Here is a 57,671-nt window from a genome sequence, read left to right on the forward strand (position 1 = left end):
CGGGCCGGAAACGGAGCCAGGGGGTTTGGTTACTTTGGCCCCATCAAAGTAACTCGCCGAGGGGCGAAAAGGTGACTTGAGCCGAACCTCAATCCACCTGACATCGCAGAACCCTTGTGTGACGCAGAGCGTCACGAACTGCATTCCCACGCGGAGCATGGGAACGATAGTCATCACTGACGCCACAGAACCGCTGTGTGACGCGGAGCGTCACGAACTGCATTCCCACGCGGAGCATGGGAACGATAGTCATCACTGACGCCACAGAACCGCTGTGTGACGCAGAGCGTCACGAACGGCATTCCCACGCTGGGTGGGAACGATAGTCAGCGTAGTGTCAGCCCCGTATTCCGGGCTTTCCAAGAAGATACGTCACCATGCGCTGGAACGAGCAATCACGATCAAACCCGCGCCTGCACGTTCACCCAATACCGAGTGAAGCGCTGCACGCGCACCGGGAGGGCGAGTTCGAGCATATCGAGGATGCGCTCGCTGTCGGCCAGCGGGTAGCTGCCGGAAATCAGCAGCCCTGCAACCCTCGCATCGCAATTCAGACGGCCGCGGCGGTAGCGACTCAACTCTGCGAGAAAATCCGTCAGCCTCATGCGCGACGCCACCAGCATCCCGTCCGCCCAGGCGCCACTGCCTGCGTCCAACGGGCGAACCTTGTCCCAGGCATCACGGCTGAACGTCACCTGTTGGCTGGCCTGCAGCATCAAACCGGGGCCGCTCTTGCTGGCAGGGGCTACTTCGAGGGCTCCGGCGAACACGGCCAACTGCGTGCGCCCATTCAGTTGACGCAGGTTGAAACGACTGGCGCCGGTCGAGGCCCTGACCGTGCCTTGCGCGCTCAACAGGTTCAACGGGCGCGTTTCCGCCGAGGCCGTCATGAGGATTTCACCCTGCAGCAGTTCGATCAGGCGTTGTTGTGCATCGAAACGCACATCCACCGCGCTGGCAGTATTCAACTGCACCTGACTGCCGTCGCTCAACGCCACCTTGCGCTGTTCGCCCACGCCACTGTCGTAGTCGGCCAGCAATGGTTGCAGGGCAATCTGCTCGCGCAGGCTCCAGCCCGCTGCCGAGCCTGCGCCGAGCAGCAACAGCAGCTTCAACGCATGCCGACGGCTGGCGGACTTCGGCGCATTGAGTGCCGCATGCGCCAGCGGCGAGGACAGTCCGCTCAGGCGTTGATTGACCCGCTGCATGTGCGCCCATGCCCGTTGGTGCTCGGCGTTGCCATTGAGCCACAGCTGCCAGGCGTGCTGACGACGGGCATCCAGCGTGCCTTCCTGCATTTCCAGCAGCCAGCCAACGGCCTGCTGTGCCACGGCAGGCGAGATGTCGGATTTGTTCAGGGACTCGTTGTTCGGATTCATAGGGCGAAATAGCAGCGCAGGGCGGCCTTGTGCAGATGGCGCTTGACCGTGGCGATGGAAATCCCCAGTTCGGCAGCGATCCGGCCATGGCTCAAACCGTCCACCTGCGACAGCAGAAACGCCCGCTTGACCAGGGGCGGCAGGCCGTCCAGCAGTTGATCGAGTTCGACCAGGGTTTCGAGAATGATCGCCCGCTCTTCTTCCGAAGGCGCCACGCGCTCCGGCAGTTCGGCCAGTGCTTGATAGTAGGCATGCTCCAGGTCCTGACGCCGGTAGTGATTGCACAGCACGCGCTTGGCAATCGTAGTCAGAAAGGCACGCGGCTCGACGATTTGCGATGTATCGCGTGCGCCCAGCACCTTGATGAAGGTGTCCTGCGCCAGGTCCGCCGCGCTGTGCGGGCAGCCGAGTCTGCGTCGCAACCAGGTCGTCAGCCAGGCGTTGTGCGCCCTGTACAGGCCTTCGACAGTGTGATTGAGAGCGGAGTGGGCGACGGGCATCACGGGGGAACAATCCACGGGGACTCATTGGTGGTGTGGATTCTGGCAGACTCTTTTGCGTATGAGAATATTTATCATTAATATTGCGGTTCATTTATCCCGTTCAGGATCAATGGCGCATACCGCTGGCTTTCGTCGCGAACGGCTTCCCAGGTTTCCTGAACCAATGCAGACCCGTTGATGGATGTCACCACCGCAAGCCGCCCGCTGCCGGCAAACGCACGGTAAAAGCCAGAACCCGGGGCGTAACGTGTGGCGAGAGCAACTGCGGCTGGGCGGCGGTTGATGAGCGTGGGCAGCGGTGAGTCAGCTATTGGCCTAACGCCGTTCTGTACTCACCCGGTGTCGCCCCCACGGCCTGACGAAAACGGTTGCTGAAATGGCTGGCGCTGGCGAACCCGCATGCCAGCGCGATCTCGCCAAGCGGCTTGCCGGTGCCGCGCAGTAACTGGCGCGCCTGCTCGATACGCCGCGCCAGCAGGTACTGGTGCGGCGGCAAACCGAAGCTTTCGCGAAACATGCGTGCGAAGTGATATTCCGACAGCGCACACAGGCCGGCCAGTTGACCAAGGCTCAACGGGTCGGCGAGATGCATTTCGATGAAATCCACCAGATGCCGGCGCAGGTGCGGCGCCAGACCGCCTTTCAAGCGCAGCCCTTCGCGCAGGCCTGCCTGATTGAGCAGCGCATGGCTGACCATCTCGTGCGCCAGGCTGCTGGTCAGCAGGCGCTCGCCCGGTTCTGCCCAGTTCAGGCGAATCAGTTGCCGGAAGCGTGCCGCCTGTGCGGGGTCTTCCAGAAAGGTGTTTTCCCGCAGTTGCATCTCGCGCGGCTCGCGATCCAGCAGGGTCACGCAGCCCAGTGCAAACTGTTCCGGGCTGAAATACAGATGCGCCAGACGGATCTCGCCGTTCACCACCCAGGCGGACTCATGGCCGGCAGGCAAGATGCACAACTTGCCCGGCGCGCCTTTCTGGTCGGGTCTGCCGCGGCGAAAGGTCCCGGTACCGTCCTCGATATAGCACGACAAGGTATGGTGGGTCGGTGCGTGATACTCCTGCGAGTCATGCCGATTGTTCCACAACGCCGCCACCAGCCCGTCGCCCAGCGGCGCGCTTTGCTCCAGATTGGCATTGGGTGAACTGTTCAGGGCCTGAAAGACCTGGATGGATTCAATGGCGGGCATGACGATTCCTCTAGGATTTGTATCCTACTCGCTGGCGACGTCGCTGCCAGTAACGCTTGAGTCAAATGCGCAAGATTGTGCAAGCGCTGGCAGGCCGGCACGCAGCAGACTGATGGCTCATCAAGGAGCCTGCACCATGAACCTCTCGCTTTATCTGCTGACCGTGCTGATCTGGGGCACCACCTGGATCGCCCTGAAACTTCAACTCGGCGATGTCGCGATTCCGGTATCGATCGTCTATCGCTTCGCCCTGGCGGCGTTGGTGCTGTTTGCATTCCTGCTGCTGAGCAAGCGTCTGCAGCCGGTCAATCGTCGCGGCCAGTTGATTTGCCTGGCGCAGGGCGTGTGCCTGTTCTGCGTCAACTTCATGTGCTTTTACACGGCCAGCCAGTGGATACCCAGCGGCCTGATCGCGGTGGTGTTCTCGACCTCGACGCTGTGGAATGCGCTGAACGCACGGGTGTTCTTTCGCCAGAAAATCGCCAGCAATGTGCTGGCCGGTGGCGCGATGGGTCTGCTGGGGTTGGCGTGTCTGTTCTGGCCCGAACTGTCCGGGCACAGCGCCAGCCGCGAGACCCTGATCGGGCTGGGTTTGGCCCTGCTCGGCACACTGTGCTTCTCGGCCGGCAACATGCTGTCGAGCCTGCAACAAAAAGCCGGCCTGCGCCCGTTGACCACCAATGCCTGGGGCATGTTCTACGGGGCGACGATACTGGGCATGTATTGCCTGCTGAGCGGCACGCCGTTCAGCTTCGAATGGAACACGCGTTATGTAGGCTCACTGCTGTTTCTGGTGATACCCGGCTCGGTGATTGCATTCACTGCCTACCTGACCCTGGTAGGACGCATGGGCCCGGAACGCGCGGCTTACTGCACAGTGCTGTTCCCGATTGTGGCGCTGAACATCTCGACGTGGGTCGAAGGCTACCAGTGGACGCTGGCGGCCCTGCTGGGGCTGGTGCTGGTGATGGTCGGCAACGTGCTGGTGTTCAGGAAACCGCGTGTCAAACCTGCCGTTGTCATGGGACTGGCTGCCGGGGGAGTGTCCCGACAGACGATGATGCAGGAGTGATACCTATTACTTGTGCTAGTTGAGCAACGGGAATACTCGTCCGACTATGGGCCGGTATCTGCCGTGATTACCGGTTCGTGGCCATGGATTGACGCAACGACTGAGGCAGTTTTTCGGGTTGCGCTCATTTCTGGAAGGACTCATTCATGGACAGGGATTTCTTGCGTATCAGTTCGTTGGCACTTTCAATCAGTTGCGCTTTGCTCTGCTCGGCGGTGCAGGCGGATGAGGTCGCCGGACCGCTCGCGCCAGACACCAGGGCTAGCGCAGCGTGGCATAACGATCTCGATGGCCCGTTGTCAGGGCAAGTGGATTTCGCGCAAACACACACGATCAGCGCTCAACGGGAAATAGTGGACCCCTTGCTGGTGCCGGATCGTGAGGCGCTGGTGGTCCTTACACCTCCTCCGCACCTGGCGTACGAGGCGGTGAAAATGGTTGTACGCTACCGGGGCGTGACAACCGTGATTCCCATGACCCCGCCGCAATGGATGCCTGATAACGCCATATACGATCAAAGCAATACGTTTTCCGGGAATCCCGTTTTGGGTGCTTATCCGAAATTCAGAGAGCGGGCATTCACTGCGACGATCCCGTACGACCAGTTTTCAGCCGACACACGCTTGAGCTTTTACGAAAGCGACAAGCCGGCTGACGTGGGAACGTTGGCCCAAAGCAACATGATATTTTTGAACAGTGAAAGCGACGGCCTGGTGTTGATGAATATCAAAGGCTGTATTTTCAAGCGTGAAAGCGACTGCAAGACCACGCTGGATCAATACGATATTGAAAAAAATCCGCAACTGGCAAAAATCGCGGCTCGTGAAATATTCTCCGAGTTACCGATCAGGCAGTTGGTCTTTGGCATGGGGCAGAGCTACTGGCCGTACATTGTAGCCCGCGGCCCTGATGGCATGCCTCATCGTTACTCCACATCGGACCGCAGTTATCGAGAGTGGGCCGAGTTTGGTGACAAGACATTGCCTGCGAAAGTCGGTATGGGTAATTACTGGAGAGCCGCCTCTGACCTGGGATACAAGCAACCCGGAAAGTTCGTCGCGATTTCCGGACAACTGCTTGACGTACCGAATGACATTCCTGTTTTGCCGCCGGGCGTAGGGGCAAGTTGCGGAGGGAACAGTTGCAATTATCCTTCGGCCCCCGTGGGCTTCTGGCACGAAGTCGGCCACGGCCTCGGGTTGCCTCATAGCACGCCGCCGCGGTATGAAAAATGGGCCTATCGCTCTTACGATCTTAAATTCCTGCCTAACTATCACCCCGACCCTCATCGATATGGTCTGGGCGTGGACTACCTCGGCCTCCATTATTTCGGGCACGTGGTGGGCTCACTGACAGAACCTGCCTGGCCAGGCTCCACGGCGTCTGCGCCTTGGGTCGATGAGTTTGAAGCGTTGCGTAGCAAGACCCCCTTGGTCACTGCAGACTGGCGCCACTACATTGCGCCTTACACTCATCAACAGATGTTGCGCGTGCAGCAGCGCTTTGGCAGTTTTCCGGCGGGCCTGCAGTATGCCGGTTTATGGGATGATCATCGGCCTCCTGCGAAAAGTGCCCCGGCTCAAGGTGCGGGAACGCAGGCGGCCCCAGAACAGCTGATCGACTCAGGTATCGATGAGGCTGCGCATGACCTGGGCACCATGGCGAGAATGGTCCCGCCGGGCCAGACGCCTTTGCTCAAAGGCGTTCCTGTGCAGACGCTGGTGGTTACGATGGCCAATCCTCAGCATGACGCGCAAAAGCTGAGTCAGATATACCCGCCTATCATTTCCAATTATGGAAATGTGTTTGCTTCCACGGTAAGGGAGTCGTCTGCCCGTGCGGTGGACAATCCAACGGATATGAACCCTTCAGAAGTGCCTTTGATTGATCGCGCGCAACATCAGGGGTTGATCAACAACGCAAGAATCCAGTCTGCTCAAACGGGTAAATGCCTGTCGGTGACCGCTAATGGCGTGGTGGGTTTCGAGCCGTGCTCATCCTTGACGAGCCGACAGCGCTGGTCTGCCGGCTCGGGTGAGCACTTCACCTTGTTCAACAGTTTTCGTGGAGCATGCCTGAATGGGAATTTACAAATAGTGCCCTGCACGGGGGCATTACTCAGCCTCTGGACGTTGCGCGAAGACCTGACCAACAGCAAAGTTGTTCTTCGATTGCAAAACATGCAGAACGGAAAGTTCATCACCGCAGGTGATGATGATTCCACCTCCATGGAGGGAGTGTGGGCCGGGCCGCAAGAGTTTTATGCGATCGAAGGGGACCGCCAGCCGGATAACTATGCGTTGAACGTGAAGTATGTCGACGGCTCTGTCGATCACTGGGCGCTTTATTCGGGTAACGTTGTTGTCGAGGATGTTGTTTCGGCGGCGGTCAATGTGTCGGCTGCCCGTAAGCCCTTGGTTGCCGAGTTGTTGAGAAACGGCGTAAGCGTCGACAGGAGAATGCTCGACAGTCAACCCGATCTGCCAGCGGCCATCGTTGTTGGCGCTGAGGCGGGTTATCCGGTTATAACGCCTCAGTATCTGCGCTCCAGGCTGAACGGGCGTTGCCTGTCCCGTGCAGCGACCGGCTTGATTCAGCAAACCTGCACTGTGGGTGATGTAAACCAGCAGTGGGGCATGTCCAGTGTTCTGACTGGCCAGGAAAGAGAGTTCTTACTGACCGGGCTTGATTCGGCTTCCTGCCTTGGAAAGGGGCTGACACTGTCCACCTGCCAGATAAACACGCCGCAGTTTCAGTGGAGAACCCGCACGGACAAAGCCATGCCGGGCGCAGTGATGCTGCAAGGCGGTGAGGACGGGAAGTTCATTACCTTACAGTCCGACGCTCAGGTGGGGATGCAAGCTCTGACAGAGGGTGCAGAACAGAACTTCGACCGTATCGGGCCGGACAGCATCGTACCTTTAAAGCGGATTGTTTCAGTAGGTGGGCTAGGGTGTGTGACCCGTCTCGGGGGCAGCGTCGTTAAACAGCCCTGTACCGATGATATCAACCAGCAGTGGAGGATTGGCGAGCTCACGGATTCTGATGATCCTGCCCTGCCTCCGGGGCCGTATATCAATATCGTCAGCCCTGATGGCAGTCGTTGTCTGGAGGATGGTTTAAAAATGACGGCGTGTCAGGTCGATAACAGGAATCATCGCTGGGCTCTGCGAGCGGATTTCCCGAATCCGAGGTTTCCGCCTTTGCAAAGTCTTTTTTCGGGCACCTTCATAACCGCATCGTTAAACGACCTGGCCCTGACGAAGGCTGCCAACTCCAGTGATTCAATGCAGAGATGGGCGTTTGTGCCAGTGGACTCGCTCCAGACTGCAGTTGAGGAGCACGTACCATCAGCCCGGCCCCCAAAGAACTGAATATCAGGCAGCGCGTGGCCTTTATGGCCACGCGCTGCTTTCAATCAACCCTTCCACACCTGCGGGTTGACCAGATCCTGCGGTCGTTGACCGAGCAGCGCGCTGCGCAGGTTGCCGTAGGCGCGGTCGGCCATGGCCTGGCGGGTTTCGGTGGTGGCTGAGCCGATGTGCGGCAGGGTCACCGCGTTCTTCAACTGGAACAGCGGCGATTCGCTTAGCGGCTCTTTTTCGTAGACGTCCAGACCGGCACCGCGAATGGTGCCGTTCTGCAGCGCTTCGATCAGTGCGGGTTCATCGACGATCGGGCCGCGGGCGATGTTGACCAGGATGGCGCCGGGCTTCATCAGGCTCAACTCGCGGCGGCCGATCAAGTGTTTAGTCTTTTCGCTCAGCGGTACGACCAGGCAGACGAAATCCGCTTCGGCCAGCAATTGATCCAGGCTGCGAAATTGTGCGCCCAGTTCCTGTTCGAGCTCGGTCTTGCGACTGTTGCCGCTGTACAGAATCGGCATGTTGAAGCCCAGACGACCACGGCGGGCAATCGCTGCGCCGATGTTGCCCATGCCGACAATACCCAGCGTCTTGCCATGCACATCGGTGCCGAAGTGCGGCGGTTCGATGCTGCGCGTCCACTGTCCGGCCTTGGTATAGGCGTCCAGTTCGGCCACTCGGCGGGCGCTGCTCATGATCAGCGAGAAGCCCAGGTCAGCGGTGCTTTCGGTCAGTACATCCGGCGTGTTGGTCAGCAGAATGCCGCGCTCGCTCAGGTAGTCGACGTCGTAGTTGTCGTAGCCCACCGAGATGCTGGACACCACCTCCAGCTTCGTCGCGTTCTGCAGTTGCTCGCGACCCAGCTTGCGGCCTGCGCCGATCAGCCCGTGGGATTCAGGCAAGGCTTCTGCAAACTGCGCGTTGATATCACCCTGCTTGGGGTTGGGCACGATCACGTTGAAGTCTTGTGCCAGGCGCTCGGCCATTTCAGGAGAAACACGGCTGAAGGCGAGTACGGTTTTTTTCATTGGGCAGTCACTCTCGAGCGGTTGAATGAGTAGCACGCTAACATTCCTCCCCGCTCTTTGGCAGCCGCTTTTTGCAGTTGTACGATGTCAGAACGATGACTTGAGGGCCTGAACATGCAGATCGGCTTCATCGGCAGCGAGAATTTCCGGCAGGGAACCGCGCAGGTATTCAACCCAGGTTCTGATCTTCGCATCCAGATACTGGCGTGACGGGTAGATGGCGTACAGGTTCAGCTCTTGCGAGCGGTAATCGGACAATACCCGCACCAGAGTGCCGTTGCGCAGCCCCTCGATCGCCGAGTAGATCGGCAAGATGCCAATCCCCATGCCGCTGGAAATCGCGGTCTTCATCGCATCCGCAGAGTTGACCAGCAGCGGCGAGCTGTTGATGGTGACCATCTCCTGGCCTTCAGGACCATCGAACAGCCACTTGTCCAGCGGGAACACCGGGCTCACCAGACGCAGACATGCATGATTCAGCAGGTCGGCAGGCTTGTGGGCCATGCCGAACGTTTTCACGTACTCGGGCGACGCGCACACGATGCTGTAGGTAATGCCCAGGCGCTGAGACACAAAGCCCGAGTCGGCCAGTTCGCTGGCGAGCACGATCGACACGTCATAGCCTTCTTCCAGCAAGTCCGGCACGCGGTGGGTCATGGTCAGGTCGAACGCGACGTCCGGATGGTTGCGCCGGTAACGGGCGATGGCGTCGATCACATAATGCTGGCCGACGCCGGGCATCGAATGCACCTTGAGCTGTCCGGCCGGGCGGGCATGAGCGTCGCTGGCTTCGGCCTCGGCTTCTTCTACCGAGGCGAGAATCTGTTCGCAGCGCAACAGATAACGCTTGCCTGCTTCGGTGAGGGCAATGCGTCGGGTGGTGCGATTGAGCAGGCGCGTTTGTAAATGTGCTTCAAGGTTGGAGACCGCACGCGAGACGTTGGCGGTGGTGGTATCCAGCACGGCGGCGGCAGCAGTGAAGCTGCCCGCTTGCGCCACGCAGCTGAAGGCACGCATGTTTTGCAGGGTGTCCATGGGTACTTCTCTGAGTAGATGGCAAATTGTGACATGAAGTAACGGATGCATGTATCCAGACCAAAGGATTATCGCCGTTTCAGTAACAAAGATTCACAAATCTCCCCGCTTATCGCCGCGTCGAGTGCCGCCTAGAATCGCCGCCATTCAAGGTGTGTCACCTTCGTTCGGGAACTTGCAGCTGTGCCGCGTCGCATCATCAGAGGGCTCTGGCCCGTCGGTCTTCTGGCTTTTACGCTGGTCACCAGCGGCTGTATCGGAACGCATGGAATCAAACCGCAGGGCAGTGTTCTGCACGCTGACAGCCTGGCCACCGATCAGGCGATTCAGAGCGCTACCCTCGACGCCCATTGGCCCGCAGCGCAATGGTGGCGTGCCTACGGCGACGCGCAACTGGACAGCTGGGTCGAGATGGCGACGCTGGGCAGCCCGAGTCTGGCACTTGCCGCAGCTCGTGTGCGTCAGGCAAAGGCGATGGCACAGGTGGCCGAGTCCGCCGAGTCTGTGCAAGTGCAAGGCAACGCCAGCCTGATGCGTCACGACTGGCCCGAGGATCAGTTTTATGGCCCCGGAGCGCTGGCCGATACTCGCACCTGGGACAACAATGCGTCACTGGGCCTGAGCTACGCACTGGACCTGTGGGGACGTGAACGCAACGCCAGCGAGCAGGCCGTTGATCTGGCGCACGTGAGTGCTGCCGAGCAGCGTCAGGCGCAGCTCGAATTGCAGGAAAACGTGGTCCGCGCCTACATCCGGCTGTCCCTCGACTACGCCCGACTGGATATCGCCGAAGCGGCCCTGGCCCAGCAGCAACAGATACTCGACCTGGCGCAGCGTCGCCTCAAGGGCGGGATCGGCACGCACTTCGAAGTCAGTCAGGCCCAAACCCCGCTGCCTGAGGCGCATCGGCAGATCGACGCGCTGCAAGAGGCCATCGCGTTGAGTCGCAACCAACTGGCCGCGCTGGCAGGCAAGGGACCGGGGCAGGGCGCGGGGGTGCAGCGGCCTTCGCTGTCGTTGCACACCGCATTGACATTGCCCTCGGCATTGCCCGCCGAACTGCTCGGTCAGCGACCTGACGTGGTGGCTGCGCGCTGGCAGGTGGCGGCGCAGGCACGCGGTATCGACGTTGCACATGCCGGCTTTTATCCCAATGTCGATCTGGTCGGCAGCCTGAGCTACATGGCCACGGGCGGTGGCATGCTCGAGTTTCTGACCGGCAGCAAGCTGGGTTACAAGGTCGGGCCGGCCATCAGCCTGCCGATCTTCGACGCTGGACGCTTGCGGGCCGAGCTGGGCGGGGCGTCGGCTGCTTATGATCAGGCTGTGGCGCATTACAACCAGACGCTGGTCATGGCGTTGAAAAGTGTCTCCGACCAGTTGATTCGGCGCGCCTCGATGGACAAGCAGCAGGCACTCGCCGCCGAGTCGGTGGCGTCGGCACAAAAGACCTACGACATTGCCCTGATCGCCTGGCAGCGCGGCCTGACCGATTACCTGAACGTGCTCAATGCGCGCACGCAGTTGTTTCGCCAGCAGCAGGTTCAGCAACAGGTCGAGGCCGCGCGGCTGGAAGCCTACGCCGGGCTGGTGGTGGCGCTGGGCGGTGCCGGTGGCGGGAATGGCAATCCCAATGGTCATTCCGCACACACCGTCGCCGAGTCTGAGGGCGGGCAATGATCGCCTCGCTACAGCACATCACCGACCTGCCGTGGCGTCGCGAATGGCACAGCTGGGCGCGCAGTGACGGGGTGACCTGGGTTTACATCTTCAAGGTGCTGCTCGCCGCATTCCTCACCTACTGGCTGGCACTGCGCCTGGAACTGCCGCAGCCGCACACGGCGATGATCACTGTATTCATTGTCATGCAGCCACAGAGTGGGCAGGTGTTCGCCAAGAGTTTTTATCGCCTGCTGGGGACGCTGGCCGGCTCGGCGATGATGGTGCTGTTGATGGCCCTGTTTGCGCAGAATCCGCTGCCGTTTCTCGGCAGTCTCACGCTCTGGGTCGGCCTGTGTTCGGCCGGCGCGGCGCGCTATCGCAACTTTCGCGCGTACGGCTTTGTGCTGGCCGGGTACACGGCTGCCATGGTCGGGCTGCCTGCCCTGGCGCATCCCGAAGGCTCGTTCATGTCGGCGGTGTGGCGGGTACTGGAAATCACCCTGGGCATCCTGTGTTCCACGGCCATCAGCGCAGCGGTGCTGCCGCAGAGCTCCAGCGCTGCGATGCGCAACGCGCTGTATCTGCGCTTCGGCGGGTTCGCGCGCTTCGTGGTCAACGGCCTGCGCGGCGATATCTCACGCGCCGAATTTGAAACCGGCAACGTACGTTTTGTGGCCGAGGCCATCGGCCTTGAGGGGCTGCGCAGCGTCACAGTATTCGAAGACCCGCACATGCGTCGCCGCAACGGTCGACTCAACCGTTTGAACAGCGAATTCATGGCGGTCACCACGCGCTTCAATGCCCTGCACCAATTGCTCGAGCGTCTGCGCCTCGAACAGGCCGATCAGGTGTTGAAGCATATCGATCCCGGCCTTGAAAACCTTGCAGAGCTGCTCGACGGATTCGCCGACCGCGCCTTGACCAACGATGACGCGGCGCTGCTGGTCACGCGCCTGGAGTCGTGCAGGGCGCACTTTCCCGAGCGGGTCAGAAGCCTGCGCAGCGAGCTGGAGCGCACCTTGCCCAGCGACGCCGAACGACTGGACTTTCACACCTCGTTCGAGCTGCTGTACCGCCTGCTCAGCGAGTTGCTCGATTACGCACGAACCCACGCATCACTGGCCGACCACAGCCATGAGCGTGAACAGTGGAAGGGCTCGTTCGTACCGCGTACCCACTGGATGACCGCGCTGGCAGCCGGCGCCCGGGCGACCTGCGTGGTCGGTCTGATGAGTCTGTATTGGGTGCTGACGGCGTGGCCCAGCGGCGCGAGCATGGTCCTGGCCTCGGCGGCCACCGTTGCGCTGTCGTCGACCACCCACAACCCCAGACGCATGTCGCTGCAAATGGCCGGCGGTACATTGCTCGGCGCGCTGTCGGGCTTTATCGAAACGTTTTTTCTGTTCCCGCACATCGACGGCTTTCCGTTGCTGTGCCTGCTGTTGGCACCGGTGTTTGTGCTCGGCGCGTACCTGGGCTCACGTCCGCAGTGGACGGGTTACGGCCTGGGGCTGCTGATCTTTTTCAGCCTGGGCTCGGTGCCGGACAACCTGACGGTTTACAACCCTTACACCTTCATCAACGATTACATCGCGATGGTCGTCGGCATGCTGATCTGTGCCGCTGCCGGGGCAATCATCCTGCCGCCCAACAGCCGCTGGATGTGGCAACGCCTGGAACAGGCCTTGCGCAATCAGGTGGTGTTTGCGATCAGCGCGCCGCTCAAGCGTTTGGGCTCAAGCTTCGAGAGCCAGACCCGCGACCTGATGCATCAGGCATATGGCCTGGCGACTGGCAAACCGCTGGTTCAGCGCGAGTTGTTGCGCTGGATGTTCGTGGTGCTGGAAATCGGTCACGCCATTATCGAGCTGCGCCACGAACAGGCGCTGCTGCCGATTCACCCTGCCTACGCCGAGTACCAGCCCTGGCGCATCGCGCTGCGAGTCATGGGGCGCGCCTTGGTGCGGCTGTTCATCCAGCCTGATGCGGTCAATCTGCAGCGCTGCCTGTCTGCAGTCGATCAGGCCATCAAGCGGGTGCAGGAGGCCGATGAACCCTTCGCCTCGCATTTCGATACGTCGGTGCTGCGCCGGGTAAAAAGCTACCTGCACTTTATCCGCTCGTCGCTGCTGGACCCGCAATCGCCGCTGGCCGCTTACAGCGTTGCGCGAACCGCTTCAGGAGTCGTCCATGCCGCCGCGTGAAATAGCCTTCCACGGCCTGTACATGCCGACCCTCACGCTGATCTTTCTGCTGGCCGTGGTTCTGGCATGGGCGCTGGATCGACTGCTGGCCGGTTTTGACCTGTATCGATTTTTCTGGCACCCGGCCTTGCTGCGTCTGAGCCTGTTTATCTGCATCTTCGGCGCGTTGGCGCTGCCCCTTTATCGTTGACGCCTGAGTCGGGAAAAATCTCTGGATGAAAAAGTTCTTCAGTCTGTTTGCCACGTTGCTGGTGCTGGCAATCGCGCTCTGGATCGGTCGTACACTGTGGGTCGACTACATGGATAGCCCATGGACCCGGGATGGCCGGGTGCGTGCCGATATCATCAACGTGGCCGCCGATGTGTCCGGCACCGTGGTCGACGTCCCGGTGCATGACAACCAATGGGTAAAGCGTGGCGATCTGCTGATGCAGATCGACCCGGAGCATTACCGGATCGCCGTGAAGCAGGCGCAGGCGTTGCTGGCTTCACGCAAGGCGACCTGGGAGATGCGCAAACTGAATGCCAGGCGGCGTGCCGACATGGATGAACTGGTTATCTCGGCGGAAAATCGTGACGACGCGAGTAACGTAGCCACCTCGGCCCTGGCCGATTACCAGTTGGCCCAGGCGCAACTGGAGGCGGCCGAGCTTAACCTGGCACGCACGCGGGTACTGGCGGCGGTGGACGGTTACGTCACCAACCTCAATGTTCATCGCGGCGACTATGCGCGCATCGGCGAGGCGAAGATGGCCGTGGTCGACATGAACTCGTTCTGGGTCTACGGGTTCTTCGAGGAAACCAAGTTGCCGCACCTGAAAGTGGGTGATCCTGCGGACCTGCAACTGATGAGCGGCGAGGTGCTCAAGGGGCATGTCGAAAGCATTGCACGCGGCATCTACGACCGGGACAACCCGCAAAGCCGCGAACTGACCGCCGACGTGAACCCGACCTTCAACTGGGTGCGTCTGGCCCAGCGCGTGCCGGTGCGTATTCATCTGGATCAGGTACCGCAGGATGTATTGCTGGCGGCGGGGATGACCTGCACGGTGATCGTCAGGCCGGTAGACGGCTGATACTTGAGGACGCAGAGCGTCCAGAACGGCATGCCAACGCGGAGCATTGGCACGATAGTGATAAGGCTCGGCTACAGATCAGCGTTCAGCCCAAAGCGTTTTCTCAGGCCCATATCCAGCAGCCCTTTGGGCAGCAACCACGCCATCAGCGGCAGCAGACGTGAGCCGTTGCCCAGGCGCAGCAGGCGTGGCGGATGGGTGTGTTGCACGGCTTTGAGCAGATCGCGAGCGAATTCGGTGACGGGGGTAGGGTTGTCCAGAGAGGCCCTGGCGCGTGCACGAATGCCTTCGCGAATCGGCCACCAGGGCGATTGCTCGCTGATCAACTGCTCGGCCTCGTGGCTGGCGTTCTGTGCGAAGCTCGACGCAATCGCGCCGGGCTGAACCTCCATCACCTGGACGCCGAACGGCGCCAGCTCCAGACGCAGCGCATCACTGAGCGCATGCACCGCCGCCTTCGACGCACAGTAAGCCCCCGCGAACGGCGTGACCAGCACACCGGATACGCTGCCGATGTTCACCACCAGCCCCTTGTTGCGGCGCAGTGCCGGAAACAGCGCCCGGGTCACCCCGATGACGGAAAACACATTGGTTTCGAACTGCCGCTGCAAAGCCTGCACACCGCCGTCGAGCAGAGGACCCATCGCGCCATAGCCAGCGTTATTGATCAACACATCCAGGCCGCTGTGCTCCAGACCGGCGGCCAGTTGCTCCAGCGCCAGGCTGTCGTTGACGTCCAGTTGTACGGCGATGAAACCGGCTGCACTGAGTGCCACGACATCGTCGGCCTTGCGCGCAGTTGCCCAGACCTCATAGCCAGTGGCTTTGAACGCGTCGGCCAGAGCACGGCCGATTCCGCTGGAACAGCCTGTAATCAAAGCGATGGGCATGTGGGATCCTTGTGGTCAGTCCGAGAAACTGCCTTGTAGATGTTCTGCGCGAAAATCCAGGGTTTGCGGGCGGTACCCGTTGCGCAGTGCCGGCACCGGCACGCAATCCTGCCACGTGCCTTTGGCCTGAAGTTCACCGGGGCCGCGATAGCGTGCGGACGCGTAGGTGTTGTCGATCAGATTCACCGAATCACCAGGCGCATAGGCCGCGATTCGCCAACGCAGTTCCTGCAGGGTGACCTGATTGGTGTTGGTGATGCTGACCTGCAACGGACGATCTGCCGGGCAGCCTTGCGGGTTGTAACTCAGGCGGATATCCAGATGCTCAAGCTGGCGCGTTTCCCGACTGTCCTGCCAGATGACGATAGCCGCCACCGCCCCGAGCGCGACCGCCGCGGCCAGCGAGACGGGCAAGGCCTTCGCCGGATAACGGAGCAGAAGGATCAGCCAGGTGAGGATTAACAGGATGCCGATCAACATGCGGCGGGTCTCCAGCAAGATGCAATGTCAGAGATACTACAGACATTGGGCAGGCGTTGACCAATGGGCAAGGCGTCGGCGCGGAGAGCGCTGCAGTCTGCCCTTGTTGTGCCACTGGCATAAGTGTCAGTAGGCGCAACGGCGCCACTTATCTAGAGTGTGGGACAGCGCGGAATTTTCCAGCGTCGTCGGACTTGCTGCAGGTGCCAGTCATGGTTGAACGCTCGATTGCCCTTCATCAGCACACGCCGGCATTACAGTTGGTGGATCCACGCGGGTTGCCTGTGGGGTCAATTGCGCTATGCCGTACGAGTAGCGATATCGAGCCGCAAATCCGTACCAGCCATGCGTCCTTCGACATGGCGGGGCGACCTGTCAGCTGTTGGGACCCGCGTCTGTGGACTGATCGGGCACCCGCCAATCTCAGCGTCATTCATTCGCTCAGCGGTCAGGTTCTGGCCAGCGACAGTGTGGACGCGGGCTGGCGGGTTTTGTTGGCGGGTGAGGCCGGGCAGGTGCTGGAGGCCTGGGACGCTAGGGGCGTTGTGCGACGTACGGGGTATGACGCGCTGCTAAGGCCCATCGAGGTTTTTGAAGATGAACACTGCGTCGAGCGCTTGCTTTACGGCGGCCCTGATTCGACCGCGCATAACCAGTGCGGTCAGTTGATTCGTCATGATGATCCGGCTGGTACGCGGCTTGACGATGCGTATGGTCTTTCGGGAAATGTGATCAGGCAAACGCGGCGCTTTCTGCACTCTGCCAATGAGCCTGACTGGCCCGAGTCGCTGACCGGGCGCGATGCCTTGCTGGAGCCCGGCGACGGCGCAACCACTCGCTGGCAATACAACCCGTTGAACGAGAGCACTCAGCAGACCGATGCGCAGGGCAATGTTCAGTGTCTGGGTTACACCGTTGCAGGGCAGTTGAAAGACAGTCGTTTACAGCTCAACGGTCAGGCCGAACAGGTTCTGGTCAGTGCCATTCAGTATGACGCGCAGCAGCGGGTGGTATCGGAAACGGCTGGCAATGGTGTGATCAGCACGGCGCGGTATGACACTGAAGACGGTCGCTTGCTGGCGTTGAATGCCACGCGTAGTAATGGGCAGTTGTTGCAGGATTTGCGTTACGACTATGACCCAGTCGGTAATGTAATCCGTGTCGATGATCGTGCTCTGCCAGCTATCTCCAAAGGTCAGCGCATCGACTCGGTTTCGACCTATCGATACGACACGCTTTATCAACTGATCGAAGCCTCGGGCAGGGAATGGGCAGTCGTTAATCACGGCCCGGTGCTGCCTGGTTTCCAGAGTCCTGCCGATCCTTCGACGCTGGCTGATTACACGCAGACGTATCGCTACGATGCCGGCGGCAACCTGCAGCAGCTTACCCATACAGGCACGCAGTCCCATTCGCGCACGCTGGTCACCGCGCATTACAGCAACCGCAGTCTGCCGGTGATCAATGGCCACATACCTGACGAAGCAGAAATTGCTGCTGCCTTCGATGCCAACGGTAATCTGCTCGCCCTGCAAGCCGGGCAAGATCTGAGCTGGGACCGACGCAATCAGTTGCAGCAGGTGCGGCCAGTGGTTCGCGATGACGCTGCGGACGACAGCGAACGCTATATATACGACGCCAGCGGCCAGCGCCTGCGCAAGGTGCGCACCACGCAGGCCAAAGCCGTTACCCACATCGCCGACGTGCGCTACTTGCCAGGGCTGGAAGTGCGCACCGATAGCGCCACTGGCGAAACCCTGCACGTTGTTGTGGCCCAGGCCGGGCGCAATAACGTGCGCGTGCTGCATTGGGCGTCTGGAAAGCCCGACGCGCTTGAAAATGATCAGACTCGCTACACCCTGAACGACCATCTGGGGTCCGGCACGCTGGAACTGGATGGACAGGCGCAGCGTGTCAGTCAGGAAAGTTATTACCCGTTCGGCGGCACGTCATGGTGGGCGGGGCGCAATGCGATCGAAGCGAGTTACAAGACCGTGCGTTACTCAGGCAAGGAGCGGGATGCGACAGGGCTTTATTACTACGGGCTGCGGTATTACGCACCGTGGTTGCAGCGCTGGATCAATCCGGACCCGGAGGGCGTTGAAAGCGGTTTGAATTTTTTTAATTTCAGTGCCAACAGCCCGATTGTGTTTGTCGATATCGGCGGGTTGACACCATTCCCTTTTGAAAAAATAAATAATCCGAAGGTATTGGCAGCAATCCGCAGCGGCTCCTATTTAGAGGCTCAAACTTTAGCTCGTGAAACGCGAGCTTTCAACGATGTAGCATCGATAAATGAGTGGTTGGTTTCATTGATGAGGGTTACAAAAATAAGTGATGCCAAAAGATTTGATAATAGGCTTAATAATACGCTATTGACAATGGATGTGCCGGATAGCAGTATTAAGTTAATTATTAAAAAAGTAAATTTTAGTACGGGCGCTCAGCGTGAGGAGTTGGCTTTTATAGTAAGTCATAAATTAAAGCTAAACCTTGTTCCTCCCACCATCGCCAAGGCAAAAATAGCGGTTCAACAAATGATCGTAGGTGGGAAAAAAAACACAACTTCGGGAGTTAAGTTTCCGGAAGATGCCAAATTTTTTTACCATCTGGTGAATCAAATAGATGATAACTCAGGTAATCAACTTTGGCGGCAGGACGGCAGTGTGTATCTGATAGATCACGAATCGACGTTCTCAACAATAAACAATCAGGCGTATACGCTTGAAAATATAGACCTTCTGAGCGTTTTTGATGTGGACCGATGGGCCGCATTTAACAGTATTGGAGGGGGGGAGTGGCGGAAGATTATTGCTCAGTCGGGTTCGACATTGAAGGACGCGGAAATAGACGCTTTTTTACACCGTGTTGCACAAACAAAAATTTCTGTGCAAAAACATATTGATCAAGGAACAGCTTCTTTTGGGAAAAAGCGAAGTCTTATGCAGCGGGTGCTTAATAAAAAGACCGCCTGATGGCGTTTCTACTAAGTTGTGAGGTTTGAGAGTGAAATAAATTTAAAAACCCTCAACACCTCTCTGTGCATATCAAAATACACAAAGAGCCGTTGAGGGCTGTCTTACTTGCAGCTAAAAGCGTCTGTTAGCGAGCGATCGTCTGGGTCTTCACACCCGCTTCCAGCGCGTTCGAACGACCGTAGATGTCTTCGAAACGCTCGATGTCGTCTTCGCCCAGGTAGCTGCCCGATTGCACTTCGATGATTTCCAACGGGAGCTTGCCCGGGGTTTGAGACGATGCACTAATAAATCGGGAGGGTTTCGAGCTGAAAAAGTATTCAGTGCACTATTTGGCAAGGCGGATCAAGGATGACTGAGCCATGAATGATACAAGCGCTGTACTGCACCGTTACACCCCGCATCTACAAGTGGTAGACCAGCGTCGGCTGTTGATCGATTCAGTCGTGTTCTGCCGCCTGAAGCCTGCTGAAGAGCCGCAGGCCAGGCGAAGTCATACCGCTTTTGATGTCGCGGGTCGTCCGTCCATGAGCTGGGACCCGCGCCTGTGGGCTGATCGGGCACCCGCCAATCTCAGCGTCATTCATTCGCTCAGCGGTCAGGTTCTGGCCAGCGACAGTGTGGACGCGGGCTGGCGCGTTTTGTTGGCGGGTGAGGCCGGGCAGGTGCTGGAGGCCTGGGACGCTCGGGGCGTTGTGCGACGTACGGGGTACGATGCGTTGCTCAGGCCCCTCGATGTTTTTGAAGATGAACACTGCGTCGAGCGCTTGCTTTACGGCGGCCCTGATTCGACCGCGCATAACCAGTGCGGTCAGTTGATTCGTCATGATGATCCGGCTGGTACGCGGTTTGATGATGCGTATGGTCTTTCGGGAAATGTGATCAGGCAAACGCGGCGCTTTCTGCACTCGGTCAATGAGCCTGACTGGCCCGAGTCTTTGACCGGGCGCGATGCCTTGCTGGAGCCCGGCGACGGCGCAACCACGTGCTGGCAATACAACCCGTTGAACGAAACAATTCGGCAAACCGACGCGCAGGGCAATGTTCAGTGTCTGGGTTACACCGTTGCAGGGCAGTTGAAAGACAGTCGTTTACAGCTCAACGGTCAGGCCGAACAGGTTCTGGTCAGTGCCATCCAGTATGACGCGCAGCAGCGGGTGGTATCGGAAACGGCTGGCAATGGTGTGATCAGCACGGCGCGGTATGACACTGAAGACGGCCGTTTGCTGGCGTTGAATGCCACGCGTAGTAATGGGCAGTTGTTGCAGGATTTGCGTTACGACTATGACCCGGTCGGTAATGTAATCCGTGTCGATGATCGTGCTCTGCCAGCCATCTCCCAAGGTCAGCGCATCGACTCGGTTTCGACCTATCGATACGACACGCTTTATCAACTGATCGAAGCCTCGGGCAGGGAATGGGCAGTCGTTAATCACGGCCCGGTGCTGCCTGGTTTCCAGAGTCCTGCCGATCCTTCGACGCTGGCTGATTACACGCAGACGTATCGCTACGATGCCGGCGGCAACCTGCAGCAGCTTACCCATACAGGCACGCAGTCCCATTCGCGCACGCTGGTCACCGCACGTTGCAGCAACCGCAGTCTGCCGGTGATCAATGGCCACATACCTGACGAAGCAGAAATTGCTGCTGCCTTCGATGCCAACGGTAATCTGCTCGCACTGCAAGCCGGGCAAGACCTGAGCTGGGACCGACGCAACCAGTTGCAGCACGTGCGCCCCGTTATTCGTGACAACGGCATGGACGACAGCGAACGCTACAGCTACGACGCCAGCGGCCAGCGCCTGCGCAAGGTGCGTACCACGCAGGCCAAAACCATTACCCATACGGCCGATGTACGTTACCTGCCCGGTCTTGAAATCCGTACCGATACGGCCACTGGCGAAACTCTGCACGTTGTTGTGGCCCGGGCCGGGCGCAATAACGTGCGCGTGCTGCATTGGGCGTCTGGCAAGCCCGACGCGCTTGAAAATGATCAGACCCGCTACACCCTGAACGACCACCTGGGGTCCGGCACGCTGGAACTGGATGGGCAGGCGCAGCGTATCAGCCAGGAAAGTTATTACCCGTTCGGCGGCACGTCATGGTGGGCGGGGCGCAATGCGATCGAGGCGAGTTACAAGACCGTGCGTTACTCAGGTAAGGAGCGCGATGCGACAGGGCTTTATTACTACGGGCTGCGGTATTACGCACCGTGGTTGCAGCGCTGGATCAATCCGGACCCGGCGGGGGCAGCATATGATTTGAATATGTTTGGTTTTGCCATGAATTCGCCGGCGCGGTATGAAGATATTAAAGGTGCTGCGCCATACGACGTACTGGGCGAACAAGAAACAATTTTCCAGAAAAAATACGGCTATCAAACGGTCTCTCGAGGGTTTTCAAATTTCAGCGCAGCTCAACAACAGTCCCTAAAAGCGGGAGTGAGTATGGCAGGAGATTTGTTGAGCAGAACGGTGAGGGAGCTTTCAAAGGAACAACCTCGAAGAGGGATTTTAAAGTCTCTCGATGTTACATTTGGTCAGCTTGAAAGCGCTGACAGAACACGTGCAATCGAAGCGCTCAGGACGTCTTTTGGTGAGCAAAAAAAATACTTGGAATCGCTGGTTGATCCATCGGATAACGTAAATTCAACAGGCTACAGAATAGATGTTTTTACCGCTGATCAAACTGATATAGCGGGTGTTGTTTATAAAAAAAGCAGTTATCGACCTGTTAGAACTATTGCTCTGTCGGAATATTCTCTAGAGCGTGAACATGTGTTGGAGGTGGCAAGGGCACTGATTCATGAAAGTAGTCATGCGGTCGCTGATACCGTAGACGTCTATTATAATTTTTCTAAAAGCTTACCTTTTGTAAGCGGAAAGACAGAAATAAAATCTTGGTCAAAAAGTATAAGAGGCGTTTTACGTAAAATTTCCACCGAGGGGTTTGAGGACGTGGATGTTAACTCTGAACATCTGTCTTACCTATTAAATAAATCAATCGGGTACGAGGTCGAGTGGTTAACGATGGGAGAAGAGTTTTTGGAAAATGCTTCTGCAAGAGTTGACGTGCTTTTGTCTAATGCGGACACTTATTCTTCGTTTGTCATGAGTTCTGATCTGCCGGCCAGAGTTTATGAAAAACGCTCAAGATAGTTAAGTGCTTTTTTAGGTCCACCAGGGGGCGTAAAAAAGTCGCCTGTAACGCCAAGTATCCCGTGTGCAGATGAGACGCGACGACGCGCTCTGCGGCGGCGTAAAAGCCCCGACAACATAAGCATTCGAATTGAGTTATCGGGGGCTGACAGATACTCATCCCGGCATGTGAAGAGGTATTAAGCGGGCTTGCCCGGCAACGCTGATCAAGGACGACTGAGCCATGAATGCTACGAGCGCTGTACTGCACCGTTACACCCCGCATCTACAGGTGGTAGACCCGCGTCGGCTGTTGATCGATTCAGTCGTGTTCTGCCGCCTGAAGCCTGCTGAAGAGCCGCGGGCCAGGCACAGTCATACGGCCTTTGATGTCGCGGGTCGTCCGTCGAAGATCTGGGATCCGCGCCTGTGGGCTGAGCGGACACCCGCCAATCTCAGCGTCATTCATTCGCTCAGCGGTCAGGTGCTGGCCAGTGACAGCGTCGATGCTGGCTGGCGAGTGTCGTTAGCGGGGGAGGCCGGGCAGGCGCTGGTGGTCTGGGACGCTCGGTGCGTTGTGCGACGCATCGGCTACGACGCGTTGCTCAGGCCCACCGAGGTTTTTGAAGATGAGCACTGCGTTGAGCGCCTTCTCTATGGCGGCCCTGATTCGACTGATCACAACCAGTGTGGTCAGTTGATTCGTCATGACGATCCGGCAGGTACGCGGCTTGACGATGAGTTCGGTCTTTCCGGAAGTGTGATCAGTCAAACGCGGCGCTTCCTGCAAAACCTCGACGAGCCTGACTGGCCCGAGTCGCTGACCGGGCGTGATGCCTTGCTGGAGCCCGGCGACGGCGCAACCACTCGCTGGCAATACAACCCGGTGAACGAGAGCACTCAGCAGACCGATGCGCAGGGCAATGTTCAGTGTCTGGGTTACACCGTTGCAGGGCAGTTGAAAGACAGTCGTTTACAGCTCAACGGTCAGGCCGAACAGGTTCTGGTCAGTGCCATTCAGTATGACGCGCAGGGGCGGGTGGTATCGGAAACGGCTGGCAATGGTGTGATCAGCACGGCGCTCTATGCCACTCAAGACGGTCGCCTGGGGGAATTGAATGCCACGCGTAGTAATGGGCAGTTGTTGCAGGATTTGCGTTACGACTATGACCCGGTCGGTAATGTAATCCGTGTCGATGATCGTGCTCTGCCAGCCATCTCCAAAGGTCAGCGCATCGACTCGGTTTCGACCTATCGATACGACACGCTTTATCAACTGATCGAAGCCTCGGGCAGGGAATGGGCAGTCGTTAATCACGGCCCGGTGCTGCCTGGTTTCCAGAGTCCTGCCGATCCTTCGACGCTGGCTGATTACACGCAGACGTATCGCTACGATGCCGGCGGCAACTTGCAGCAGCTTACCCATACAGGCACGCAGTCCCATTCGCGCACGCTGGTCACCGCGCATTACAGCAACCGCAGTCTGCCGGTGATCAATGGCCACATACCTGACGAAGCAGAAATTGCTGCTGCCTTTGATGCCAACGGTAATCTGCTCGCACTGCAAGCCGGGCAAGACCTGAGCTGGGACCGACGCAACCAGTTGCAGCACGTGCGCCCCGTTATTCGTGACAACGGCATGGACGACAGCGAACGCTACAGCTACGACGCCAGCGGCCAGCGCCTGCGCAAGGTGCGTACCACGCAAGCCAAAACCATGACCCATACGGCCGATGTGCGTTACCTGCCCGGTCTTGAAATCCGTACCGATACGGCCACTGGCGAAACCCTGCACGTTGTTGTAGCCCAGGCCGGGCGCAATAACGTGCGCGTGCTGCATTGGGCGTCTGGCAAGCCCGACGCGCTTGAAAATGATCAGACTCGCTACACCCTGAACGACCACCTGGGGTCCGGCACGCTGGAACTGGATGGGCAGGCGCAGCGTATCAGCCAGGAAAGTTATTACCCGTTCGGCGGCACGTCATGGTGGGCGGGGCGCAATGCGATTGAGGCGAGTTACAAGACCGTGCGTTACTCAGGCAAGGAGCGCGATGCGACAGGGCTTTATTATTACGGTTTGCGGTATTACGCGCCGTGGTTACAGCGCTGGATCAATCCGGACCCGGCCGGTCTTGAGGACGGGCTTAATCTATACGGTATGTTGAGAAACAACCCGCTCACGTTCATCGACGCGGTGGGAGGAGTCGCTGAAATTCCCAAGCATATTCACTACATCTGGTTGGGCGCTGCTGAACCGCTGATGGAGCACCTGGAAGGGATTAAAAACACTTCTGTGCTGAATCCCGACTATCAGTTGACGCTGCATCTGCATCTGGACCTGCGAAAAGGTGATGAAACGGAAATAGCCTCAGCGCTGCGCGGGCGAAAAAACGTCCATATTTCCGACCTCAGGGAAGAGGAATTTTTCAGAAAATTCCAGAAAACACCGTCATACGAGATTTATAAGGATTTGTATGGGGATGACCCTCGACACTACTCGGCAGCCAGTGACGTGCTTCGCTACAGCTTGATCAACCATTATGGCGGTATTTATTCGGACACGGATGACATGTTCAAGCGCGGTGTCATGGATACCGATTTCATTACCAAGCCCAAGAGGATTTTCACGATGCGCCCGACGGACACACCTTGGAACCGGGATGAAATCGTGATTAACAATAACTCGTTCGCGTCACCTGCCAACAATCCGGTGCTGAGCACTTTGGAAAAGGAGATCGTCGACCGGTACAGCGTTTATCGTGAGACGGGCCTTGGCGAAGTGCTCAGTAGCACCGCCGATGTGAACGACAGGATGAGAATCGTTTCTGCTGTCACGGGGCCCAGGGTGTTCACAGAGGTATTGCTTAAAGAAGGGCGCGGGCTAAGCAAGCTGTTTACAACGATGATCGATCACCATATTAAAGGTAAACCATTAAAAAACCCGAAGCGTTATCAGGCAGAAGCCCAAAAAAGAATGCCACTCTCGAACTTCATAAAAATGGGAGGCAGCCACTCATGGCAATAGCGCCGGTGAGGCCGTATGAGCGACCTGAATATGAGAGCAAGCTGTTACAGGGCAATGATGTTTGGGACTCAAGGTAAAAAGCCCCCGGCAATAATGTGCGCATGACACTGCGCAAAGAATTACCGAGGGCTGTTTCACTTGCAGCTAAAAGCGTCTGTTACCGAGCAATCGTCTGTGTCTTCACACCCGCTTCCAGCGCGTTCGAACGACCGTAGATGTCTTCGAAACGCTCGATGTCGTCTTCGCCCAGGTAGCTGCCCGATTGCACTTCGATGATTTCCAACGGGATCTTGCCTGGGTTGCGCAGGCGATGGACCGAGGCGATCGGGATGTAGGTGGACTGGTTTTCAGTGAGCAGGAACACGTTCTCGTCACAGGTGACCTGCGCAGTACCGGATACCACGATCCAGTGTTCGGCGCGGTGGTGGTGCATCTGCAGCGACAGGCAGGCGCCCGGCTTGACGGAGATACGCTTGACCTGGAAACGACCGCCCATGTCCACCGAATCGTAGGAGCCCCACGGACGGTACACTTCGAGGTGGTTCTGGGTCTCGGTGCGGCCCTGTTCGTTCAGGGTGGCGACCATCTGTTTGACGCCCTGGACCTTGTCCTTGTGGGCAATCATCATCGCGTCCTTGGTTTCGACGACCACGATGTTGTCCAGGCCGATCACCGAGACCAGTTTGCCGTTGCCGTGGATCATGCAGTTGCGGCTGTCCTGGATAACGACGTCGCCCTTGGTGACGTTGCCGTTGGCGTCCTTTGCGTTGACTTCCCACAGCGACGACCAGCAGCCGACATCGCTCCAGCCGGCCGACAGCGGTACAACGCAGGCGCGCTGGGTTTTTTCCATGACTGCGTAGTCGATGGAGTTGTCTGGGCAGCAGGCGAAGGTCGAGGAGTCGATTTCAAGGGCGTCGCCGTCCTGTACGCTGCGCTCGAGGGTCAGCAGGCAGGTGTCGTAGATGTCCGGATCGTGCTTTTTCAGTTCTTCGAGGAAGCGGCTGGCGCGGAACAGGAACATGCCGCTGTTCCAGTAGTAACCACCGGCTTCGACGAATTCCTTGGCGCGTTTTTCGTCAGGTTTTTCGACGAACTGCGACACGCGGCTGACGCCTTCGGGCAGCAGGGCATCGGCGGTGGACTTGATGTAGCCGTAGCCGGTTTCCGGCTTGTTGGCCGGTACGCCGAACAGCACCATTTCGCCGCGTTCTGCGGCGACGGTTGCCAGTGCCAGTGCGCGTTGCAGGGCTTTCTGGTCTTCGATGACGTGGTCGGCTGGCAGCACCAGCATCAGGCCGTCATTGCCTTCGTTGACCAGCTTCATGGCGGTCAGTGCAACGGCGGGTGCCGTGTTGCGGCCGAACGGTTCCATGAGGATCGCCTGGGTTTCCAGGTTCAGCGCACCGAGTTGCTCGTTGACGATGAAACGGTGGTCCTTGTTGCAGACCACGATAGGCTCCTGCATGCCCTCGAACACCAGACGCTCCAGGGTTTGCTGGAACAGGGTGTGCTCGCCGGTCAACGCCAGGAACTGTTTAGGGAATTGTTTACGCGAAAGCGGCCAGAGTCGTGAACCACTACCGCCTGACAAGATAACTGGAATCATTTTGTTTCTCCAAAAGCATTCAATTAGGGCCGTACGAGGTGTCTGTCGTTTCTGTCTTGTTCTTGTTCCGCGCTGGCCGGTTCAGTGCTGATGCCCTGAACCGACCGGCATAATCCGTTTAGCGGGTAGCGACCGGTGGCTTGACCCACACTGGCGAGAGGCTGCTGCCACTGCCGGTGATGTAGAGCACAGCGGCTTCGCCACGCTCCAGTGCCACAGGTTTCACATCGGTGACTTTCTTGTCGCCGTCGTACAGCGCCAGGCTGACCTTGACCGGGTTGATTTCACGCTCGCCGGTGCCTTTGGCCGCTACAGCCTTGACCACGTCGGTCTTGCCATCAGCGGTTTTCAGGGTCAGGGACTTGTCGCTCAGGTTCTGCACACGAACCAGGGATTTCTGCTTGTTCTTGAACGGTGGCTCTTCGACCAGCTGTGGCTTGCCGCTGGCGTTGTTGACGATGGTGTAGTAGTGATCACCCGCCAGTTTCACCGGCAGGCTCTGGCTGCCCAGCTTGGCGGTGTAGTCGCCCTGCGGCATGAAGCTGAACGCAGTGCTGCCCAGTGGCGCCACTTCGTTGAGGTTGGTGTTGCCAACGGCTGCGCTGATTTCGGCGTTGCTGGCGTTGTAGACACGCACGAAGGTCGAGCCTTTCGGTGCGGTCGGGCCGTACAGGGCGGAGTCACCGGCGAAAGCCTGCAGGGACATCAGGCCCAGACCTGCGGCCATTGCGCAGGTTTTGAACAGGCGTTTTGCGGCCGAACGGTTGGCAGTAGTGTTGAAAGTCATGAGTCAGTCCTCTCAGTTTTGCGCCCGGTTGGGCGACTCGGATTGTTTGGCGTTGAGCGCCACGTTTTCTTGGGTGTCACGCGATTTCTTCAGCTCGGCGATCCACTTCGGATCGAACTCGCCAAGATCGTTGTGTGCCGGCAGGTAGCGCTCCGGGAATTCCCAGATCACCACTTGCGGCGGGGTGTTCTTGAAGGCATCGGTCTGCAGGTACTTGAGCATCGGCAGGATCGGGCCATTGCCGTCTTCGGCGTAGTTGACGACATCGCTGCGCAGCGCTTCTTTCAACGCGCCGACGAAGTTCCAGTTAGGGTTGGCGCTGTAGCTGGTGCCCACCAGACCCACCGGGATGTCGCTGTCTGCGAACAGTGCGTCACCGCCTGCCGCTTCGCCTGCTACCGGATCGGTACTGCGTTTCTGCAACTCGTCCGGCTTGGGCAGCATGTTGCTGAACAGCGGATCGAGCGGCAGGAATGTAGTCAGGTCACCCTTGTAGGCTTCGGTTCCCTTGGCTTGTGTGACGAACTGCTCAGGTTCGCCTTCCAGTGGTGTTTTCTGGGCAATCGCGGCGCTCAGTTGCTGCGCGGCGACTTCGGCACCCATTGGCGTCCAGTGGGTGTCGGTGCGCAGGAAAACCTGGCCCTGTTGCTTGGCAGCCTGCAGCGGCGCCAGCAGGTCCGGGGCAAAGATCCCGGCCTTGGCGACCTGAGCGTGGAACTGCTGATACAGGTCGGTGTGCAGGCTGGCAGGCTTGCTGTCACCGATGTGTTCCGGGTACAGACGGGTCTTCGCCGGAACGATCGCCAGGACCAGTTTTGTGCCCTGTTTTTCCAGCGCGTCACGCACACCCTGAATGATCGCCAGGTTGTCGGCTTCGTTTTGCTCGCCGTTGGCAACCGCGTCGAATTCTTCGTCGGTGTACAGCCACTGGTCCTTGCCGAGCACGACGCCCGGACGACCTTCGTTGAACAGTTTGAAATCCAGCGCCGCCCAGAGGTTGGTGCCCAGACGCTTGATCGGGAACTCATCGTCGTAATGAGTTTCCGCCGCCTTGGTCCACTTGCCGTTGAGCACAGTGGTTTCCGCCGACGTCGAGAAGGTGCTGAAACTGCGCAGCGACCAGATCCCGAGGACCAGCAGAATGCCCAGAAAGAGGGCGATATAGAGGATTCGTAATGAACGCGTCATGTCAGGCTCCTCAGAACTGGAAGTAAAGGAACGGCGAGAAGCTTTGCGCCGAGAGTTTGAGAATCGAAGCCACGAACAACAGCAGGATCAGTGCGCGCATGGCGTAACGTGGCCAGTCGGCTTCCCAATAGGCCGGTTGCACCTGAGCTTCGCTGCCCACGGTGTAGCCAGGCATGTGCAGGCTGCCGGGTGCGTCGCCAGGAACGGCCTTGATGGTGCCCGGTTGAGCGGTCGCAGGACCGTCGGCCTTGGTGCTCTTGCCGGTGTCTTTTTCGCGATTCTGGTAGAAGTCGCGCAGACCGAAGAACGCCAGCGTCAGGTAAGCCACCACCAGTGTTGCCACTTGCAGACCGGTCAGGCTGGCGCGGTTGAGTTCCGAAAGCTGCCACTCGCCGAAGCTGAACATGGCGCCGTACATACGACCGGCGACATGCAGGTTTTCAGCGCGGAAGATCACCCAGCCGATGATCACCAGGAGGAAGGTCAGTGCCCAGCGGATCGGGTTGAAGCTGTAGGGTTTGGTGTTGATACCGACCGCTTTTTCGATCGCCAGCCACATGCCGTGCCAGGCACCCCAGATGATGTAAGTGACGTTGGCACCGTGCCACAGACCGCCGAGCAGCATGGTCAGGAACAGGTTGCGGTAGGTCGCGACCTTGCCGCCACGGTTGCCGCCCAGGGTGATGTAAAGATAGTCACGCAGCCAGGTGGACAGGCTGATGTGCCAGCGACGCCAGAACTCGGTAATCGACTGGCTGATATAGGGCTGTTTGAAGTTTTCCATGAAGCGGAAACCCATCATCAGACCCAGACCGATGGCCATGTCGCTGTAACCGGAGAAGTCGAAGTACAGCTGCGCGGTGTAGGCCAGCGCACCCAGCCAGGCGTCGCCGGTGGTCGGGTTCTGCAGAGCGAAGCAGTGGTCGGCGACCACGGCCAGGGTGTCGGCGATGAACACTTTCTTGATGAAGCCCTGCATGAAGCGCGTGGCACCTTCAGAGAACTTGTCCAGCGTGTGGGTACGGTTGTTGAACTGGTCGGCCAGATCACGGAAACGCAGCACGGGGCCGGCGATCAGGTGCGGGAAGATCGCGACGAATGCAGCGAAGTCGATCAGGTTGCGCGTGGCCGGGGTGTCGCCGCGATAAACGTCGATGATGTAGCTGATGGACTCGAAGACATAGAACGAGATACCGATCGGCAACAGCACGTGAGTCAGGATGAACGGTTCCAGACCCATCGAGGTCATGGCTGCGTTGATGCTGTCCACGCCGAAGTTGGCGTATTTGAAGTAGCCCAGAATGCACAGGTCTACAATCACGCCAAGCAGCAACCACTTCTGTGCCGGCTTGGTCCGCACACCTGCTGCGCCCACCTTGAGACCGATCCAGTAGTTCCAGACGGTCACGCCGATGAACAGCGCCAGAAAGTCCACTCGCCACCAGGCGTAGAAGATATAGCTGGCAATCAGCAGCAGCAGATTGCGATAGCGTTGCCCGCTCAGATAGTACAGGCCGAGGAAGATCGGCATGAACAGGAACAGGAACACGTTGGATGAGAAAACCATCCTTATCTCTCCGTTTGTCCAACATTCAAGGGCTCAAAGCCCCCCCAAACCCCCCGTTGAAATTGGGGGGTAAAACACGTCGCGTTACGACTTGTCGGTGAAGCAGCTCAGGCGAGGTCCGGTCTTACGGATTTAGCGCCTGGGCGTGCCTCTTCGCGAGCAAGCTCGCTCCCACAAAGAACTCTGTGAATCACGAACCGTCGTTATCGCCCTTGTCGCCTTTCTCGTGCGAGGGGTCGTAGACCTTGGTCAGGTCACCGCCCAGGCGGAACGTCTTGAACGGCTGCTTTTCGTGTTTCTCTTCCAGCACATCCGGGCTGCAGGTGTAGAGCGAGCAGTACGGTTCGAGCCAGGCGAATTTCGGATCTTTCTTCAGGTCCGTCATGTCCTGTTTCTCGCCGTTGTGTTCAGCGAAAATCGAAGGGTCTTTGACGCCGGCCAGAACCCGGTCACCCAGACGCTTCAGGGCACCATTGTTTTCCGGACGCAGGTCCACGCCGTTGGCCTGGGCGAAGCTGGCAATCATCGCGAGCGGTGGCAATGCGTAGTTGTGATACGACAGTGCACGCTGACGACGCTTCATCTCGTTGGGCAGGAAACCGTCCTTGTCCACCTGATTGGCAGCGACCTTGTATTCCTTCACGGCCCAGTCGAACAGGTCCTGACGATTGGTGGCGACAGCGGTTGCCATCACTGACCAGGCAGCCCAGTACGAGTGGTTGTTGATTTTTTCCAGCGGCAGATTGCTCCAGTCGCTGACCACCTGATCGGCCAGTTTGCTGAACCAGGTCTCGATGATCTTGGCGTCCTGCTGACGGTTGGCCAGCGGGTGCGACTCGGAGAACTTCAGACGCAGGTAGGCGGAGGACATGCTGCCCAGTGCCCATTTGCGCATGGATTTACCGGTGTGGTTGAACTCGCGCGACTCCAGCGCATCGGCCTTGGCCCAGGTGGTCATCATGTTCAGCGCGCAATCGAGTTGTTCCGGACGACCGTCGCGCATGTACTGCATCACGACTTTGCTGACGCCACGCTCAAGGGTGGTGATGTCCTTGGTCGCATCGCGGAACGCTTCTTCGGATACCGCATTGAGCGTTGCACGTGCCTTGTCCGAACCCTCGTACTTGCTGCGGAAGACCAGCTTGTCGGTGTAGGGCTTTGGAATGGCTTCACAGCTGAAGTTGTGATCGCCAGTCTTCATTTTTTCGATCGGGGCGTCATAGCCCTTGGGTGGAACCAGTGCGGCGGACGCGCCCGTGGCCCAGGCCATCGATGACAGGATTGCCATCGACAGCAGGGTAGGGCGTATCAGTTTAGGAGTCTGCATAAGTCACCTCATAGTCCGGCTTGAGCGGTGTGTGTCGCAGCGCTCGGGAACACGTTGCGTTTGCATACTTTGGCTTCGACTTTTTGTGGTGCCGTGCCTGCTTCCGGTCCCTGGATTTCCAGCGCCAGCAGTTGCTGGTTGGCCCAATCCTCATCCTCGCGCAATTCAAAGGCGAAGCGTCCATCGGTGTCTGACGTTTCCGGTTTCTCGATTTTCAGATCCTCGTGGCGACCGTTCATGTACCAGAGCCTGGCCTGAAGGACTTTCACCGAGGTGTCGTCAAACTTGATGTCGATCTGATTGCTGCCGTTGCGAATGTCCTTGATGCCATTCTTGCCGTTGACCAACACTTCGTTGGTGCCCGGCTTGAGGGTGGTGCTGGCGCTCATGACGGCAGGCTTGCCTTCACAGCCGTTGTCCAGCAGCGACATCATCTGGCGATAGATGGTCTCCTGATCCAGGCGATACAGCGGCGAGAATTCCCAGATGAGAATTTTCGGCGGACGCTTCTGGAAGTCTTCGCTGCCCAGGTACTGCAGCATCGAACCTTCCAGGCCACCACCAGGGAACGCCACGTTCAACACGTCAGCGCCCATGTATTCCTGCAGGAAGCCAGCGAAGTTGTAGTTCTTGCCGCTGTGGCTGGTACCGACCAGGGTGATTTCCGGGTTACCGGAATCGCCGAACAGGTCGCCGTCGCCCGCCTCACCCTTGGGCTCGGTGGTGAACTGGTCCATGTACTGGATCGCGTAGCTGGTGCCGCACAATTGACCCGCCATATTGTGCAAAGTGCCTGTCTTGCCCATGCGTCCGGAAATATGGCTTTCGAACTCACGCTTGGGGATGTCGCTGTAACCCGGAACTTTCTTCACGGTTTCGGCAACGATCTTCGCCGTACGCTGCGCGCCATACGGCGTCCAGTGCTGGTCACCGCGGAAGTAGAAATCATGCGCCTGCTGCTCGTTGGTCAACGGCGACAGGTCAGGGACCCAGTAGCCCATCTTGCTGAAGCGACCGAGCATGGCCTGATAGTTTTTCAGCGCCTTGTCGTAGTCGAACTTGTCGCGTTCGGCCGGGAACAGCTTGTTGCGATCCACCAGACCACGGGTCGGCTGATACACCACGACCAGCTCGACGCCTTTGCTCTTGAACGCATCGTGCAGTTCTTTCATGCGGCGATAGCCGGCAGGCGTGGTGTCGAACTCGGTGCGCAGGTCTTCCTGAGTCCGGAACAGCCAGTCGCCCTGCGCCTGGACCAGCGTGGTGAAGTTCTGCTGATAGCGCGTGGTGTAGTTTTTCGCGTCATGCGCGGCCGGGCACAGCGAGCAGCAAGGCTCGGCCTTGAACGTCGGTGCTTGCGAGTCGTCTGCCCGAGCGACACCCGCGGCGGCCATCAAGGCGGCGGTGAGGCTGGACAGGCTCAACAGCTTGATCAGATGTGCGTGCATAACAATACCCTTCCTCATTCCCGCAGCTCGGTCTGGCTTTCGACGGGGTCGATCAATACGGCTTTCTTCTGGCGTACCAGCAGGTCGAGGATTTCGTCCTGGCGCTCACCGAGGACGCCGTTGAGGCTGATGCCGACTTCTTTGGTAGGCATCAGCATCGAGACGCGATACAGCTCGACACTCAGTGGCGAGTCGATGGACAGCGGGCCGGAGCCGTTGCTGGACAGTTCGCCGCCGACCATGATCAGCGAGACCTGAGCGTCGAACGGATCGAGCTCGATGTCGCGGTCGGTGTCGCTCAGGTCCTTGATGTGGCCGTAAACGCCCATCAGGCCGTTGCCCATGGCGACGTTCTCGTACAGCTTGATGTTCACACTGTTACGCACGCGGATACCGTGGCGGCGGTTGGCGATCACGCGATTGCCCCACAGCAGGTTGTTGCCGCTTTCGTACAGGGTGATGCCGTCGGTGTGGTTCTGGTAAATCTCGTTGTAGGCGACGATGTTGCCGACGCTGTTACGGTCCAGAACCACGCCGGACAATTTGTTGTTGTGGCTCTTGTTGCGGAAGATGAAGCTGTTGTCCACTTCCCGGGAAATGATGATCCCGTGCTTCTTCTTGGTCCCGTAAACGTCGTTTTCGGCGATGATCAGACCGTGCGAACGGTCGTGCGGGTCAATGCCGTAAATGATGTTGTCGCGGTAGGTGTTGCCCTTGACCACGAAGTCGCGGGTTTCATAGCAGTAGAAGCCGTACCACATGTCCGAGAACTCTGAATCGATGATCCAGCCCGTCGGTTCGGGACGCTTGAGCACCTTCGCGGTGTTGGGCGTGTACTGGGAAATACTGATGCCGTAGGACTTGCTCTGGTCGTAGCCCAGGCTCGCCATTTTGGTATTGGCGATCCAGGTTTCCGAGCCACCCCAGGTCAGCAGGAAAGGGCGAAACTCGTCAGGCTTGCGATAGGTCGCCAGGCCGTTGCGGGTTTCACTCCAGGCGTTGACCTGAGTGTGAGTGATCAGCATCTTGCCTTCACTGACGATGAACGAGCCCTTTTCCTGAGACAGACGCAATTCCTTGGTCTTGCTGTCGATCTCGAAGGTCCCGGTTTCCTTGATCAGGATCGGCAGGCGCGCCACGTAGACACCTGGCGAGACTTCATTGAGGAACTGCTTGGGCACCTTCCTGGCCAGGTCCTGCAGGTTCACGTAGCCGTCGGAAATCATGATCGCCTGCGGGATACCGCGCTGACGGTTCACCCATTCGGCCATCTTGTTGTCACCGCCGATGAATTCCTTCAGGCCGGTTTCTTCCATCATCCGCGAAACAGTGACCTTGCCCGGCTTGTTGCGCACGATCTTTTTCAAGGCGGCTTCGGCGGTGTAGCCCTTGAGATCGGGCAGCACCGGCTTGGCCATTTCCAGCGGCTCGGTCGGCGGGCTGGTGATGGTGTAGGTCTTGGCCTGGTGCAACTCCTTGACCACCGCCTTCTGTGTGTCGGGTACGACAGGCGCGTTGGCCAGCGCCACACCGCTGGCCATCAGCAGGGCGCTGGTCAGCAGTGCGCTTTCGAGCAGGGCGTGCGGCCAGTGCCGGCTACGCCCGTTGCTTGTATGACTGTTCATCTCTGGCACTCCTTTGGCGGTTCGCATCAGAAGCGCCAGATGACGTCGACAACAGCGCGGTGCATGTAGCTGTCCACGTTGCTCTGATACGCGTCGCCTGGCTTGAAGACACCTGCGCGCAGGCGCACCAGTGCCGAAGGTTCATCGAACGACTGGCTTAACGAGGCTGGCAGCAGGCCTTGCTTGAAGTACTTGGTCACGACCAGGTCCATTTCCTGACCCAGGTCCTTGCTGCCGTCTTCCAGTGGCAGCGAGCTGAACGTACCGTTCTGGTTGTCGCTCACCGCGTTGATGCCCGAGCCGCCGATACCGGTGTTGCCGTCCACGCGACGGAACTTGTGGTAGATCAGCGACGCGTCGTATTCCTCGTTCATCTGCCAGGAGGCGAACAGCGAGCCGGTTTCCACGTTGGCCATTTCGCCCTGGAAGGCTTCACCGAAGCGATGGATGCGCGAGCGTGTACCGGTCCAGTTGGAGCGGTTACTTTCCAGACCGTTCTGGACGTAGTCCTTGCTGGCGCGCGAGTAGGCGGCGCCGACTTGCCATTGCGGGTCCAGGCGCAGGCGCAGGCCCAGGTCGGTGGCCCAGCCATTCATGTCACGGCTGTTCTTTTCGCCGGCAATGAACTGGTCGTTGGGAGCGGAAGTCACGCCGATTTCGTCGCGCGTTCCGTTCAGCCAGGTCAGGCTGCCCCAGTAGTTGAGCTGATTGGTGTTGCTGCGATAGTTGTAGGCATCGCTGTCAGCCTGCAGGCCGACCCAGGTCAGATCGCCATTGGAGGTCTTGTCCAGATCATCTACCACCTGGCCCTGAGACTTGAGCTTGCCGTCGTCAGCGCTGTGGTGAGCGCGGATACCGGCCCAGTTGCCCGGTGTCCACTGATAGCTGACCGAGCCGAACAGGTGCTTGCGATCTTCGTCGTCAGGTGCCAGTTCGGTCAGGTCGGTGCGGTATTCGCTGAAACGCTGGGCAGCACCCAGTTCAGCGCGCAGCAGTGTGGTATCGAACGACCAGTTGATGGCCTCGATGTTGGTATCGTGCCATTGACCGTCGTCGTTGCGCAGACGCTGACGACCGACTTTCAGGATCTCGCCGGGGTAGGGCGTGAAACCGCTGTAGCCGATCCAGAATTCACGCAGTGCCGCGTAGGTCTTGTCGGCTTCGCGCTCGCTGGCAGTGCCACGCGAGGTCTGCGTGCCGCTGCCGTCGCTGTTGCTCTGCTCCAGCGGGTCGGTCTGAATGATGTCGGTGGCGGTGACCACCTGGCCCATTGCGTAACCGCTCCAGTCGCCGCGCTCGCCATAGACCCAGGGACGCAGGTCCAGGCCCACACCGTTGACGTCGCCGCCCGAACGGGTGCCCAGATCGCGATCATCCTCGGCCTGCGCCGTGGCTTTGATTTCGATACCGAAATTTTGCGGTTGTTCGGTCAGCGCTGCCAGCGTCGGGCAGGCCCACAACAGGGTGAAGCCAAGGCCCATGCCGGCGGCCATCAGGGGATTCAACTTCATAATGCTTCCTCACCGTCTTTTTCTTCTTGCAGGGCCTGCAATGCCATCGCGTTCTGAGTGGCGTTAGCGCCCCGGACTTTTTGCTCGCGTGCCAACAGGTCTTTGGCGGTGGCGAGCTTTTCAGGCGGCAGTTGTGTGTTGAGGGCCTCGGCAAGCTCGGTCGCTTGCGGGGTCTGACTGGCCAGCGCCAGTTGCGCGAACACCCAGGCGTTGACCGGGTCGGGCATAGTGCCCTTGCCCTGCGAGAACAGCTGCGCAAGGGCGAAGTCGGCGCTGTTCTGGCCACCACGGGCGGCGGTCAGCAGCTCGTCCACGGCTTTTTGCGAGTAGACCTGACCCAGGTAGCCGCGACGGTAGATCTGACCCAGGTAGTAATGGGCCGAGATTTCCGTTGCGGTGGCTTTCTTCAGGTGCTCCTCGGCCTTGACGGCATCGGGCGTGACCCATTTGCCCTCGTAGTACAGGCGTCCAAGCAGCAGCTCGGCGCGAGGCTGGTCCGCCGCACGGCCGTTGTTCAGGTATTCCATCATCTTGTTGACGTCGCCCAGTTCGGGGAAGTCGTAAAGCAGTTTGGCCAGCGTGACCCATGAGATCGGGTAGCCCGGCGCAACGCTTTCCAGCAATTGCTGAGCGGTCTTTTCGTCCGGTGTACCGATGGTGGAGTCACCCAGTACGCGCGCGACGCTGTCCACTCGTTGGGCATTGACGCGGCCAGCGGCGTATTCGCTCTTGAGCTTTTCGATCAAGGCCGTGCGTTGCTCGGCCTGGCCGCGTGTCTGGTAGACAGTGGCCAGTTCGACGTAGCAGATATCCGTGGCCGACAGCGCCTGTTTACAGATGCTCTCGACCTCATCGAGGTGTTGAGCATAAGTGCCTTGGGTGCGATACAGCAGCACCTGAGCCAGACCTGCTTCCGGATAACCGGCGGCGCGCCACTCGCTGATCTTCTGCTGCGCATTCACTTCAGGGAAGGTGTGCGGGTATTGCAGATACAGCATCGCCAGCGGGATCAGCGTGCCGGATTCGCCATTGGCGAAGGCCTTTTTCAGCAGGCCTTCGGCTTCGCGGTGTTCTGCTTCGGTAGCGTCGGGCTTGGCCGCCAGCAGACGGCCCAGGCGCGATTGCGCACGAGGCGACGTCTCTGCTGCAGCGCGGTAGGTCGCTTCGGCCTGCTTGAGCTGAGCCGGGTCGCGAGTCGCGACCTGAATATCAGCCAGGCCGACCTGCGCGTCGCTATAGCCCAGGTCCGCCAGCTGCCGATAGTTCTGCTCCGCCAATGCCGTGTCGCCGTTTTTCAGGGCTTCATTGGCAAGGCGTTGATCAGGCAGGCCGGCACAGCCGCTCAGGCCGAGCGCGACGGCGAGGCTCAATAGCGTGGGGGTCGACAGGCGTCGTAGTGGGCTGTTCATGGTTACAGACCCGCAGCCATGGCTTTATCGATCAGCCAGTTCACGGACGGGCCGCGATCGCTGACCACTTCGACAGGGCGACCGGCAAGCGAGCTGCTCAGGCTTTCGTCAGGCTTGATCTGCACGCGGATGTCGGTGGACAGGTCGGCGTCGCTCAGGTTGGTGCTGCTGACGATCTGACCGGTGCGCAGTTTGTCTTCGCCAGCGATCTGGAAGCTGACACGGGTGCCTGGCTTGACGTCGTTGAACTGGCGATAGGTGAAGCGTGCTTCAACCGTGGCTGGCGCGTTGCGTGGCACCAGTTGGAAGATCACCTGACCCTTGGACGCGAACTGACCGTCGGCCACCAACTGGCGAGCCACGACGCAATCGCACGGGCTGGTCATGGTGCCGCTCATCTGCTTGCCATACAGCTCTTCGATCTTGGCTGGCTGCAGGTCTTCACCGGTCAGGCTGCCCTTGAGCATTTCCAGCATGCTGGTGTTGAAGGAGGCCAGTGGGGCGCCTTTGGCAGCTTCGCCGTTCTGGGCGACCAGGCTTTGCACGGTACCTTCACGCGGCATGGTCACGTCCATGCTTGGAATGGTGACCAGGCCGGCCGATGCGTGGCTGACGAAGTACAGGCCGTAGATCGTCTTGAAGATGAAGCCGAAAGCGGCCAGACCGACAATGAACACGCCCAGGCTGAACGTTACGGCGCGCAGACGACCCATGGCGCTCATGCCGCCGTCCTTGCCCTTGACCTTGCGTGCCTTGGTGAAGTTGTCGCGCTGCAGCGTGGCCAGCACTTCGCCCAGGGTCACGACTTCGCCGGACAGGTGCGAGGTGATCAGGTGGCGCAGGGTAGCGATGTCCTGAGGTTCGAGGTTCTGGAACTGGCAACCGATGCGGTTGCTGGCGTTGTCGATCGAGCGCACTTGCAGGTCGACGTCCATGGCCAGGCCAAGGTTGTCGATGATGAATTGCAGGCGTCCCTTGACGATCTGACCTTCGCTGAATTTCTGCCCGGACGGAGCAACGAAGCTCAGGCCACCGGCCGACAGGTCTTCGACACGTACCAGTGGCGCGTTGGGCTGATCATTCAGCAGGCGCAGCTTGGCAGGGATCTTGATCCGCGCGTGTTGGCGCTGGGCTTCGGATTCATGTACGACGTTCGCATTCACGGCTGTATTCATGGCTATTTTTCCTACTTAAGCAATTAATCCGTTGGCCCGGTCAAACCATCGTCAACAGCACAGCGACGAAGATGGTGCCAGCCGAGAAAGTCATGGTTCGGGACGACCACGTGTTGAACCAGCCCTGAAAGCTGGCCATGTCGCGGCTTAGTTTGGTGTCCTGGCGAGTCCAGGACTGGCGGTCCAGGCGGAAGAAGACATAGATCTTCATCAGCGCGCCGACGATCTGGTTGTAATAGAGAATGATCGGGTAGGCAGGCCCGATCCTGTGTCCCGACAGGGACAGCAGCAGGGTGAGGATCAGGCGGGTCATGCCGATCCACAGCAGATACATCAGCAGGAACGCGCCGCCATACTTGAAGCTGGCGATCAGGGCGACGGTCAGACCGAGAATGGAGGTCCACATCGACACACGCTGGTCGAACAGCACGATGCTGGTGAAGATCCCCAAGCGGCGTACGCCCAGACCCAGTGCACGCGAGTTCTGACGCAGGTTGTTGCCGTACCAGCGATACATCAGCTTGCGGCTGGCTTTCAGGAAGCTCTTCTCGGGCGGGTGTTCCACGGTATTGATCGCTGCGTCCGGCACGTAGAACGTGTCGTAACCCAGGCGCATCAGGCTGAACCAGCTGGACTTGTCGTCGCCGGTCAGGAAGCGGAAGGTGCCCAGACGCCAGTGATTGAGCGAGTCGCTTTCCACGTCGGCAATGAACTCGGGGTCGGTTACCACGGTTGCGCGGAATACCGACATGCGACCGGTCATGGTCAACACGCGTTTGGACAGGGCCATCGAGCACATGTTGATGTGACGCTGAGCAAAACGCAGCTTGTGCCACTCGCTCATGATGTAGCCGCCACGCACTTCACAGAACTCGTTGGTGGTCAGGCCGCCGACATTGTCGAACAGCTGGAACCACGGCACGGTCTTGGCGACCACACCTTCGTTGAGCACGGTGTCGCCGTCGATCACCGCAACCACCGCGCGGCTGTCGGGCAAGTGACGCGAGATGGCACGGAAGCCATAGGCCAGACCATCGCGCTTGCCGGTGCCCGGAATGCGTACGAAGTCCAGCTTGACGCGCTCTGGCGGATTGAACTTGGCCCACATGCTCTTGACCAGCAGCTCATCGGACATTTCCACCAGCGAGCAGACGATCGTCGTCGGCAGGCCGCAGTCGATGGCTTCGCGGATAACCGAGTTGTAGACCTGTGCGGTGGTCAGCGCGTCGATACGGAAGCTGGTGACCATCAGAAACACATGGGACGGGTCTGCTGCACTGCCCAGCTTGCGAACCTTGCGGCGCAAGTGCGGGTAGACGATGTACAGGAAAATCATCCCGCGCACGAAGTGCGTGATCCCCATCGAGTAGCGCCAGATACCAACGGCGCCAATCAGGAATATAAAGTTCTTCGACTGTGAGTCGAAGATACTGGTAGGCAATGCCGCGGCAAGGCCCATGAGTAAACTTAAATAGAACAGCCAACCTGCGGCCTGTAACAGGCCGTGCTTGAGCCTCTGCATAATCGTATCCCTAAGTCAGTTGCGAGCCTCAAGCCCCAGGCTGCAAGCACATTGCTTGAGCCTGTGGCCTGGAGCCTGGCGCTTGTGGCTTGCGGCTGATTTACCAGCAGATACCTTCGGCACGACCGTCTTCGCTGGTGGCGTTGGCCATGAAGCCCACCAGATCGATGACGCGCTTGCCTTCAGGGGTCTTGTTGGCGAGGGCGCGGAAACGCTCATCGCGGTTGCCGAGGATGATGACGTCGGAGTCATTGATGACCTGGTCGAAGTCCGAGTTCAGCAGCGAGGAAACGTGCGGAATCTTGGATTCGATGTAGTCCTTGTTGGCACCGTGAACGCGTGCATATTCAACGTTGCTGTCGAAGATGCTCAGGTCGAAGCCCTTGCCGATGAGCATTTCGGCCAGCTCTACCAGCGGGCTTTCACGCAGATCGTCAGTGCCGGCCTTGAAGCTCAGACCCAGCAGTGCAACCTTGCGGGTGTCGTAGCTGGCAACCATGTCGAAAGCGTTCTGCACTTGCGAAGTGTTACTGCGCATCAGCGAGTTGAGCAGGGGAGCTTCAACGTCCAGGCTGCTGGCGCGGTAGGTCAGGGCGCGAACGTCTTTCGGCAGGCAGGAGCCGCCGAATGCGAAGCCAGGGCGCATGTAGTACTGGGACAGGTTCAGCGCCTTGTCCTGGCAGACCACGTCCATCACTTCACGGCCATCGACGCCGACGGCCTTGGCAATGTTGCCGATTTCGTTGGCGAAAGTAACCTTGGTGGCGTGCCACACGTTGCAGGTGTACTTGATCATCTCGGCAACGGCGATGTCCTTGCGGATGATCGGTGCATCGAGTTCTTCGTACAGCGATTGCAGAACGTCGCCCGAGGCTTTGTCGAACTCGCCGATGACGGTCATTGGCGGCAGGTCGTAGTCCTTGATCGCAGTACTTTCGCGCAGGAACTCAGGGTTGACGGCGACACCGAAGTCAACGCCGGCTTTCTTGCCGGAGCAGTCTTCCAGAATCGGGATAACAACGTTGGCAACAGTGCCCGGCAGGACGGTACTGCGAACCACGATAGTGTGGCGGGTGGCTTTGTCACGCAGGACATAACCGATTTCGCGGCACACCGATTCAATGTAATCCAGTTCCAGATCGCCGTTCTTCTTGCTCGGCGTACCGACGCAGATCATCGACAGATCAGTGGCGCGAATGGCTTCGGCGAAGTCTGTAGTGCCGCGCAGTTTTCCGGTACTGATACCTTTCTGCAACAGCTCTTCCAGACCCGGTTCAACGATAGGTGACTTGCCGTTGTTGATCAGGTCGATCTTGGTGCTGGAAATATCCACACCCACTACTTCGTGACCGCGGGCAGACAGGCAACCGGCACAGACTGCACCGACATAACCCAAACCAAATATGCTGATACGCATCGTATTCTCCTCGATTTTTCACGCCATAGATTGGCTGGATATTAATTTTGGCCAGCAGATGTCACGCGCTATCCCTTACGGCTAACAACGCCGTAGAACTAACGCAGGCATATTTAATGAGTGAGTGCCCAAAACAAGTAAGGCGAACTCAAATGACACTATGTGCAAGCGGCAAGTAACCTGTCCTTTCGGTCAGGGCCCTGCTCTCCTTGGATGCAGTAAACCACTCCTGTTCGACGATTGACGGCGGACCTCGTTAAGCCTGCCTCTGGCGCTAGCCAGGGCCGTCCTGTTCGAATCCTGCGCGTCGCACCGGGCCGGTGCTTCGCCTGTCTACAACATCAACTAGTGATGTGAGTTTAGTTCTGGTACCTGACACCAGGGTCACGTGGACCTGGCTTCCTTGTCGGTAACTTCCCGTTCTTCAAGGCGACCTGTAAGTGATCTCTTACACGTCAGCCCAGAATTGTTACGGGATGTAGGAGCGTACGAATTCGCATTTAGTTCCTGGCCACTCGTCCTGATTTGCAGATTTTGGTGTATCCGTCTTGTGACATGAGCGGTATCGCGATGATGGCTTTTTTCTTAAAAGCCTCGACTTGCAAGGGGTGTAGCGGGGTGAGTACGAAAGTGCCACTACTGCAAAAAGCTGAAATGCCACTACTTAAAAAAATGGATTTTTTTTTAAGAAAAAAACGCACGTGAGTTAACAGTCGAAAACTTGACGTTTGGTTGGCGTCATGATGTTGTCATTCGGTGTTGGATCGTAGGACAGGTCGTGTAACAGCGCTCCGTTACACGACGGTTACAGCAGCTAGTCTTCTGCGACGTTGCGCAAAAACACCAACTTGTCGGGGGTCGACTGTTCGCGGTTGTAACGGTAGCCCTGTACATCGAACGCTTGTAATGCCTGGGGATCGTTGATGCGCTCTTCTATAACGAAGCGGCTCATCATGCCGCGGGCCTTTTTCGCATAGAAGCTGATGATCTTGTACTGGCCGTTCTTGAAGTCCTTGAACTCGGTGTCGATGATCCTCGCCTTGAGCGACGAACGTTTGACGGCAGAGAAGTATTCGGTCGAGGCAAGGTTGAGCAGCAGGTCGTCGCCCTGGTCTGCCAGCGCTTCATTGAGCCATTCGCTGATCCGCGTGCCCCAGAAGGCATAAAGGTCCTTGCCGCGAGCGTTGGCCAGCCGGGTGCCCATTTCCAGGCGGTAGGGTTGCATCAGGTCCAGTGGGCGCAGCAGGCCGTACAGACCTGACAGCATGCGCAAGTGGCCCTGCGCGTAGTCGAGCTGCGCTTCGCTCAGCGTTTCCGCTTCCAGGCCCGTGTAGACATCGCCCTTGAAGGCCAGCAGTGCCTGCTTGGCGTTGTCGAGGGTGAAGTCCGGGTTCCAGCTGCCAAAGCGTGCCGCGTTCAATCCGGCCAGCTTGTCGGACAGGTGCATCAGTTCGCTGATCTGCGCCGGCGTCAGTTCACGCAACTGGTCGATCAACTCCTGGGAATGCTCCAGGTACTGCGGCTGAGTGAAGCGGCCGGTCGTCGGCGGTGTCTCGAAATCGAGGGTTTTTGCCGGGGAAATCACCATCAGCATGAAGTCGTCTCCTTTTATCGTCCGGGGATTCTAGGGGCTGATAGCCTGCGACTCCAGCTATGGTGGCGATAGAGGTCGCCCGGATGGTGATGGCAGTCGCACCTGCGGCTTTGTATGCGCGCCGACATAAGAAGCCAGGCGCATATCAGCTATAGTGGCGCGCTGGTCATGACGTTAATGGTTGATCGAGAGGGCATCGGGTTTGCGTATCGTTTTAGCAGTGTGTGCAGGTCTGTTCTGGCTTCAGGCGCAGGCGGCAGCGCCGGTCATTGCCACCATTGACCGCAGCGTCTGGCCTGAGCGGCTGGAGACGCCGGGGTTGTTCGACGTCGCGTCGCGTGCAGAGATCCTCGCCTTTGCCCACGAGCTGTACCTCAGCGAAAAGCTCGACGAGGAGGGCCTCAAGCAGCGCCTCGGCCTGCGCTTCGTCAACGTGCCGTCGTTGAATGTGGTTCGTCATCGGCTGTGGCTGCGCTTGCTGGAGAACTACCAGAACGCGCAAAAGAGCTGCGAGCAGGACGCCAATTTCTGTGTGCTGGTCGAGGACATGGACCAGTTGCGACAGCGCGCCGAGGAATATCAGGTATCCAACGATTCATTCTACGCCAACTGGGCCAGACCCGGCGCCGCATTCCACCAGCGTTATCTGAACGAGCTGCTGTTCATGGCGGCCCTGTTTCCACAGACCAGCAGCGAGATCGAGCGTTACAACTCCGATGAGATGAGTGGCGACGAGATGCCGGATCGCACGTTCATGCTCAACTTCGAAAGTGGCCCGAGCCAGGCCGACGGTGGTACCGACTGGCTGGCCGACTTCATGCGCCAGCAGAAAATGACCGCCACCTTCTTCGTGCTGGGCAAGAGTCTTCAGGAGCGTCTCGACAGCACGTCGGTTGCAAGTGTGCAGGCGCTGTATCGCCAGCAGTGTGTGGGCATTCAGGGCTGGGAGTACCGCTCGCACAGCCAGTGGCTGGACTGGCAGGACTCGGTGCGACGCAGCGCGGCACTGGTTCAGCAGGTGTTGCCGGACAACTTCGTGCCGCTGTTTCGCCCACCTTATGGCCATCGACGTGCCGACAGCGGCGACTTCTTCCGCGCCGAGCATTTGCGCGTGTCATTGTGGAATATCGACGCCGAAGACGACACCGGACGGCTTTCTGCGGAGCAGGTGGGCGACCGTGTACTGACCCTCATGCTGCTCTGGCGCAAAGGGACGGTGGTATTTCACGACGTGGCCAACAAGGCGCAGTCGGCGCTGCCATTGCTGCTGGCCAATACCGCGCAAAGCGAGTTGATCTGGGACGATTGCCGAAATATCTCTGAAGCGCCCGAGGAACAAGGGCTGCAGAGCAGTGAAGAGGCTGCGCCGGAAGGGGAATGAAGGCAGATTCGGCGTGGGCGGACTTCCGACTTTAAACGTGACGGGTACGTCCGCCAAGCCCTATTCGTCAGGCTGTGAAATAAACTTCAAAAAACTGTCAAAGAGCTTTTTTCTGTCATCCCTTTTGCTGTATTACGAATACAGACCGCCGAAACCTGCAACACAGGTGGCGTCTTCCAAGACCCACCTTGAGCGACATTTCTGCCCTGCCTGAAGGGGAGAATCCGGCGGCCTTTTCGTGGCGCAGTACTGTCGTGGTTCTGCGTCGCCCGGCTTCTACAAAGGTGAGCGAGTATGGATGACCACGGACGCACCCCTTCCACCAACCAGCCAATCCTTTACGTGCTCGATACCAACGTATTGATTCATGATCCAAACGCACTGCTGAACTTCGAAGAACACCACGTCGCCATCCCCATGACGGTTCTGGAGGAACTGGACAAACTCAAGGCCGGTAAACATTCGGTTGCTGCCGAATGCCGCCAGGCCATCCGCCTGATCGACAAGACCCTGGGCGAAGCTTCGCCGGAGGAAGTCGAGAAGGGCGTGCCCATCGACCGTGGAACAGGCGTCTTCAAGGGCTACCTGTCGATTTTGATGAGCAAGCGCGAGGAACCCAACAGCCTGCTGCCCGAGCACCTGAACGACAACATCATCATCAACCAATTGATTGACCTGCATGCGCGCAACAAGGACTTGAGCGTCGTGCTGGTGACCAAAGACATCAACATGCGCCTCAAGGCGCGCGCCTGCGGCATTGCTGCCGAGGATTACAGCACCGATCAGCTGGTCGACGACGTTTCACTGTTGTCGCGTGGCTACCATGACATGACCGGTTCGTTCTGGGACCGCGTCAGCAAGGTCGACACCCGTCAGGAGCGCGGCCGTACCTGGCACCGCGTGCAGCTCACCGAAATGCTGCCGGCGGTTCATATCAACGAGTTCATTGTCGATGAACAGGGTTTCGTCGGCTGGATCAAGGGCGTCAAGAACGACGAGCTGCTGATTCTGGATATGCACCAGGAGCCTTTGTTGCATCAGGAGGCCTGGGGGCTGAAGCCGCGCGATATCTATCAGGGGCTGGCGCTGTTTGCGTTGCTCGACCCGGATATTCATCTGGTCAACCTGTCGGGTGCCGCAGGCTCGGGTAAAACCATTCTGGCCCTGGCCGCTGCCATCGAGCAGACCATGGTCACCAAGCGCTATCGGCGCATCATCGCTACCCGCAGCGTTCAGGGTCTGGATCAGGAAATCGGTTTCCTGCCCGGCACCGAGGCGGAGAAGATGGAGCCGTGGCTCGGCGCGATCACCGATAACCTCGAAGCATTGCATATGGATGACGAAAACACCCATGGCAGTGTCGATTACATCCTCAGCAAGGTGCCGTTGCAGTTCAAATCCCTCAACTACATTCGAGGTCGCAGCTTCCAGCAAAGCCTGATCCTGATCGATGAATGCCAGAACCTGACCCCGCACCAGATGAAAACCATCATCACCCGTGCCGGTGCCGGTTCCAAAGTGGTCTGCCTGGGCAACCTGGCGCAGATCGACACCCCTTACCTGTCGGCCACCAGTTCCGGGCTGACCTACCTGACGGAGCGCTTCAAGGACTTCCCGAACGGCGTGCACATCACCCTGCAAGGCGTGCCACGCTCGATACTGGCCGAATACGCGGAGAGTCATCTTTAGTTAAAAAGCAGCTGTAAGCTTCAAGTGGGGGACTTCGGTGTACGAGAGCCCTCGCTTGCAGCTTTTGATTGTCGCGCCCATGCGCCAAGCTTATCGTCACACACAAGTTCGCTTCTGGCCGAAAGGCGTAGGAGCGAACTTGTTCGCGAAGGCTATATTGTGGGCGATAAATCATTTGTGCATGTACAGCCCTCTTCGCGAACAAGTTCGCTCCTACGCCCTCCGGGCAGAAGCCAGGATTTTCGTACGCTTTAAAACCTGTGTAAAACGCCGGGCACTTTCAGCTTGTAGCTTGTAGCTTGCAGCTTGCAGCTTGCAGCTTGCAGCTGCCACACTTCTTGCTTCTGCCAAGGAGTAATGTTGTGCTCACTCATCTCGATTCCCAGGGTCGCGCCAATATGGTCGATGTCACGGATAAAGCCGTGACGTCCCGTGAAGCGGTGGCCGAAGCCTTCGTGCGCATGCTGCCGACGACGCTGCAAATGATCGTCAGCGGTGGTCATCCCAAGGGTGACGTGTTTGCCGTCGCGCGTATCGCCGGCATTCAGGCGGCGAAGAAAACCAGCGATCTGATCCCGCTTTGCCATCCGTTGATGCTCACCAGCATCAAGGTCCACCTCGCCGCTGAGGGTGATGATGCCGTGCGCATCACTGCGAGCTGCAAGCTGGCCGGGCAGACCGGTGTGGAAATGGAAGCCCTGACGGCTGCCAGTGTTGCCGCGCTGACCATTTACGACATGTGCAAGGCGGTGGACCGCGGCATGGTCATCGAGTCGGTTCGGCTGCTGGAAAAGCTGGGCGGCAAGAGCGGTCACTTCATTGCCGATCAGGCACAGGTTTCCTCATGAAGGTTCAGGTTCAGTATTTCGCTCGTTACCGTGAACTCCTGGGCCTTGAAAACGAGTCTGTCGAAGGCGAGTTCGCCACGCTGGACGCGTTGCGCCAGACGCTGCTGCTGCGTGGCGAGGCCTGGCAGGTGCTTGCCGAACAGAACCTGATGTGTGCTCGCAACCAGGAGCTGTGCAAGCCGAGCGAGCCGTTGTCCGATGGCGATGAAGTCGCGTTCTTTCCGCCCGTGACCGGAGGTTGATGATGAGTATTCGCGTCCAGGCGGCAGCCTTCGACCCAGGCACTGAAGTCAACGCGCTGCATGCTGCCAACCTCGGCATCGGCGCGGTGGTCAGTTTTGTCGGCTATGTTCGGGATTTCAATGAGGGGCGTGAAGTGTCCGGCATGTTTCTCGAGCATTATCCGGGGATGACCGAGAAGGCACTGGCAAAAATCATTGCCGAGGCCGAACAGCGCTGGCCGTTGCTGCGCGTCGATGTGCTGCATAGAGTAGGGGCGCTGGAGCCTGGCGAGCCGATCGTGTTCGTCGGCGTTGCCAGCGCGCACCGTCAGGCGGCGTTCGAAGCCTGTGACTTCGTCATGGATTACCTCAAGACCCGCGCGCCGTTCTGGAAGAAGGAAAGTACGTCTCAGGGACCGCAGTGGGTTGAGGGTCGCGACAGTGATCAGGCGGCCGCGCGGCGTTGGTAATGAGCAGTAGCTCTCGCGCTGTTTGCCTGAGCATCTGACCTCTTCTTCACATCTTCTTATTGCATCTTCCAGGTACTGGTGCGGATGGCTTTCAGCTATCATGCCGGCCGATGAAAGGCGTCCATGGCTTTTGCCAACCCCTATTCAATAACTATCCAGACATGATCGCCTTTGCGAGCGTCATGTTGCGGACAGGTTTTCTTGAGCGCTCGGAGCAGAAATTGAAAAAACTTCAGCAAGTATTGGTTTCAGGGATGACGACAGCGGTGTTAGTGCTGGTTGCTGGTTGTGCAACGGAAAGCTCGCGGGCTTTGCCTGTGGCGAAAGTTGAAAGCGCCGGTGTTGCCTATGCTGGCGCGCGGTATCCGGTTGCGGTTGGCAAGTTCGATAACCGCTCCAGCTACATGCGCGGGATCTTTTCCGATGGCGTCGACAGGCTTGGCGGCCAGGCCAAGACCATCCTGATCACTCACATGCAGCAGACCAATAGGTTCAGTGTGCTGGATCGCGACAACATGGATGAGATTAAGCAGGAAGCCACTATCAAATCCACCGCCCAGCGGCTTAAAGGTGCTGACTACGTGGTGACTGGCGACGTGACCGAGTTTGGTCGCAAGGAAGTTGGCGATCAGCAGTTGTTCGGTCTGCTGGGGCGCGGCAAATCCCAGATCGCCTATGCGAAGGTCGCGCTGAATATCGTCAATATCAGCACTTCGGAAGTGGTGTACTCGACTCAGGGTGCTGGTGAGTACGAGCTTTCCAATCGTGAAGTCATCGGCTTTGGCGGCACTGCCAGCTATGACTCGACACTTAATGGCAAGGTCCTGGACCTGGCTATGCGTGAAGCCGTCAACAACATGGTGCGTGCGCTCGACAGCGGTGCCTGGAAACCGACTGCCAACTGATCGTTTAAAAGGGAATTTGTGGTGTTCATGAACAGTAGCAATGTTTCGTTGCGCAGTGTCGCTATGTTTCTGGTAGCGGGCGCCTGTCTTACGGGCTGTGTCCAACAGCCGAAAACTTTGTACCAGTGGGGTAGTTATCAGCCTGAGGTGTACGAGTATTTCAAAAACGAGGGCGAGCCCAAGGAAGCTCAGGTCGCCAAGCTGGAAGAAGACCTGCAGAAAATTCGCGCTGCCAACGCAACGCCGCCGCCCGGCTATCACGCTCAGTTAGGCATGTTGTACGGCAGCATTGGCAAGGATGATCAGATGGTCCAGGAGTTGCGTACGGAAAAGACTCTGTTTCCAGAGTCGGCCACTTATATGGACTTCCTGCTCAAGAACGCCCACGCAGGAGTCGCCAAATGAAACTTGGTCATCTGAAAGTTGCTCTCGGTCTGTCCGCCGTTGCCCTGTTGTCGGGTTGCGTTACACCGCCGACGGTGGATTACTCGGCATTCAAGGAAAGCAAGCCGCGTTCGATCCTGGTACTGCCGCCGGTCAACGAGTCGCCTGACGTCAAGGCGACATACAGCACCTTCTCGCAGGTGACTTATCCGCTGGCCGAATCGGGCTACTACGTGTTGCCTGTGGCTCTGGTTGACGAGACATTTCGCAACAACGGCCTGACCAATGCCAATGATATTCAGGCAACATCGCCCGCCAAGCTGCGTGAGATCTTCGGTGCCGATGCGGCGATGTACATCACGGTCAAGCAATACGGCACCAGTTACGTGGTCATCAGCAGCCAAACGGTCGTTACCGTTACGGCAAAACTGGTTGACCTGCGTACCGGTGCAGCCTTGTGGACGGGCACTGCGTCGGCCTCCAGTGAGGAGGGCGGCAACAATAGTGGTGGAGGCCTGGTGGGCATGCTGATTACTGCAGCGGTCAAGCAGATCATCAACAGTTCGACCGATGCCGGTCACCCTATCGCCGGGATAGCCAGCAACCGTCTGCTCTCTGCGGGTAGGCCTGCTGGTCTGCTCTACGGTCCTCGCTCGCCGAAGTACGGCACCGACTGACCGTCACGCCGCTGGTTTCCGACAGGCACAAAAAAAGCGCAGCCCTTCAAAGGCTGCGCTTTTTTGCGTATTACCGGTCAGCTTGTTTGTCGCACCACGGCCCTGAGCAGATGAGTCGGCGGTGTTTCGCAGCTGATCTTGCGGCCCAGTTTTTCCTCGATGGCAGGCAACTGGTAAGAGTCATCCTCACCGGCAAAACTGATCGAGACGCCATCGGCGCCAGCGCGACCGGTACGGCCGATGCGGTGTACGTAATCGTCCGGCACTTCGGGCAGGGTGAAGTTGATCACGTGGCTGATGCCGTCGATGTGAATGCCGCGACCGGCCACATCGGTGGCGACCAGCACGCGGATCTTGCCTTCGCGGAAGCCTTCAAGTGTCTTGATGCGCTTGTGCTGAGGCACATCGCCTGAGAGCTGCGCCGCGTTCACGCCATCGCGCACCAGACGCTCTTCGATGCGTCGGACTTCGTCCTTGCGGTTGGCGAAGACCATGACCCGCTCCCAACCGTTGTCGGTCACCAGGTTATAGAGCAGCTTGTATTTGTCGGCACCGGCGACGGCATAGATATGCTGTTCGACGTTGTCGCTGGCAACGTTCAACGATTCGATCTCGACGATGGAAGGGTCTGTCGTCCACTGCTTGGCGAGGTTCATCACGTCTTCGGTGAAGGTCGCAGAGAACAGCAGGGTCTGGCGCTCACCCTTGTGCGGCGTCTGACGGATGATCTGACGTACCTGCGGGATGAAGCCCATGTCCAGCATGCGGTCGGCTTCGTCGAGGACCATCACTTCGACCATGTCCAGATGCACTTCGCCGCGCTGGTTGAAGTCCAGCAGGCGGCCTGGCGTGGCGACCAGTATGTCGCAGTGGCGTGCTTCGAGTTGTTTGAGCTGCTTGTCGAAGTCCATGCCACCGACGAACGTCATGACGTTCAGGTTGGTGTACTTGGTCAGGTCGGCGGCGTCCTTGGCGATCTGCACCACCAGCTCGCGGGTCGGAGCGATGATCAGCGCGCGCGGCTCACCCATGTAGCGTTCTGCAGGCGGCGGCGTCTGGGTCAACTGCTCGATGATCGAGATCAGAAACGCCGCGGTCTTGCCGGTGCCGGTCTGGGCGCGTCCGATCGCATCCTTGCCCTTGAGGGTGAAGCCCAGTACGCCCGCCTGGATCGGTGTGCAGTACGGGAAACCAAGGTCCTGAATCGCGTGCATCAGTTCAGGCGCGAGGTTGAAGTCATGGAAGCGGGTCTTGCCTTCCTGGGGTTCGACGACGAAATCTTCGAGTTTCCAGGCCGGCGCGGACGGTTTTGTCACGCGCTCGCGACGCGGGCGCTCGGCCCTCGGCTTGTCGGTGCGCGGCGCTCTGGCTTTGGAGGGCTCGCTGGTCGCATCCAGAGCCTGAGTCTGGACAGCATGATCCGGTGTGTCGCCTGTGGCAGCGGGAGAGGTGGGAATAGAGGTTATCGGAGTAGGCGCAGGCTGCTCAGCCTCGCTCTTACCGAACATCTTTTTAAGTGCTTTGAGCACGGTCATCTCATCAATTGGTTAAGGAATGTACGCCGAGCAGTGTAAAGCAAGAACCGTGCTCGGCGTAGTGCCATCCATGGCGAGCTACAAAAGCGGTCCGTCGCAAGGGGTTCAGAGCGCTTCAGCGAAGCCTTTCAGCCAGCCAGACGCCGATGTCGCGAATTTCCTCCGGTAACACTTGATGCTCCATTGGGTATTCCTGCCATTCAACGGTTACACCCTGGGCGGTGAGATGGTCGTAGACGGCGCGGCCCATCGGATAAGGCACGACCGCGTCATGCTTGCCATGCAGGCAGTAGGCCGGGATACGTTGCTGACTCGCCGACAGGGTCATCTCGTTGCTGAATGTGGGAGCATAAGTGGACAGCGCGAGTACGCCGCCCAACGGGCCTTGCCAGCGTCGGTAGCCGGCGTGCAAGACCACCGCGCCACCCTGGGAGAAGCCGGCCAGGAATATTCGTGCCGGGTCGATGCCGCTGTCGCGCTGCTGCTCGATCAGGTCCAGCACCTTCTGCGCCGAGGCCTCCATCTGATCATGGTCAATGGCCCGGGCCTCTGAACTCATGGACTTGATGTCATACCAGCTGGGCATTGCATAACCGCCATTGACGGTCACAGCGCGTGTCGGTGCCTGAGGCAGTACGAAGCGGGTGGTGCGCAACGACGCCTGCAGTGCTTCGGCGACCGGCAGAAAATCATAGCGGTCGGCGCCCAATCCATGCAGCCAGATAACGCAGGCGTCGGCGGGACTGGAAGGTTCGATGATCAGAGAATCGCTCATGTCTGCTCCATTTGTGTGCGCTGGCTCTTTTTGAGCGCATTAATAAAGTGCGCGGTTAGATTAAAAATGAAAGAAGATGTCGCAAGGTTACAAGTTTTTGTCTTGACCTGTCGCTAATTCGACTTAGCCAGCATGCTGGTACGGGCTTTGCTACAGCAGGACTGGAGTCGAGTCGCTCACATCGTTCGGTAACACTATAAGGCTATTACTTATAGCGATCGAAAAGCAGCTCGGGAGTCCATGCGTCAGGATTCGCGGCACGATTCAACCTGTACCGCTCAGGTCCGGGAAAATCATGGAGTTTCAGTCCACGGGGCCGATTCTGAATGATGAAGACGCATGACGGGATGATCCTGCAGGCAATTCGTTATTCAGGCCCAGCGTCGCATGACCCAAAAATAAGCCAGCACGGGTCATTAGCGCCTCACAAAGGTGCGACGCGACTAAGACACCTACACAACAAAGAGCAAACTGGAGGTTTTTGAATGAAGATGTTGAAATCCACCCTGGCTGTCGTCACCGCCTTGGCCGCATTCGGTGTGACCGGGGCTGCCAGCGCCGGTGCCACGCTTGACGCTATTCAGAAGAAAGGTTTTATCCAGTGCGGCGTCAGCGATGGCCTGCCAGGGTTTTCCGTTCCAGACTCCACCGGCAAGATCACCGGTATCGATGCTGACGTCTGCCGCGCAGTAGCCGCCGCAGTATTCGGCGACGCCACCAAGGTCAAGTTCAGCCAGTTGAACGCCAAGGAGCGCTTCACCGCACTGCAATCAGGTGAGATCGACATCCTTTCGCGTAACACCACCTGGACCAGCTCCCGTGATGCGGGCATGGGCCTGGTGTTCACCGGTGTAACTTACTACGACGGTATCGGCTTCCTGGTAAACAACAAACTCGGCGTCAACAGCGCCAAGGAACTGGACGGTGCAACCATCTGCATCCAGGCCGGTACCACTACCGAGCTGAACGTCTCCGACTACTTCCGCTCGAACGGCCTGAAATACACCCCGATTACCTTCGACACCTCCGACGAAAGCGCCAAGTCGCTGGAAGGCGGCCGTTGCGACGTACTGACTTCCGACCAATCGCAACTCTACGCACAGCGCAGCAAGCTGGCCAAGCCGGACGATTACATCGTTCTGCCTGAAGTGATCTCCAAGGAGCCTCTGGGCCCTGTCGTGCGTAAAGGCGATGAAGACTGGTTCTCGATCGTTCGCTGGACCCTGTTCGCCATGCTCAACGCCGAAGAAGCCAAAATCACTTCCAAGAACGTTGAAGCTGAAGCCAAGTCGACCAAGAACCCTGACGTAGCCCGTATGCTGGGTGCCGATGGTACTTACGGCAAGGACCTCAAGCTGCCGAAAGACTGGGTCGTGCAGATCGTCAAGCAGGTCGGCAACTACGGCGAAGTGTTCGAACGCAACCTGGGCGAAGGCACCCCGCTGAAAATCAAGCGTGGCCAGAACGCTCTGTGGAATGCTGGCGGCATTCAATACGCTCCACCTATTCGTTGATTGACCCGGCGCCCGACAGGCTTCCCAGCCTGTCGGGCGTTGTTCTGTTGGATTTTTCCTGGGGCATTTCATGGAAAAGCAAATCGTCGCACCCAAGCAAAAGCTCTCTCTGAGCGATCCGAAAGTGCGCGCGTGGTTATTTCAGATCATCACTGTCGTGGCGGTGATCGCGTTGGGCTGGTTTATCTTCGATAACACCCAGACCAACCTGCAACACCGTGGTATCACCTCGGGTTTCGGTTTTCTTGAGAACAGTGCCGGTTTCGGTATCGCTCAGCACCTGATCGACTACAGCGAAGCGGACAGCTATGCCCGTGTGTTCGTCATCGGTCTGCTGAATACCTTGCTGGTGTCGGTTATCGGTATTGTCCTGGCGACCTTGCTGGGCTTTGTCATTGGTGTCGCTCGCCTGTCTCCGAACTGGATGATCAGCAAGCTGGCCACCGTGTATGTCGAAGTCTTCCGCAACATTCCGCCATTGCTGCAGATCCTTTTCTGGTATACCGCCGTATTCCTCACGCTGCCTGGTCCGCGTCAGGCGCATGGCTATCTGGACATGTTCTTCGTCAGCAGCCGCGGGCTCAACATGCCCAGAGCATTGCCTGCCGAAGGCGCCTGGGCATTCCTGGCCAGTCTGGTTGTTGCCGTGATCGCCATCGTCATGATGGTGCGCTGGGCCAACAAGCGCTTCGAAGCCACCGGCCAGCCGTTTCACAAGTTCTGGGTCGGCCTGGCGTTGCTGCTGGTCATCCCTGGCCTGAGCGTGCTGATCTTCGGCAGCCCGGTGCATTGGGAACTGCCACAACTGAAGGGCTTCAACTTCACGGGCGGCTGGGTGCTGATCCCTGAACTGATCTCCCTGACCCTGGCACTGACTATCTATACGGCGGCGTTCATCGCCGAAATCGTGCGTTCCGGCATCAAGTCGGTCAGCCACGGCCAGACCGAAGCTGCCCGCTCGCTGGGCCTGCGCCCCGGGCCGACGCTGCGCAAGGTGATCATCCCGCAGGCGCTGCGCGTGATCATTCCGCCGCTGACCAGTCAGTTCCTGAACCTGGCGAAGAACTCTTCGCTGGCAGCCGCCATCGGCTACCCGGAAATGGTTTCCCTGTTTGCCGGTACGGTGCTCAACCAGACCGGGCAGGCGATTGAAGTCATTGCCATCACCATGAGCGTGTACCTGGCGATCAGTATCAGCATTTCCCTGCTGATGAACTGGTACAACAAGCGCATTGCGCTGATCGAGCGGTGAGGAAAAGCGCATGACAACTCATACTTTCAAACCTGATATGCCACCACCGGGCAAAGTGTTCGGTCCGATGGCGTGGATGCGGCAGAACCTGTTCTCCAGCTGGATCAACACCCTGCTGACCCTGTTCTCGCTGTATCTGATCTATCTGGTCGTGCCGCCGATCATCAGTTGGTCCCTGCTGGACGCCAACTGGATCGGCACGACCAAGGCAGACTGCACCAAGGCGGGCGCCTGCTGGGTGTTCATCGAGCAGCGTTTCGGTCAGTTCATGTACGGCTACTTCCCCAATGAACTGCGCTGGAGGGTCGACCTGACCGCCATCCTGGCAATCGTCGGTGCTGCGCCGCTGTTCATTTCGAAGTTTCCGCGCAAGGCTGTCTACGGTATTGCCTTCCTGGTGATCTACCCGGTTGTCGCGTTCTACCTGCTGCATGGCGGTGCGTTCGGTCTGACCAACGTACCGACCAGCCAGTGGGGCGGTCTGATGCTGACTCTGGTGATCGCCACCGTGGGTATCGTCGGTGCCTTGCCGCTGGGTATCCTGCTGGCGCTCGGTCGTCGTTCCAACATGCCGGCCGTGCGTGTGGTGTGCGTGACCTTCATCGAGTTCTGGCGCGGCGTGCCGCTGATCACGGTGCTGTTCATGTCGTCGGTGATGCTGCCGCTGTTCATGCCAGAGGGCATGAACTTCGACAAGCTGCTGCGTGCGCTGATCGGCGTCATCCTGTTCCAGTCCGCGTACATTGCTGAAGTGGTGCGTGGCGGCATGCAGGCCATTCCCAAGGGCCAGTACGAAGCAGCCTCGGCGATGGGCCTGGGTTACTGGCGCAGCATGGGTCTGGTGATCCTGCCGCAGGCGTTGAAGATGGTCATTCCCGGCATCGTCAACACCTTCATTGCCTTGTTCAAGGACACCAGTCTGGTGATCATTATCGGCCTGTTCGACCTGCTCAACAGCGTCAAGCAGGCTACCGCCGACCCGGCATGGCTGGGTATGGCCACTGAAGGCTACGTCTTCGCGGCCCTGGTGTTCTGGATCTTCTGTTTCGGTATGTCCCGCTATTCCATGCATTTGGAACGTAAGCTGGACACAGGCCACAAGCGTTAGGAGTTTTGTGATGAGTGAAGTTATCAATAAGCCTCTGGGCGCTGAAGGCATGATCCGCATGGAGGGCGTACACAAGTGGTACGGCCAGTTCCATGTACTCAAGGACATCAACCTGAATGTGCGCCAGGGTGAACGTATCGTGCTGTGCGGCCCGTCGGGCTCGGGCAAGTCGACCACCATTCGCTGCCTCAACCGTCTGGAAGAGCACCAGCAGGGTCGCATCATTGTCGATGGCACCGAACTGACCTCGGACCTCAAGCAGATCGAGACCATCCGCCGCGAAGTGGGCATGGTGTTTCAGCACTTCAACCTGTTCCCGCACCTGACCATCCTGCAGAACTGCACGCTGGCACCGATGTGGGTGCGCAAGATGCCGAAGAAGAAAGCCGAAGAAATCGCCATGCACTATCTGGAGCGTGTGCGGATTCCGGAGCAGGCCCACAAGTTTCCGGGTCAGCTTTCCGGCGGTCAGCAGCAGCGTGTTGCGATTGCCCGTGCCTTGTGCATGAAGCCGAAAATCATGCTGTTCGATGAACCGACGTCGGCCCTTGACCCGGAAATGGTCAAGGAAGTGCTCGACACCATGGTGGGCCTGGCTGAAGAAGGCATGACCATGCTGTGCGTGACCCACGAAATGGGCTTTGCCCGTACCGTGGCAAACCGGGTGATCTTCATGGACAAGGGCGAAATCGTCGAACAGGCTGCGCCGAACGACTTCTTCGATAACCCGCAGAGCGACCGTACCAAGCTGTTCCTCAGCCAGATCATCCACTGAGTGGACTTCTGCTGAACAAGGAAACCGGGCCATGTGCCCGGTTTTTTTATGCCTGTCGTCGCTGTGTGGGGTGTATGCAATTGCGCTGAACCTTGTATTCGCGATGATTCTCCAACAGGATACCGCCCCCCTGAAAAGGGTCGACATACCTGATGACCGAGAAACTGATGACTGCCAAGGCTCAACCCAGCCCCCAACCGACCACCGATCAACCCCATTCTGCTTTGAAGCGCCCCTGGCTGTTGCTGCTGGGTCTGGTGCTGGTCGCCCTCAACCTGCGCCCGGCGTTGTCCAGCATTGCGCCGCTGCTTGACACGGTGTCCGACAGCCTGGGCATGTCCGCTGCCGAAGCCGGACTGCTGACCACCTTGCCGGTCCTGTGTCTGGGACTGTTCGCGCCGCTGGCACCCATCCTCGCCCGCCGGTTTGGCAGTGAGCGGGTGGTTATGGTGGTGCTTCTGACACTGGCCGCAGGCCTGGCAGTGCGCAGTCTGTTCGGTCAGGTCGGGCTGTTTGCCGGCAGTCTGCTGGCGGGTGCGAGCATCGGAATCATTGGCGTGTTGCTGCCGGGTATCGTCAAACGTGATTTCCCGCACAAGGCCGGAGCCATGACCGGTGTCTACACCATGGCCTTGTGCCTGGGCGCGGCCATTGCAGCCGGTTCGACGGTGCCGCTGAGTCAGTACGTCGGTGGCAGTTGGCAGATTGGCCTGGGTTTCTGGCTGGTTCCGGCACTGATTGCCGCCGCGTTATGGTTTCCGCAGGCGCGTGAAGTGCATGGCACGCATCGCGATGTCTACCGGGTGCGCGGTCTGTTGCGTGACCCGCTGGCCTGGCAGGTCACGCTGTACATGGGCCTGCAATCGTCGCTGTCGTACATCGTCTTCGGCTGGTTGCCGTCGATCCTCATAGGTCGCGGCCTGACGCCGACCCAGGCCGGCCTG

At 58.7% G+C, this 57,671-nt stretch carries 44 protein-coding genes and 1 pseudogene (1 of these 45 running past the window's edge); 22 read left to right on the forward strand and 23 right to left on the reverse strand.

The features are described from left to right. Window positions 1-401 precede the first annotated feature (401 nt). The 3 genes from GE543_RS04650 to GE543_RS04660 form a co-directional block, all read right to left on the reverse strand. Complete coding sequence (locus GE543_RS04650) at window positions 402-1,379, reverse strand: FecR domain-containing protein (protein ID WP_004419053.1); 978 nt, start codon at window positions 1,377-1,379, stop codon at window positions 402-404. Further along, window positions 1,376-1,879 carry a sigma-70 family RNA polymerase sigma factor gene (locus tag GE543_RS04655; RefSeq protein WP_100072279.1) on the reverse strand — a complete coding sequence of 168 codons (504 nt, stop codon included), beginning with the start codon at window positions 1,877-1,879 and terminating at the stop codon, window positions 1,376-1,378. Before GE543_RS04655 ends, GE543_RS04650 begins: the two co-directional genes overlap by 4 nt. A gap of 310 nt (window positions 1,880-2,189) precedes the next feature. After that, entirely contained in the window at window positions 2,190-3,065 is an 876-nt protein-coding gene (locus GE543_RS04660; protein WP_003408842.1) for an AraC family transcriptional regulator, read from the reverse strand. A gap of 136 nt (window positions 3,066-3,201) precedes the next feature. Here GE543_RS04660 and GE543_RS04665 point away from each other — a divergent pair, with 136 nt between their 5' ends. Both GE543_RS04665 and GE543_RS04670 read left to right on the forward strand, forming a co-directional pair. Next, window positions 3,202-4,137, forward strand: coding sequence for a DMT family transporter (locus GE543_RS04665; RefSeq protein ID WP_153220907.1), 936 nt, complete (start codon window positions 3,202-3,204; stop codon window positions 4,135-4,137). Between the two features lie 146 nt (window positions 4,138-4,283). Further along, on the forward strand, window positions 4,284-7,511 hold the full coding sequence (locus tag GE543_RS04670; protein WP_153220908.1) for a TagA domain-containing protein: 3,228 nt from the start codon (window positions 4,284-4,286) through the stop codon (window positions 7,509-7,511). 44 nt (window positions 7,512-7,555) lie between these two features. On the opposite strand, the gene GE543_RS04675 is transcribed toward GE543_RS04670, so the two are convergent. Then, window positions 7,556-8,530: a D-glycerate dehydrogenase gene (locus tag GE543_RS04675; RefSeq protein WP_103689181.1), complete on the reverse strand. Its 975-nt coding sequence runs from the start codon at window positions 8,528-8,530 to the stop codon at window positions 7,556-7,558. An 87-nt stretch (window positions 8,531-8,617) separates the two neighbouring features. Continuing rightward, window positions 8,618-9,565: a LysR family transcriptional regulator gene (locus GE543_RS04680; RefSeq protein WP_002552240.1), complete on the reverse strand. Its 948-nt coding sequence runs from the start codon at window positions 9,563-9,565 to the stop codon at window positions 8,618-8,620. A 183-nt stretch (window positions 9,566-9,748) separates the two neighbouring features. Here GE543_RS04680 and GE543_RS04685 point away from each other — a divergent pair, with 183 nt between their 5' ends. From GE543_RS04685 to GE543_RS04700, 4 genes are read left to right on the forward strand one after another with little or no spacing between them, the layout of a single operon-like run. Beyond that, on the forward strand, window positions 9,749-11,245 hold the full coding sequence (locus tag GE543_RS04685; protein ID WP_371927091.1) for an efflux transporter outer membrane subunit: 1,497 nt from the start codon (window positions 9,749-9,751) through the stop codon (window positions 11,243-11,245). Then, on the forward strand, window positions 11,242-13,431 hold the full coding sequence (locus GE543_RS04690; RefSeq protein ID WP_153220909.1) for an FUSC family protein: 2,190 nt from the start codon (window positions 11,242-11,244) through the stop codon (window positions 13,429-13,431). The genes GE543_RS04685 and GE543_RS04690 overlap by 4 nt, the downstream gene beginning before the upstream one ends. Continuing rightward, window positions 13,418-13,621 (forward strand): DUF1656 domain-containing protein, encoded by a 204-nt coding sequence (locus GE543_RS04695; RefSeq protein ID WP_122232127.1) that lies wholly within the window; start codon window positions 13,418-13,420, stop codon window positions 13,619-13,621. The genes GE543_RS04690 and GE543_RS04695 overlap by 14 nt, the downstream gene beginning before the upstream one ends. Window positions 13,622-13,646: 25 nt before the next feature. Then, entirely contained in the window at window positions 13,647-14,507 is an 861-nt protein-coding gene (locus GE543_RS04700; protein WP_153220910.1) for an HlyD family secretion protein, read from the forward strand. 71 nt (window positions 14,508-14,578) lie between these two features. Here the strand turns inward: GE543_RS04700 and GE543_RS04705 are convergent, their stop codons facing one another. Both GE543_RS04705 and GE543_RS04710 read right to left on the reverse strand, forming a co-directional pair. After that, window positions 14,579-15,397 carry an SDR family oxidoreductase gene (locus GE543_RS04705; protein ID WP_153220911.1) on the reverse strand — a complete coding sequence of 273 codons (819 nt, stop codon included), beginning with the start codon at window positions 15,395-15,397 and terminating at the stop codon, window positions 14,579-14,581. 15 nt (window positions 15,398-15,412) lie between these two features. Then, a complete protein-coding gene (locus GE543_RS04710) occupies window positions 15,413-15,877 on the reverse strand; it encodes a hypothetical protein (RefSeq protein ID WP_003408861.1) in 465 nt (154 codons plus the stop codon). A gap of 212 nt (window positions 15,878-16,089) precedes the next feature. Between GE543_RS04710 and GE543_RS04715 the strand changes: the two genes are divergently transcribed. Further along, window positions 16,090-18,852 (forward strand): RHS repeat domain-containing protein, encoded by a 2,763-nt coding sequence (locus GE543_RS04715; RefSeq protein WP_256664686.1) that lies wholly within the window; start codon window positions 16,090-16,092, stop codon window positions 18,850-18,852. Window positions 18,853-18,979: 127 nt separating this feature from the next. On the opposite strand, the pseudogene GE543_RS04720 reads toward GE543_RS04715, so the two are convergent. Continuing rightward, window positions 18,980-19,120: pseudogene (locus tag GE543_RS04720) on the reverse strand (hypothetical protein); the annotation flags it as partial. A 94-nt stretch (window positions 19,121-19,214) separates the two neighbouring features. On the opposite strand from GE543_RS04720, the gene GE543_RS04725 reads away from it, so the two are divergent. Further along, window positions 19,215-22,010 carry an RHS repeat domain-containing protein gene (locus GE543_RS04725; RefSeq protein ID WP_153220913.1) on the forward strand — a complete coding sequence of 932 codons (2,796 nt, stop codon included), beginning with the start codon at window positions 19,215-19,217 and terminating at the stop codon, window positions 22,008-22,010. Between the two features lie 223 nt (window positions 22,011-22,233). Next, window positions 22,234-25,014 carry an RHS repeat-associated core domain-containing protein gene (locus tag GE543_RS04730; protein WP_153220914.1) on the forward strand — a complete coding sequence of 927 codons (2,781 nt, stop codon included), beginning with the start codon at window positions 22,234-22,236 and terminating at the stop codon, window positions 25,012-25,014. A gap of 157 nt (window positions 25,015-25,171) precedes the next feature. Here the strand turns inward: GE543_RS04730 and GE543_RS04735 are convergent, their stop codons facing one another. From GE543_RS04735 to yaaA, 13 genes are all read right to left on the reverse strand, one after another. Next, window positions 25,172-26,623 carry a mannose-1-phosphate guanylyltransferase/mannose-6-phosphate isomerase gene (locus GE543_RS04735; RefSeq protein ID WP_046236816.1) on the reverse strand — a complete coding sequence of 484 codons (1,452 nt, stop codon included), beginning with the start codon at window positions 26,621-26,623 and terminating at the stop codon, window positions 25,172-25,174. Between the two features lie 118 nt (window positions 26,624-26,741). Next, window positions 26,742-27,410, reverse strand: coding sequence for an alginate O-acetyltransferase AlgF (locus tag GE543_RS04740; RefSeq protein WP_003408867.1), 669 nt, complete (start codon window positions 27,408-27,410; stop codon window positions 26,742-26,744). A 12-nt stretch (window positions 27,411-27,422) separates the two neighbouring features. Further along, the gene (locus tag GE543_RS04745) at window positions 27,423-28,598 is read right to left on the reverse strand and encodes an alginate O-acetyltransferase (protein ID WP_153220915.1); all 1,176 of its coding nucleotides are present in this window, start codon (window positions 28,596-28,598) and stop codon (window positions 27,423-27,425) included. 10 nt (window positions 28,599-28,608) lie between these two features. Then, window positions 28,609-30,165, reverse strand: coding sequence for an MBOAT family protein (locus GE543_RS04750; protein ID WP_003408871.1), 1,557 nt, complete (start codon window positions 30,163-30,165; stop codon window positions 28,609-28,611). Window positions 30,166-30,355: 190 nt separating this feature from the next. Next, window positions 30,356-31,492 (reverse strand): mannuronate-specific alginate lyase, encoded by a 1,137-nt coding sequence (locus GE543_RS04755; protein ID WP_003408872.1) that lies wholly within the window; start codon window positions 31,490-31,492, stop codon window positions 30,356-30,358. An 8-nt stretch (window positions 31,493-31,500) separates the two neighbouring features. Then, the gene (locus GE543_RS04760; RefSeq protein ID WP_003408874.1) at window positions 31,501-32,940 is read right to left on the reverse strand and encodes an alginate biosynthesis protein AlgX; all 1,440 of its coding nucleotides are present in this window, start codon (window positions 32,938-32,940) and stop codon (window positions 31,501-31,503) included. Window positions 32,941-32,954: 14 nt separating this feature from the next. Next, window positions 32,955-34,565, reverse strand: a complete 1,611-nt coding sequence (gene algG / locus GE543_RS04765) for a mannuronan 5-epimerase AlgG (RefSeq protein ID WP_046269527.1) — start codon at window positions 34,563-34,565, stop codon at window positions 32,955-32,957. 26 nt (window positions 34,566-34,591) lie between these two features. Next, a complete protein-coding gene (locus GE543_RS04770) occupies window positions 34,592-36,076 on the reverse strand; it encodes an alginate export family protein (protein ID WP_003408878.1) in 1,485 nt (494 codons plus the stop codon). Further along, window positions 36,073-37,485: an alginate biosynthesis TPR repeat lipoprotein AlgK gene (gene algK / locus GE543_RS04775; protein ID WP_003408880.1), complete on the reverse strand. Its 1,413-nt coding sequence runs from the start codon at window positions 37,483-37,485 to the stop codon at window positions 36,073-36,075. The genes GE543_RS04770 and algK overlap by 4 nt, the downstream gene beginning before the upstream one ends. 2 nt (window positions 37,486-37,487) lie before the next feature. Further along, window positions 37,488-38,660 (reverse strand): alginate biosynthesis protein Alg44, encoded by a 1,173-nt coding sequence (locus tag GE543_RS04780; protein ID WP_003408882.1) that lies wholly within the window; start codon window positions 38,658-38,660, stop codon window positions 37,488-37,490. Between the two features lie 40 nt (window positions 38,661-38,700). Further along, window positions 38,701-40,182, reverse strand: coding sequence for a mannuronan synthase (gene alg8 / locus GE543_RS04785; protein ID WP_002552255.1), 1,482 nt, complete (start codon window positions 40,180-40,182; stop codon window positions 38,701-38,703). 100 nt (window positions 40,183-40,282) lie between these two features. Beyond that, complete coding sequence (locus GE543_RS04790) at window positions 40,283-41,599, reverse strand: nucleotide sugar dehydrogenase (protein WP_003408884.1); 1,317 nt, start codon at window positions 41,597-41,599, stop codon at window positions 40,283-40,285. 814 nt (window positions 41,600-42,413) lie between these two features. Further along, window positions 42,414-43,193 carry a peroxide stress protein YaaA gene (gene yaaA, locus GE543_RS04795; RefSeq protein ID WP_003408886.1) on the reverse strand — a complete coding sequence of 260 codons (780 nt, stop codon included), beginning with the start codon at window positions 43,191-43,193 and terminating at the stop codon, window positions 42,414-42,416. 202 nt (window positions 43,194-43,395) lie between these two features. On the opposite strand from yaaA, the gene GE543_RS04800 reads away from it, so the two are divergent. The 8 genes from GE543_RS04800 (at window position 43,396) to GE543_RS04835 (ending at window position 49,768) form a co-directional block, all read left to right on the forward strand. Continuing rightward, window positions 43,396-44,574, forward strand: a complete 1,179-nt coding sequence (locus GE543_RS04800; RefSeq protein ID WP_153220916.1) for a polysaccharide deacetylase family protein — start codon at window positions 43,396-43,398, stop codon at window positions 44,572-44,574. Window positions 44,575-44,868: 294 nt separating this feature from the next. Next, on the forward strand, window positions 44,869-46,263 hold the full coding sequence (locus GE543_RS04805; RefSeq protein ID WP_003341739.1) for a PhoH family protein: 1,395 nt from the start codon (window positions 44,869-44,871) through the stop codon (window positions 46,261-46,263). A gap of 362 nt (window positions 46,264-46,625) precedes the next feature. Further along, window positions 46,626-47,111: a cyclic pyranopterin monophosphate synthase MoaC gene (gene moaC, locus GE543_RS04810; protein WP_003341741.1), complete on the forward strand. Its 486-nt coding sequence runs from the start codon at window positions 46,626-46,628 to the stop codon at window positions 47,109-47,111. Then, on the forward strand, window positions 47,108-47,353 hold the full coding sequence (gene moaD, locus GE543_RS04815) for a molybdopterin converting factor subunit 1 (protein ID WP_153220918.1): 246 nt from the start codon (window positions 47,108-47,110) through the stop codon (window positions 47,351-47,353). Before moaC ends, moaD begins: the two co-directional genes overlap by 4 nt. A gap of 2 nt (window positions 47,354-47,355) precedes the next feature. After that, window positions 47,356-47,802: a molybdopterin synthase catalytic subunit MoaE gene (gene moaE / locus GE543_RS04820; RefSeq protein ID WP_153220919.1), complete on the forward strand. Its 447-nt coding sequence runs from the start codon at window positions 47,356-47,358 to the stop codon at window positions 47,800-47,802. A gap of 254 nt (window positions 47,803-48,056) precedes the next feature. Beyond that, on the forward strand, window positions 48,057-48,707 hold the full coding sequence (locus tag GE543_RS04825) for a CsgG/HfaB family protein (protein ID WP_178118555.1): 651 nt from the start codon (window positions 48,057-48,059) through the stop codon (window positions 48,705-48,707). Window positions 48,708-48,734: 27 nt separating this feature from the next. Then, the gene (locus tag GE543_RS04830) at window positions 48,735-49,112 is read left to right on the forward strand and encodes a DUF4810 domain-containing protein (protein WP_032698072.1); all 378 of its coding nucleotides are present in this window, start codon (window positions 48,735-48,737) and stop codon (window positions 49,110-49,112) included. Next, on the forward strand, window positions 49,109-49,768 hold the full coding sequence (locus tag GE543_RS04835; RefSeq protein ID WP_003408895.1) for a DUF799 domain-containing protein: 660 nt from the start codon (window positions 49,109-49,111) through the stop codon (window positions 49,766-49,768). The genes GE543_RS04830 and GE543_RS04835 overlap by 4 nt, the downstream gene beginning before the upstream one ends. Window positions 49,769-49,845: 77 nt before the next feature. Here the strand turns inward: GE543_RS04835 and rhlB are convergent, their stop codons facing one another. Then, window positions 49,846-51,303, reverse strand: coding sequence for an ATP-dependent RNA helicase RhlB (rhlB, locus tag GE543_RS04840; protein ID WP_153220920.1), 1,458 nt, complete (start codon window positions 51,301-51,303; stop codon window positions 49,846-49,848). A gap of 115 nt (window positions 51,304-51,418) precedes the next feature. Beyond that, complete coding sequence (locus GE543_RS04845; protein ID WP_153220921.1) at window positions 51,419-52,078, reverse strand: alpha/beta hydrolase; 660 nt, start codon at window positions 52,076-52,078, stop codon at window positions 51,419-51,421. 485 nt (window positions 52,079-52,563) lie between these two features. Between GE543_RS04845 and GE543_RS04850 the strand changes: the two genes are divergently transcribed. The 5 genes from GE543_RS04850 to GE543_RS04875 form a co-directional block, all read left to right on the forward strand. Beyond that, entirely contained in the window at window positions 52,564-53,592 is a 1,029-nt protein-coding gene (locus tag GE543_RS04850; RefSeq protein WP_003408900.1) for an amino acid ABC transporter substrate-binding protein, read from the forward strand. A 70-nt stretch (window positions 53,593-53,662) separates the two neighbouring features. Beyond that, complete coding sequence (locus tag GE543_RS04855) at window positions 53,663-54,844, forward strand: amino acid ABC transporter permease (protein ID WP_003415219.1); 1,182 nt, start codon at window positions 53,663-53,665, stop codon at window positions 54,842-54,844. 10 nt (window positions 54,845-54,854) lie between these two features. Next, window positions 54,855-55,952 (forward strand): amino acid ABC transporter permease, encoded by a 1,098-nt coding sequence (locus GE543_RS04860; protein WP_003408903.1) that lies wholly within the window; start codon window positions 54,855-54,857, stop codon window positions 55,950-55,952. A gap of 10 nt (window positions 55,953-55,962) precedes the next feature. Then, the gene (locus tag GE543_RS04865) at window positions 55,963-56,727 is read left to right on the forward strand and encodes an amino acid ABC transporter ATP-binding protein (protein WP_003408905.1); all 765 of its coding nucleotides are present in this window, start codon (window positions 55,963-55,965) and stop codon (window positions 56,725-56,727) included. Between the two features lie 167 nt (window positions 56,728-56,894). After that, a protein-coding gene (locus GE543_RS04875) for a CynX/NimT family MFS transporter (RefSeq protein ID WP_046269548.1) crosses the window boundary here: on the forward strand, window positions 56,895-57,671 show its 5' portion. It continues 453 nt past the right edge of the window; 777 of the gene's 1,230 nt are visible here — the first part of the coding sequence; the start codon lies at window positions 56,895-56,897; the stop codon falls past the right edge of the window.

It is taken from the genome of Pseudomonas sp. SZ57, assembly GCF_009495975.1.
GTDB classification, from domain to species: Bacteria; Pseudomonadota; Gammaproteobacteria; order Pseudomonadales; family Pseudomonadaceae; genus Aquipseudomonas; species Aquipseudomonas syringae.

Coding starts and splice junctions, on each gene's coding strand:
- GE543_RS04715 (WP_256664686.1), top strand. CDS start 16,090: ATGGTTGAACGCTCGATTGCCCTTCATCAGCACACGCCGGCATTACAG.
- GE543_RS04670 (WP_153220908.1), top strand. CDS start 4,284: ATGGACAGGGATTTCTTGCGTATCAGTTCGTTGGCACTTTCAATCAGT.
- GE543_RS04690 (WP_153220909.1), top strand. CDS start 11,242: ATGATCGCCTCGCTACAGCACATCACCGACCTGCCGTGGCGTCGCGAA.
- GE543_RS04700 (WP_153220910.1), top strand. CDS start 13,647: ATGAAAAAGTTCTTCAGTCTGTTTGCCACGTTGCTGGTGCTGGCAATC.
- yaaA (WP_003408886.1), bottom strand. CDS start 43,193: ATGCTGATGGTGATTTCCCCGGCAAAAACCCTCGATTTCGAGACACCG.
- GE543_RS04830 (WP_032698072.1), top strand. CDS start 48,735: ATGAACAGTAGCAATGTTTCGTTGCGCAGTGTCGCTATGTTTCTGGTA.
- GE543_RS04770 (WP_003408878.1), bottom strand. CDS start 36,076: ATGAAGTTGAATCCCCTGATGGCCGCCGGCATGGGCCTTGGCTTCACC.
- GE543_RS04780 (WP_003408882.1), bottom strand. CDS start 38,660: ATGAATACAGCCGTGAATGCGAACGTCGTACATGAATCCGAAGCCCAG.
- GE543_RS04710 (WP_003408861.1), bottom strand. CDS start 15,877: ATGTTGATCGGCATCCTGTTAATCCTCACCTGGCTGATCCTTCTGCTC.
- GE543_RS04650 (WP_004419053.1), bottom strand. CDS start 1,379: ATGAATCCGAACAACGAGTCCCTGAACAAATCCGACATCTCGCCTGCC.
- GE543_RS04790 (WP_003408884.1), bottom strand. CDS start 41,599: ATGCGTATCAGCATATTTGGTTTGGGTTATGTCGGTGCAGTCTGTGCC.
- GE543_RS04845 (WP_153220921.1), bottom strand. CDS start 52,078: ATGAGCGATTCTCTGATCATCGAACCTTCCAGTCCCGCCGACGCCTGC.
- alg8 (WP_002552255.1), bottom strand. CDS start 40,182: ATGCAGAGGCTCAAGCACGGCCTGTTACAGGCCGCAGGTTGGCTGTTC.
- moaD (WP_153220918.1), top strand. CDS start 47,108: ATGAAGGTTCAGGTTCAGTATTTCGCTCGTTACCGTGAACTCCTGGGC.
- GE543_RS04675 (WP_103689181.1), bottom strand. CDS start 8,530: ATGAAAAAAACCGTACTCGCCTTCAGCCGTGTTTCTCCTGAAATGGCC.
- GE543_RS04855 (WP_003415219.1), top strand. CDS start 53,663: ATGGAAAAGCAAATCGTCGCACCCAAGCAAAAGCTCTCTCTGAGCGAT.
- GE543_RS04750 (WP_003408871.1), bottom strand. CDS start 30,165: ATGGTTTTCTCATCCAACGTGTTCCTGTTCCTGTTCATGCCGATCTTC.
- GE543_RS04745 (WP_153220915.1), bottom strand. CDS start 28,598: ATGACGCGTTCATTACGAATCCTCTATATCGCCCTCTTTCTGGGCATT.
- algK (WP_003408880.1), bottom strand. CDS start 37,485: ATGAACAGCCCACTACGACGCCTGTCGACCCCCACGCTATTGAGCCTC.
- GE543_RS04680 (WP_002552240.1), bottom strand. CDS start 9,565: ATGGACACCCTGCAAAACATGCGTGCCTTCAGCTGCGTGGCGCAAGCG.
- GE543_RS04695 (WP_122232127.1), top strand. CDS start 13,418: ATGCCGCCGCGTGAAATAGCCTTCCACGGCCTGTACATGCCGACCCTC.
- GE543_RS04740 (WP_003408867.1), bottom strand. CDS start 27,410: ATGACTTTCAACACTACTGCCAACCGTTCGGCCGCAAAACGCCTGTTC.
- GE543_RS04705 (WP_153220911.1), bottom strand. CDS start 15,397: ATGCCCATCGCTTTGATTACAGGCTGTTCCAGCGGAATCGGCCGTGCT.
- GE543_RS04660 (WP_003408842.1), bottom strand. CDS start 3,065: ATGCCCGCCATTGAATCCATCCAGGTCTTTCAGGCCCTGAACAGTTCA.
- GE543_RS04730 (WP_153220914.1), top strand. CDS start 22,234: ATGAATGCTACGAGCGCTGTACTGCACCGTTACACCCCGCATCTACAG.
- GE543_RS04805 (WP_003341739.1), top strand. CDS start 44,869: ATGGATGACCACGGACGCACCCCTTCCACCAACCAGCCAATCCTTTAC.
- GE543_RS04850 (WP_003408900.1), top strand. CDS start 52,564: ATGAAGATGTTGAAATCCACCCTGGCTGTCGTCACCGCCTTGGCCGCA.
- moaE (WP_153220919.1), top strand. CDS start 47,356: ATGAGTATTCGCGTCCAGGCGGCAGCCTTCGACCCAGGCACTGAAGTC.
- GE543_RS04735 (WP_046236816.1), bottom strand. CDS start 26,623: ATGATTCCAGTTATCTTGTCAGGCGGTAGTGGTTCACGACTCTGGCCG.
- rhlB (WP_153220920.1), bottom strand. CDS start 51,303: ATGACCGTGCTCAAAGCACTTAAAAAGATGTTCGGTAAGAGCGAGGCT.
- algG (WP_046269527.1), bottom strand. CDS start 34,565: ATGAACAGTCATACAAGCAACGGGCGTAGCCGGCACTGGCCGCACGCC.
- GE543_RS04755 (WP_003408872.1), bottom strand. CDS start 31,492: ATGCAGACTCCTAAACTGATACGCCCTACCCTGCTGTCGATGGCAATC.
- GE543_RS04825 (WP_178118555.1), top strand. CDS start 48,057: ATGACGACAGCGGTGTTAGTGCTGGTTGCTGGTTGTGCAACGGAAAGC.
- GE543_RS04665 (WP_153220907.1), top strand. CDS start 3,202: ATGAACCTCTCGCTTTATCTGCTGACCGTGCTGATCTGGGGCACCACC.
- GE543_RS04835 (WP_003408895.1), top strand. CDS start 49,109: ATGAAACTTGGTCATCTGAAAGTTGCTCTCGGTCTGTCCGCCGTTGCC.
- GE543_RS04725 (WP_153220913.1), top strand. CDS start 19,215: ATGAATGATACAAGCGCTGTACTGCACCGTTACACCCCGCATCTACAA.
- GE543_RS04760 (WP_003408874.1), bottom strand. CDS start 32,940: ATGCACGCACATCTGATCAAGCTGTTGAGCCTGTCCAGCCTCACCGCC.
- GE543_RS04860 (WP_003408903.1), top strand. CDS start 54,855: ATGACAACTCATACTTTCAAACCTGATATGCCACCACCGGGCAAAGTG.
- GE543_RS04865 (WP_003408905.1), top strand. CDS start 55,963: ATGAGTGAAGTTATCAATAAGCCTCTGGGCGCTGAAGGCATGATCCGC.
- GE543_RS04655 (WP_100072279.1), bottom strand. CDS start 1,879: ATGCCCGTCGCCCACTCCGCTCTCAATCACACTGTCGAAGGCCTGTAC.